The organism is Occallatibacter sp. (genome assembly GCF_036502485.1).
GTDB lineage: Bacteria > Acidobacteriota > Terriglobia > Terriglobales > Acidobacteriaceae > Telmatobacter.
Map to the genome: position 1 here is coordinate 1 of NZ_DASXYM010000009.1, position 40,512 is coordinate 40,512.

Sequence of the window (40,512 nt, forward strand, 5' to 3'; positions counted from 1 at the left end):
TGGGCATCGAAGTGGCGGAATGGGCCCTCAACGGGATTGCACGGGGCAGCGCAACAGGAGCGACCAGGCCGGACGAGCCGCGCCTCCACATGCCGGCCCCCGAACTGGTAGTTCGGATGTCTACCGGACCCGCGGCCGCGACGATGTCCTTTGGTGATCCGGTTCATGAGTGATCTGGCCCGTTGTCGGCACTGAGTGTCGATGAACCCGGTTACACCTGTGCCCCACATATCACAGGCCAGGGACCCACCATGATCGCGGATGACACCCCGGGAGGGTTCAGGCATAATGGACCTTTCGAACAGCCGTGAAGCTAGTCTCGCCGGTCTCAGGTTCACTGGGCAGATGGGTGAGGAGGTCGCATGGGCGCACCGCAAAGGTTCGGAACGCTTCACAATCGGGCCTTGGCCAGCTATGGGTGGGGAACCTATCACATCGCGCTTTCGCAAGCCTCCGTATTGACCGATCGCCACTATCTCATGGAAGTGCTGGCCGGCTTCACCAAAAGCACCGGCGTTTGGGAGAATGAAGCTCAGTTCCGGTCGTTGGTGGCGCTTCTTCACGAGTCCGTTCACTACCAGCAGGACATCTGTACCGGGGTTGGTCACTGGGACCATCTGGCTCGCGCACGCTACCGAAAAGATGCCCTCACCGCCTTTCGCGAGTTCAGCTTCTTCGGCGAAAGCGGGATGAAAAGCGAGCAACAGGCAAGACAGCGGCTTGTCTCCGACTCGATCTTTAACTCTTACCCACTTCGCGACCTGCAGGCTCGCGCCACTCTGGATGCTGCTCTCGGCAACCTGCCCGCCTACGAAAAAGAATTCAACCAGGTATTCACGATCCCCCGGCTCTTTGAACTCGAAGCCGTCATTGCAACCTGGTCATCCTTGGCACAGCTCAAAACCTCTGAAACCGGAGCGCAGATCGCGGACGCATTTTCCTATCTTTACAGTCCATCCCAAATGCCTCCCGACTACCTCGAGACCTACCAATACTTCAACCACGCCTTCCTCCTGATCTTCGGCCTGACGGAAGAGTCCAGCCGTGACGAGATTGGGAGGGTGTTGGATGCCTTCTACCTGAACATGCCCCTTTTGCTGGATATCGCATTCGCCTATCCTCCGCCTACCTATTTTGAGCAGCATCCCGACACGCGAGCCGACTTCGAGCCCGGCGTCAGACTGGTCCGCATCTGCCGCGAACTTCAGATTGCGCCTCTCACCTCAAAGGCGGAAGAAGTCTCTGTGCTCGACTGGCTGGACGAAAGCACAAGGCATACTCCCCAGTACGACTATCCGGCCGTAGCCGAAACCTATCAGGCCTGGGCCGACTATTTCGCGCCGATGGTCGATGCCGACCCGATCGCCGCATGGCGGCGTGAGGTGTGCAACGATCGGATTGCAGACCCCACCGGGTACGCTTTCAAGCGTCTCCAAAACTTTATCCTTCATGATCTGCCGCTGTTCATCGATCTGCCCGGGCAGAAGGATGTGATGTACTTGACCGATCGACTTCTGCGGGAAGGCGGCAGCGATCTCTTTTGGGAGATGGTCGCTCTCGAAAAGGACTTCGGCCTCATCGACCTCTTTCTGAGCGGAGGGGCTACGCCTTTCTCCTGTCCCCTGGCAGAAGCAGGGTGCGAGGTTAGACGAGAAACCCCTTCGACGCCATCCGCGCCATCGCCGGTGCGCCTGTTTGTTGCGCAAGCCCGCAGGCGCTGCGGGTTACCATAGGCCCAGCCCGCCTCTCGGAGAAACTCTTTGACTTTGCGTTCTGCGATTCTTCTGTGTGCTGCACTCTCGTCCGCCGCCGCCATTGCTCAGCAGCCTGCCCCTTCACCGTCCCAGCCGCAATCCTGGACGGTGCGTCCTGAATGGGTCCGCGCCCACGAGGAGTTTCTGGCTTCGGACGCTCTCGCCGGCCGGGGTTCAGGCACACGCGACGAGGAGATTGCCGCCACCTATGTGGCCACGCAGTTTGAGAGCTACGGCCTGGTACACACGCCGGGCATGTCCTCTTACATTCAGGCGGCTGGCCTGGAGTCAATTCAGCTCGACGGCAAAGCGACCTTGAGCTCGGGCCCGGTTATTCTGACCGAAGGACCGGACTTTGACCTTCTGCTCTCGTCAGGCGGCTCAGCTTCGGGGCTGCTCATGCGCGTCGCGGTCGCCGATGTCAAGACAGCGAAAGTCCCTGCGGGCTCGGCTGTCCTGCTTACCGGGGCCAACGACCCCGGCTCCGCCTTCCAGGCTTATCGGCAACTGAACCAGTCCAAGCCTGCGCTCATTCTGATGGCCGCTACGCCGGGCCTGAGCTCCCTGCTTGCGATGCTGGGTGGCAAAACGCGCACGCCTATTCATCTCACCGGCGACGCGGATTCTGCGCGCAGCGGCAACTTGGCGCTAGTTCGTTTTGCGGACAAGCTCCCCGCGGACGGAGCGACCATCTCGCTGACGGTTCATGCCCTTCCGCAGGCATCGCGCCAGACCTATAACGCTATCGGCTACTTGCCCGGTACAGATCCCAAGGCGGGTACCATCCTTCTCTCGGCGCATCTGGATCACCTTGGTGTAGGCCGGCCGGTAAACGGGGATGACATCTACAACGGGGCCGATGATGATGCGGCTGGAACCACGGCCGTTCTCGAACTGGCGCATGCGCTCGCTGCCGGTCCTCGTACCCACCGCTCGGTACTCTTCGTTTGCTATGGATCTGAAGAGCTGGGGCTGCTCGGCTCACGCTACTTTGGCGAGCATCCGCCCATTCCCATCTCCGACATCATCGCCAACCTTGAATTCGAGATGATCGGCACGCAGGATCCGAAGATGCCCAAAGGGGTGCTTCTCCTCACAGGTTGGGATCGCTCCAATTTCGGCCCCACGCTTAAGGAGCGCGGCGCGCTTATCGGTCCCGACCCCTACCCGGAGCAGCACTTCTTCGAGCGTTCCGACAACTACTCCCTGGCTCTGGACGGGGTGGTGGCACACACTGCGGCGGGCTGGGGTACCCCTCCCACCTACCATCAGCCCAATGATGATCTGGATCACCTCGACCTCAACTTCATGACTGCCGCGATCCAATCCCTGGTGGAGCCAGTTCGCTGGCTGGCTGCGAGCGACTTCCGCCCGGCTTGGAATCCCGGAGGCGCACCGCAACGCGGCAAGTAGGTCGCGAGATGTTCTCACCGCGGAAAACTGAAGGTCGCCAAGGCTCGACCATCCCGCGCCAAGGGTAAAGCAGTGTCCTTATTCCCCACCTGCATCCAAACAGCGGGAAGGGAACGGGTATCTAGTCCATGCCAAAATCACGCCTTACGCGCCGCGACATGCTCAGAATGGGAGCTGCGGCCGGAGCTGGCTCGCTCGCCGGGGCATTCCTCTCCGGGTGCGGCGCCGCCAGCAAGATCGCCAATGCCGTCTCCGGCTGCGCCAAAATCACCGACATCGATCACGTAGTCATCTTGATCCAGGAGAATCGCTCTTTTGACCACTATTTCGGCTCGTACGAGGGCGTGAGAGGCTTCAATGAGCAAAGCGCTGCTTTCCAGCAGCCTTACCCCGGCAACACTTCCAACGCACCGGCGGGTGTCCTGCTCCCGTTTCACCTGGACATCACTAAGACCAACGCGGCCTGCACCCATGACATCAGCCACGATTGGGTTCCCCAGCACCAGAGCTGGAACAACGGAGCTCAAGACGGCTTCGTCACCTCGCGCATCCCTATCAATGCCACCGACGCGGTGATGACGATGGGCTACTACACGCGTGCCGACCTGCCCTACTATTACGCCGCGGCCGATGCCTTTACGCTGTGCGATAATTTCTTCTGCCCAGTGATGGGTCCCAGCGATCCCAACCGCCTTTACTCGATGGCTGCTTCACTTGATCCGGACGGCACCCACGGAGGTCCGCTCCTTGAAACCCTGCCGTTCAATGCACGCCAGCCCTTCTACGGCAAGCTCACTCTTACCACCATGCCCGAGCAGCTCAAGGCTCGAGGCATATCGTGGAAGGTCTACTCGACTCCCGACCAGTCCGTAGCAAACGGAGCTTTTTCCGACGACATTCTTGGGTACTTCAAGAGCTTCCAGGACAGCTCGTCGGATCTTTACCACAACGCGTTTACGCCGCAATTTCCAACCGACTTTGTCTCCGACGCAACTACGGGGAACTTGCCGCAGGTTTCGTGGATTCTGGCCTCCATCCTCGACTCCGATCATCCGCCGGCTCCCGCCACGTTCGGCGAGAACACGTTATCCCTGATCGTGCAGTCGCTCATGGCGAACCCCGCCGTCTGGGCCAAGACCGTGCTGTTTGTCACCTACGATGAAAACGGCGGATTCTTTGATCACGTTCCGCCGCCCACCGCGCCTCCGGGAACGCCCGGCGAGTGGGTTACCGCGCCCAGTGTGCCCCACGCGAGTGCCGAAGGCGGGATTGCCGGCCCGATCGGCTTGGGATTCCGGGTGCCAACCATGATCATTTCGCCCTTCAGCCGCGGCGGATTTGTCTCCTCGGGCTTGTTTGACCATACGTCGATCCTGCGTTTTCTGGAGACACGCTTTGGTGCCGAGGTTCCGAACCTCTCGGCATGGCGCCGCCAGACTGTGGGCGACATGACCAGCGCATTCAATTTCGCGAAGCCCGACTACTCCATTCCCAGCCTGCCTTCGACGACAGCCGCGCTGCAGAACGAATTGACGGAGTGCCTGAGCAACCTGGCGGGTTTCGAGCCCTATACGCTTCCATCGCCGCAGCAGATGCCTACGCAGGAGGCGGGATCGCCGCAACGGCCGAGCGGGGCAGCCTGCTAAACAAAAACAACGACCAGGCACCGGTCTTCGGCGCCTGGTCGTTGCGGAAGTTACAAATACAAATCGTCTCCCGTCGCGGCTACTCGATGTCCTGCTTAAGCGGAAGGTTCCGGGACGACGAGCCCACGCTGACCGTGCGTTTGGCCGTAACCGTCACCCACTTGCCGTCCTTGGTTGACCAGTACTGCAGTTGGCGCTCAGGCACATGCAGGGTCACGGTCTTGGTTTCGCCGGGCGCGATTTGCACGCGATCGAATGCGGCCAGCGCGCGTACAGGGAAGTGCACGCCGTCGGGAATCTCGCCGGGTGCGCCGAGATAGACCTGGGGCACTTCGTCCGAGCTCATCGAGCCCGAATTCTTGATCTGCACAGTAACATCGAGACCGTGATCCGCGGCCTTCGCAATCTTCAATCCGGAGTAGTCGAAGGTGGTGTAGCTCAGGCCGTGACCGAAGGCGAACAATGGTTCAATGTTCTCCTTATCGAACCAGCGATAGCCCACGTTCACGCCTTCGCTGTAGATGGTTTTCTTTTCAGGTGCGCGCTTGCTGCGTTCAGGGTGCTTTGGATCGGTCGCGGCGTAGTCGTCGAGGCTCTTGCCCCAGGTGACCGGCAGACGGCCCGCGGGACTGGTTTTGCCGAGGAGAATGCTCGCGGTTGCCCAGCCGCCCTCATCGCCCGGCCACCACATCTCCACGATGCCCTTCACCTTGTCGGCCCAAGGCAGCGCGACGGGCTGGCTGGTGTTGAGCACGACGACGGTATTGGGATTCACGGCGGCAATCTCTTCAATCAGCTTGTTCTGATCGCCGGGCAGCCCAAACACCGGCTGCAGGCGCGTCCACGCAAAGACGACGGCAGTCCTGGCGTTTCTGGCAGCCGCAATCGCCGCATCATGATCGCTTTGGCGCTGCTCTGGCGTATACCAGTTGAGCCGAACCTGGACAGGAGCTTTCGACGTATCGGAGGATGTGGTGATCTCGATAGCGTGGGGGCCGCTCTTGAGGTCAATTGACCGGCGCACGTTGTCCAGAAGGTCCGTGGTCGGAACCACGTTGTCCTGATTGGCCTGCAGGATGTCGCCATGGACGCCGCCCTGGAAGGCTCCGGTGCGCGCGAATTTCTTGCCGTCAATCGTCATGGCGGCGTTGGTTCCCATTGCCTGCAGGTAGATCCAGTAGTTGCCGTCTTTGGGGACGTTGAGCGTGCCCTTCCACGTGACAGTGGAGTTAGGCGGAAGGGCATTGCCAGCCTTGGTGGTGAAGTTGAGCTGCGCGTCCACCTTCTCGCCGCCGTCACCGGTGCGTGCCAGGCCGGGCTTGCCGTCGTGGCTCAGCAGATCTGCCGGAATCGTACTGCCCGACATATCGTCAGCCACGGCAAACTGAATGTCCGTGTTGCCGGAGATCTTGCGCATGGCAGCGAGGGGGCCCACCTGGCGCTGCGGCAATCCCACCGAGCGCTCGCCGTTGATGCCGATCGAGTCGACCTGGGCCGCCGTCGGCCCGATGAGAACCACAGACTCAAGCTCGCTCGATTTGAGCGGAAGCAGGTTGCCTTCGTTCTTCAGCAGAACGGCCGCATCTTCGCCAGTCTTTTCAATGATTTTGGCATTGCCTTCGATGGCCTGCTGCGTCACGTTGTGCTTGTGCAGCCCGTCCATGTAGCCGAAGTGCACAATTTCATAGAGCACGCGTCCAGCGGCCCGCGTAACATCGGCCTCCGTGACGGTACCATCCTTCAAGGCTTCAGGCATTTTCTTCGGATCAAGTTTTACGCCGAAGTTGCCACCGTTGAATGCCGGAGGCACGGGTTCTTCCGGAATGTGGCCCCCAAACATGTCGGCAATATCCCCGAACGCACCGGGGGCCGGGGGCGGCGGCACAGGCCGCGAATCGAAGAAGGATGGAATGGAGAATCCGTGGTTACTGGGATCGGGCTCGCCGGGCATCTCCATGTCCAGTCCGGCCTTGATAAAGTCGACAGAATGCACCGCTCCCCAGTCCGAAGTGACGAACCCCTTGAAGCCGATCTCATCGCGCAGAATCTTCGTCAGCGTGTCCTTGTTGCCGCACGCAAACACGCCATTGAGCTTGTTGTACGAGCACATGATGGACGACACGCCGGCCTTCACGGCCGCGTCAAATGGCGCAACATAGACTTCGTGGAGCGTCTGGTCGTCGATGAAGGTGTTTTCGTCATCGGAGTCGTAGCCGACGTAGTGCTTGATCTGTGCCATCACGTGCTGCGACTGGATGCCGTTGACCTCAGCCACACCCATCACGCTGGTGAGATAAGGATCCTCGCCAAAGGTGTTATAGCCACGCCCGAACTCCAGGTCGCGATCGATGTTCACGAACGGCTGCAGCGAAACATCAATACCCAGCGCGCGATCTTCGCGGCCAATGACGACGCCATTATCCGTAGCATCCTTGCGGCTGAAGGTGGCGGCGACGCCCATTGTTGCGGTCTCGCCCTGTGACGGCACGCGCGTCAGCACGCCGGGAGGCCCGTCGGCAAAGCGCAGGCTGGGAATACCGAGTCGCGGAACGCCGGCAAGATAGCCGGCCTGCCCCTGGTAGACCTTCGGATCTTCCTGCGTGCCGTGAATCAGTGTGAGCTTCTCTGCGAGCGTCATCTGGCTCAGCAACTTGTCCACACGAGCATCGCCCGTGACCACCGGAACACCCTGGGCACCGGCGCCAATTCCTGCCAATAGTGCGCCAACGACCAACATACCTGCCGTGTTCCGCATCTTTCCAAATGAGTACATTTTTCTGCCCCCTGACGGGGCTGCTCAAGCCAGACCCCACATCGTGCATGACTATCGTAGAAACTCGTCATAAAACGCTTGAGCAGCTTTTCCCTGGTCGGCAAGCAGTGTAGAACATCAAGGCAAAATTCCGCAGTGCCAGGATCATGCGAAATGCACGGGAGCGAAACGTACCTGAAACGCTTCCGAACCCCTTCTTGCAACACAGTTTGAGTCGATAAAAACATACATTGACCGCGCAGCCGCAGATGGCAGTTCGCGTCCGAATTTGTGCGGGCCAGCGTGAGGTGTCTCGCTTGCACGTGCCTCAGTTTGCACAAAAATTCGCCTGCGGATCGGGTCCTCTATCGGCTTTTGTCCTGGTCTCCACTATGCTGCTGTGCGCGGTGTGCTCGCCACCAGCCAGGGCGCAGGGCGATGCGCCTCAGCAGCCACACAGGGAGGTGCATTTCGAAACCGGCGCCTCCATCGGCAACCTGCATCTGTTCGCTTACGATGACAATCGCGCGCTTCACCCCGTCGGTGTCGAATACGACCGTCCCTGGGTCAGGAGCGTTCTCAAAGGCAATCTACAGTATGTGAGCGAAGTGCTCCCCATCATTATCCTCAGCGCAGCGCCTCGGGTCGCCGAGGGCAGTCCGGCGCCCGGGTCGGCCCGCAAACACCAATACGGCTTTGGTCTCGCGCCAGCGGGTTTCCGGCTCCTCTGGCGCGAAACCGGCTTGCTGCAGCCCTACTTCGGAATGAAAGGCGGAGCGGCTTACTTCATGAATCGTGTTGCGAACGGCCAGGGCACGCGCATGCAGTTGCTGGCTGAGTTCAGCGCAGGCGCCGAAAAGGCGCTCAGCAATCGCTGGGGTTTCCGCGCCGGTTTCAGCGACTTCCACATGGCTGGCATCGGCTCCGGGCGCCATCAGGCCAGCGATTTCCTCTATTTCAATGGCGGCGTGAGCTATCGGTTCTGATTATGGTTATTCCGGCAGCGGCAGATCGTGATCGAAGCTGCGCGCCGCAAGGTTCCGGCGCAACTCATTGATGTTAGTGAACAGAAGACCCTCGATGCCCAATTCGCGGGCAGCGTCGATATTCACCTGTTTGTCGTCGAGAAAGAGCGTCTCCTCGGGGCGGGTGCCCAGCTTTTCCAGCGCGTGACGGTAGATCTCGGGGTCGGGCTTGGCTATGCCAAGTTGATAGGACCACACGAGCGCATCGAAGCCGTGAATCCATGCGAACTCGCGTTCGATGTTCTCAAGCACTGAGTCGCCCATATTGGAGAGAATAGCGGTGCGGATGCCGGCCGTCTTGAGCTGATCGTGCCAGGCCAGCATGGCGGGATCGGACGTCGTCCACATCTGCGCGTCAAGCCGGTAAAGCTCAGCGAGTTGCTCGTCAGTGAGCGGAAGACCGCTCCGGTCCTTGAACTTCTGCCAAAAGGTTACGCCGCTGAGCTTGCCTTCGTCGTAGGCATGGCGGTCAGCCCAGTAGAACTCTTCGAACCGCGCGGCGGACAATCCGGCGATGCGCACCATGCCCTCATGGGCTGCGTGGACAGGGGGCCCAGTGAGAACCATACCGTAGTCGAAGATGACTGCACGAATTGCCACGAACCCTCCGATTGACCGCTATGCGGATGCATGCTGAATCCGCAAGCTTCTCTATCCATTCTGCACGAGCCGTTCAAGCGAAGCGATATTCTTACTGCGGCCCACCACATGCAGTTCTCCGAGCGCACCAACTGGAACACCCAAGAGACCGACCTTGCCCGCGCGCATCGCGAACGCGTCAGGGACGGTCTACAACTGGCTGACCTCACCGTCTCCAACCCCACGCGGTGCGGCTTTGCCTACCTCGCGGATCTGCTCGATGCACTCTGCAACCCCGGTGGCCTCGACTACGATCCCAATCCGCGCGGCATGCTGTCCGCACGTGAGGGGGTCTGCGCGTATTATGCCGATCACGGCGCCGGGGTGTCCCCGGAGCAGGTCGTCCTGACCACGAGCACCAGCGAGGCTTACAGCTACCTGTTCCGCCTATTGTGCGATCCGGGAAGCGAGATCCTGGTGCCGCAGCCCGGGTATCCTCTGTTCGACTTTCTGGCGGGGCTGGATGATGTGCGGCTCAGGACGGCGCCGCTCGTCTACGATCACGGCTGGCAAATCGATCCTGAAGGGTTCCGACGTGCGATCACGCCTGCCACGCGGGCCATCGTTCTCGTTCATCCGAACAATCCAACGGGTCACTTCACGCGCAAGTGGGAGGCCAGGGAACTGGCGGCACTCTGCCGGGAGTACAACTTGTCGCTAATCGTCGACGAGGTCTTTCTGGATTACGCCTTCGATCCCGGCGAGCAACCGCAAACCTTTGCACAAGGGTTGGAAGATGTGCCCGTCTTTGTGGTTTCCGGGCTGAGCAAGATCTGCGGGCTCCCGCAGATGAAGGCGGCATGGATCATCGCCACGGGCCCGGAGCGCGGAGCGGCGCTCGATCGGCTCGAGGTAATCGCCGACACGTTTCTCTCGATGAACGCGCCGGTGCAGGCCGCTTTGCCAGCTTGGCTGGCTGGGCGAGGGGGCATTCAGGGGCAGATTCTGAACCGAGTGCAGTCCAATCTTGCCGAACTTGATCGACAGCTGGCGGCGGATCCGCTGGTGCGTCGCCTGGAGGTGGAAGGCGGGTGGTATGCGGTGTTGCGGATCGCGGCGCTGCAGCCGGACGAGACGACCGTTCGCGAGTTGCTGGAGCGGGGCGTCTGGGTGCATCCGGGATACTTCTTCGGTATGCCCGCGGCGGGATGGCTGGTAATCAGCCTGCTCACGCCTGAAGCCGATTTTGCAACGGGAGTGACCACGTTACTTAACTACTTAGGAACGAATCAGGTCTGCAACATTTGAGGGGTGCGCATCAAGCAGGGCTTGAGATGTTTGCTTGTAAAACGCTGAAAATATTGGAGGCTCGTTTGGATCAGAGGCGGATCTCCGTCTTAGCAGATGAACCAGGACGTGCACTTGGGCGCGCAACGGCTCACAACGAAAATCCGCCCTGCAGAAATGGATTGCTCTTCCTCTCGTTGCCGATCGTGGTCGCCGGCCCGTGGCCGGGGATGACGCGGGTCTGGTCGCGGAGGCACAGCAGCCGGGATTCGATCGACTGGATGATCTGTCGGCCGTCGCCTCCGGGCAGGTCGGTGCGGCCGATGCTGCCGGCAAAGAGGGTGTCCCCGGCGATGACCAAGTTCAACGGCGCGAAGTGCAGGCACACCGACCCCTGGGTGTGACCGGGGGTGTGGATAACCTCAGCGGGATACGCCGCGAGCCCGACTTTCATCCCGTCCGCCAGGCTCTCGTCGGGAGGAGCCACCTCCGGGGTCGCGACGCCCAGCCAGGCGGCCTGCACATCCATCATCTTGAGCAGAGGCAGATCGTTTTCGTTTAGCAGGATGGGTGCGCCGGTGAGGCGCTTGAGCTTGAGAGCGCCGCCCACGTGATCGATGTGGCCATGGGTAATAAGGATCTGCTTGAGGGTCAGTTTGAGCTCGGTGAGACGCTTGTGAATGCGGGAGATGTCGTCGCCGGGATCGATGACGATGGCTTCGCCGGCGGCCTCGTCGCCGAGGAGGGTGCAGTTGCATTGCAGCGGGCCGACAGCGAAGGTCTCGAGGATCATGGGTCCATTGTAGAAGTGCAGGGGAACGAGGGGACAAGGGCGCGGTGATCGAGATCAGGTTGTCAGGCGGCCGTCGCAGCTCCGGGTGAGAGTGAGGAGCGAGGTCAGTGGAGCAGATTCCCTCAGGGCATGGTTAAAGCGCGAAAGGAACGTCCGCAAAAGAAGCCGTCGCAAAGCACGAAAAGGCGGCAGACCCTATGGCCTGCCGCCTTGGAGATTTCGCGCTTACTTCGCGGGTTTGGCTGGAGCGGAAGCGGGAGCCGATGCCGGCGCCGAGGTCGTCCCGGAAAGGACCGACCTGGTGTGTTGGCCGCGCATGTAGAGCACCGTCAGGCTGAGCGACGTGATCATGAAGATGATCGCCGAAACGGTGGTGAGCCGCGTAAGAACATTGGCGGCCGCGCGGGGTCCGAAAGCGGTCTGCGATCCCTGTCCGCCGAATGCGCCCGCCAAGTCAGCCGAGCGGCCCTGCTGCACGAGAACCACACCGATGAGGAACAGGCACACGATCACGTGCACAGTGATGACGAAGTAGAAGAGGATGTTCATTTTAGCTGCTTTCCGGCGGAAATCTTGGTGCGGAGGAGGGGACTTGAACCCCTATGCCTTGCGGCGCAAGCACCTCAAGCTTGTGCGTCTGCCAATTTCGCCACCTCCGCGAATTGACTTTCTGAGTATACCAGAACGTCTGTTTGCCTGTAGGCAATGAGGACTGTGGAACTTACCGGCTGCCCGAGGTCCCGGCAGCCATCTTCTGGCGCATGCGTTTCTCCGCGTCGTCGCCCCAGTATTTGCAGTTGAGGCGCAGAAAGACCGAGGTATAGGGCACAGCCATGCGGGTTTTCAGAACCAGCACGCGGTATACCTTGCTGGCCTGGTCGAGCTCGGCGAGCAGCTTCTCGTGCGGAATCGATTCGACAGGCCGCCCGGCGAGCACCTTGCCTATTTCCGCCCTGAACGACGTCACGCCCGGCGCGTCGGCTTCCGGAACGTATTTGAGTTCGGCGTCCATGAGGACGTCGGGGCGTACGTGGATGGATTGGTCCAGGGCGCCGAGGACGTACTTCGTCACTTCGAGCTCGTCGGCATTGGTCTCGACCACGTCGACTCCCGGCGAGGAGTAGAGCGGGAAGGCCGAGTCCACGATGAGCACCCAGTTGCGGTGACCCATGAGCGGCAGTTTCTGGTTGACGGCGGAGTGCCAGTCTGTCTGGGCGCAGAGAGGCAATGTGAGTGCGTATAGGAGAGCGGTCAGGACGGAGAGGCGGCGCATGCAGGGTTTCCTCCGATAAGGAGGTTAGCAGAGCACCTTTAGCGGGGCGGGCGCGCGTAAGGGGTAGGCGGGAAGGCTGACATCCTGTCCCGCCCAGGCAGAGCCTGGACGGGGCGCCCCAGCCTGGACGGGGAACCCGGTTTGGACGGGCACCCGGCTTCGTCGCCAAACTCAGTTACTGTGTGGTTAACAGGGGTGGTTGTGTGCTGGAAGCGGGGCAGGGCAATGCAGGGTGGAAATTGTGAGATAGGTCACCACTGTGAAATGGGTTAACTAATTTATTTTGTTGGATTGGCCCGTCGCTTGCGCGACAAAGCAAAAACAAATAGTTGGTAATTTTCTGGTAAACATTGCGGGGGATACGTTGGGGCGCCGCCGATGAGAGAGCGGAATTGACCGTGAACTCGCGCAGGAACTCGGGGGGGGGCCTGTGCCCTGTGCCGCTGCGAGCCACGCCCGGGGAGACCGGGGGTACCCAGGAGACTCGGGAGCGGGATGGGCTGTTTTTGGGCACAAACTCTCTTTGGCACTGGTGAAGCGCCGGAGGATAGTATGTGCGGTTTGGTGCGGGATGACTGTGCGCGCCGTCACAGGAGGCGGGTTTGGTGGGTTGAAGCCAAGCCCGCTGAAACTTCCGCATCGGCCGTAATACTCTGGACCGTCAAATGTGCAGGCCCATCATGCGCACAATCGCCAGCCCTTTCGTCTGGTTCGCGATTCCCGGCCGGAGGCAGTAATCAAAATCGAGCGGGTCTTCCTCACTCCTGCTTTGCATGCAGACGTTGGTGACGCGCAAACCTTCGGGTGGTGCGATTTCGGTTAGTGCGAACTCGGCAAAGCGGGGGGGCCGGTGCTCAATTTGAGGAACGCGGGTCAGGCTGCTCTAGGCGCGGGCTGGTTCCACCTCGGTGCGATTTGGCGTGGTTGCAGCGGGCTGCTGGAGGAGCCAGTACTGGAAGCCATCAACGATGGCGAGGAGAGCGGCCTGGTTCATGTCGCTGGAGATGCCGGCTGTAATCCACGGGGCGATTTCACGGCCTTCGGGGCCTTCGGCCTGGAAGCTGACGGCGACGCGAACGTGCGCGGCGGAGTCGTGGGCGGAGACGTCAAGGGCGGTGACCGAGAAGCGGCCGAGGTGCATACGTTTGAGGGCCGGGTACCACTTTTCGAGTTCGCGGCGCATGGCGCGGGTCATGGCGTCGACGGGGCCGGTGCCTTCGGCACGGGCAGTGACGATGGTTCCGTCGGCGTGGCTGAGGGACATGAAGGCCTGCACGAAGTGGGTACCGGCTTCGTCGTACTCATCGTGGATGCGCCAGGTGCGCACCGTGAAGAACTCCGGCAGGGAGCCGAGGACGCGCATGCAGGCCAGGCGGAAGGAGAGTTCGCTGGCCGTGAACCCGCCGCCTTCCATCATGGCCTGGTTAGAGTCGATGAGTTTCTGGGCTTGTGCGCTGGTGAGCGGAACGCCCAACTGCTCAGAGAGCATGACAACGTTGGCGCGGCCCGAATGCGCATTGACGCCGATGACGGGGGTGGCGCCGACGAGGGCGGGATCGCACCAGAGGTAGGCGCCGGGGTTCTTTTTCTCGCTGGAGCCGTGCATGCCGGCCCACGTGCCAAACGCGCCCGCGCCCACGACAGGCGCCCCATGCGGAATGTCGAGACCGAAGGCGCCGAAGGCGGAGTGCGCCAGGCTGGTAAGGCTGGTGAGCGATGCGGGAGGAACGAATTCAGCCTCGCCGCGCAACTGCATGCCGCCGATGACGGTGGTGAGGTTCACGTTTCCGCAGCGTTCGCCGGTGCCGATAAGGGTGCCCTGAATCTGCACCGCGCCGGCGAGGACGGCGGCGCGGGCGTTAGCGACGCCGAGGCCGCGGTCGGTGTGACCGTGGAAGCCGAAGTTGGCCGCCGGGAACTGGCGGGTGAGCTGGGTGAAGGCCGACGTGACTTCCTCCGGGCTGGCGCCGCCGGTTGTATCGCAGAGCACGATGCGGCTCACGCGCTGTGTCACACACTGCTCCACCATGCGGTGGAAGTAATCGAGCGTGCGGCTGCCGTATTCATGGTCGGAGGCTATGCCCATCTCGCGGCGGGAGCAGAAGGCGTCCATGGCGTGCTCCAGGTCGACAAGCACTTCGAGACCGTGGTCCTGGAGGTAAGCGATGGTGTCGCAGGCCATGCGCAGGTTTTCTTCGGGAGTGGTCTCGAGCGAGCGTTCCACGTCGAGCAGGCGCGACTTGACCACGATGACGGCGGCGGGAATGCGCTGGCGGTGGGCGAGGATGAACTCCGCATCGGCCCAGTCCTCTACGCGCATGTTGCGGCCTCGTGTGCGCCCGAACAGGGCCAGGCGCATGTCGCCCGCAGCGACCCGATGGGGATTGTGTTCGAGCGCGTGGCACAGCTCGGTAACGAAGTGATTGGCTCCGGCAAACCCGATCTCGGCATAGCGCACCCCGAAGGCGCTCATGCGCTCCAGCAGGCTCATCGCGGCGGGCACGGAAATCTCGAGGTTGGGCTGCTGCATGCCGTCGCGGAGGCTGGTGTCAAAAAGCTCGACTCGCCGGGGTGTGTTCATGGGTTACCGCTTTCATGGGTTGCGGGTGTGTTGAAGATGAGGCGGTCCATCCAGCGGGCCAGCTCGCGCTCGTCATCCGATCCGGCGGCCTGGGCATTGCGGACGTTGTGGCGTTCGGGTTCGGCGCGGTTCTGGCTCAGCTTGAATTTACCTTCGATGCGGGTGATGGGGATGCGGAAGCCCATGATGCCGGCGAGCATGGTGCGCCGGTAGGCGTCGGGCTGGCTGCGCCACCGGGCGAGATGGGCGGGCTCATGCGTGGCGATGAGCTCTTCAACGAGGCGCTGTTTGCCGGTTTCGTCTTCGATGAGCTCGAGTGTGCCGCAGGCGTGGATGGCGATGTAGTTCCAGGTGGGGACGGAGAGTGATTCAACATAGCGCGAGGGCGAGACGTAGCTATGCGGGCCGGGGAAGACGACCAGGGTTTCGCGGCCGGCGAGGGCGTGCCAGTGGGGATTGGCTTTGGCGAAGTGGCCTTCGAGGAGGCCGTGCTCGCCTTCATCGTGCACGAGGAGGGGAAGGTGCGTGGCGGTTGGGGCGCCGTCGGCGGATGAGTTGAAGAGGATGGCGAAGGAGTAGGCGCGCATGGCTTCGAGGAGTGTCGTGCGATCGGTGATCTGGTTGAATTTCGGTGTGTACATGCGTGTGGTCTCGAAACCATCCCTCAGGAGCTAAAGCCCCACATATCCTTTGCGGCAATTGGCACGACTGAGGTCGTGCCCCTTCAAAACATCCGTGTTCAGAAACGTCGAAGGCCACCAGCCGCTTGTGCGGGTGGTGGCCTGGAATCCACTTACTGCATTGAAGCTTGAGTCAGGCTCTCTTTCCCGCGCGCCGATTGTGGCCGCTAATTCGAATGGCGGGAATGGACGCGATGCCGCGCGTGGTTGCGGGGCGGATCGAGTTGGATATCGAGAGGTGCATGACTTGTTGGAAGTAGACCAGAGGATTGGGGGACGCGTCAACTAGAACAGTTCCGACAGTTTTACAAACGCATTTAGCTCGATCAAGTGCTGGCGATCGAGGGGCCGCGCCAATTCCGCGTGTTCGAGGATCCAGGTATCGGGGTGGAAGAGGTGGACGGCATGGAGCCCGGCGGCGAGGGCGGGGTTGATGTCGCTCCTGGGGCTGTTGCCGATCATCCATGTCGAATGCGGCGTGAGCTCGTGGCGGGCGACGACCGCGGCGTAGGTGGGCGGGTCTTTCTCCGCCACGATTTCCACGGCTGAGAAGAACGGGGCGAGGCGGGAGCGGGCCAGCTTGTCGGCCTGTTCGGCGTGGTTGCCCTTGGTCATAAGGATGAGCCGGTGGCGCATGGAGAGGTCGGTGAGGGTCTCGGAGACATGGGGTAGAAGTTCGATTTCCTGGTCGCGGATGGAGCCCGCGAAGGAGCGGATGCGGTCGCGCTTCTCTTCGGTGACCGGTTCGGTGCTGAGGCGCTCAAAGCAGGTGATGAGCGAGTGCGTGAAGCTGTGCAGCCCGTAGCCATGCATCAGGATGCTTTCGCGCTCGACGCCATTCAGGGTTTCGCGCACCTGCTCGCGCGTGTATTTCTGATGGTTCAGATAGCCGGTGAAGGCGGCAATGGCGCGCTCGAAATAGATGTTGTTTTCCCAAAGGGTGTCGTCGGCGTCAATGAGGAGCGTCTGGCCGGCAGGGAACTGGGGCATGGATCCATGGTATCGAATGCGCATAATGCGGTACGTGTTTCACCATACGAGAAACGCGTGTGGCCGTGTGTCTCGCGTCACAGCCGGTAATTCGCTCAAAGAAGAGACTCACTAAGGCGGAAATTGTATCGACCCAGGGCCGGGATGCGCCCTGCAGGACTCCCATACAAAGCGCGTACGCGCTGTGAGGAATGGAATGAGCGAAAAGAAAATGGTCATCATGGACGGGAACGAGGCGGCGGCCTCGGTTGCCTATCGGCTTTCCGAAGTAGTCGCCATCTACCCCATCACCCCCTCGTCGCCGATGGCGGAGTGGGCGGACCAGTGGCGCTCGGAGGGCAAGAGGAACATTTGGGGCGCTTTGCCGGTTGTGGAAGAGCTGCAGAGCGAAGGCGGCGCGGCGGGTGCGTTGCACGGGGCGCTGCAGGCGGGGGCATTCGCGACGACGTTTACGGCTTCGCAGGGTTTGCTGCTGATGATCCCCAACATGTTCAAGATTGCGGGCGAGCTGACGCCGGCGACGATGCATGTGACGGCGCGGACGCTGGCGACGCATGCGCTGTCGATCTTTGGCGATCACTCGGATGTGATGGCGTGCCGGTCGACGGGCTGGGCGATGCTGGCGTCGAATTCGGTGCAGGAATGCGCGGACCTGGCGCTGATTGCGCAGGCGGCTACGCTGGAGGCGCGGCTGCCGTTCATGCATTTTTTCGATGGCTTCCGCACATCGCATGAGGTGGGCAAGATCTATCCCATCGGCGACGAGACGATTCGCGCGATGGTGGACGACAAGTACATTATTCAGTTCCGGCAGAATGCTTTGAGTCCGGACAGGCCGATCATTCGCGGGACGGCGCAGAATCCCGATGTGTTCTTCCAGGCGCGCGAGGCGTGCAGCCCGTTCTACAAGGCTGTGCCGGGTATCGTGCAGCAGGTCATGGACCGGTTTGCGGCGCAGACGGGGCGCGCCTATCGGCTGTTTGACTACTACGGCGCGGCGGACGCGGAGCGCGTGATCATCATGATGGGCTCGGGCGCCGAAGCGGCGGAAGAGGCTGTGGATGCCCTGAACCGCAAGGGCGAGAAGGTGGGCGTGGTGAAGGTGCGGCTGTACCGGCCGTTCGATGCGTCGGCTTTCCTGGGCGCGCTGCCGAAGACGGTGAAGTCGATTGCGGTGCTGGACCGCTGCAAGGAGCCGGGCGCCATGGGCGAGCCGGTCTATCAAGACATCATTACGGTGCTGGCGGAGAATGCGGCGACACTGCCGTTTGCGTCACCGAAGGTGATTGGCGGGCGTTATGGGTTGTCGTCGAAGGAATTCACGCCGGCGATGGTGAAGGGCATCTTTGACGAACTGACCAAGGCTGCGCCGAAGAACCATTTCACCATCGGCATCGACGACGATGTGAGCTTTACGAGCCTTGCGTACGATCCGGAGTTTTCGACGGAGGAGCCGCGGACGGTGCGCGCGCTGTTCTATGGGCTGGGTTCGGACGGGACCGTTGGCGCGAACAAGAACTCCATCAAGATCATCGGCACGGAGACGGACAATTTTGCGCAGGGCTATTTCGTATATGACTCGAAGAAGTCAGGTTCAATGACGACGAGCCACCTGAGGTTTGGGCCTACGCCGATCCGGTCGACGTATCTGATCTCGAAGGCGAGTTTCATCGCATGCCACAACTTCAGCTTCCTCGAGAAGATCGACGTGCTGGAGCCGGCGATACCGGGCGCGGTGTTCCTGTTGAATTCGCCGTTTGGCAGGCACGAGGTATGGGACAAGCTGCCGAAGACGGTACAGCAAGAGATTATCCGCAAGAAGATCGATTTTTACGTGATTGACGGCTACACGGTGGCTCGCAATGCGGGCATGGGCACGCGCATTAACACGATCATGCAGACATGCTTCTTTGCGATTTCGGGCGTACTGCCGCGTGAAGAAGCGATCGCGCAGATCAAGAAGGCCATCAAGAAGACATACGGCAAGCGCGGCGAGGCCGTGGTGGAGAAGAATTTCGCGGCGGTGGACGCGGCGTTGGCGCATCTGGAGAAGGTGGATGTGCCGGCGGCGGTCTCGTCGGAATTCGACATAGTGGGCTCGCTCTCGCCCAAGGCGCCGGGGTTTGTGAAGGATGTGCTGGGGCAGATTGCGAGCGGCAAGGGCGACATGCTTCCCGTCAGCGCGATTCCGGCGGGGGGCGCGTTTCCGACTGGCACGGCGCAGTGGGAGAAGCGCAACATCGCGCAGTTTGTTCCGGTGTGGGATAAGGACCTGTGCATCCAGTGCGGCAAGTGCGTGATGGTGTGCCCGCATGCGGTGATCCGCTCCAAGGTCTACAGCGGCGATATGGCGGGGGATGCGCCGGCGACGTTGCAGTGGGCGAAGCCGAAGTGGAAAGGCATGGAAAGCGATCGCTACACGCTGCAGGTGGCTCCGGAAGACTGCACCGGCTGCGCTGTGTGCGTGGAAGTTTGCCCGGTGAAGAGCAAGAGCGATGCCAGCCACAAGGCCATCAATATGGCTCCGCAGCAGCCGTTGCGCGAGGCCGAGCGCAAGAACTGGGAATTTTTCCTGGGGCTTCCCGAGGTGGATCGCACCAAGCTGTCGCACGGGCAGGTGAAGGACCTGCAATTGTTGCAGCCGCTGTTCGAGTTCTCCGGCGCGTGTTCGGGATGTGGCGAAACGCCCTACATCAAGCTGCTGACGCAGTTGTTAGGCGACCGGCTGTACATCGCCAATGCGACGGGGTGCTCGTCGATTTATGGGGGCAACCTGCCGACCACGCCTTACACGCACAACGTGCAGGGACGCGGGCCGACGTGGGCAAACTCGCTTTTTGAGGACAATGCGGAGTTCGGGTTTGGCATGCGGGTGGCGCTGGATCAGCAGAAGGCCTTTGCAGAGACGCTGCTGACGCGGGTGGCGCATCTGGTTGGCGATGAGCTGACCAGCATGCTGCTGACGGCTTCACAAAAGACCGAACCGGAGATCAATGGGCAGCGCGAGCGGGTGAAGATCCTGAGGGAAAAGCTGGCTGGAATCGACTCGAGCGATGCGCGCAACCTGTCGGCGATTGCCGATGCGCTGGTACGCAAGAGCGTGTGGATCCTGGGTGGCGACGGATGGGCATTCGACATCGGTTTTGGCGGACTGGACCACGTGCTCGGTTCGGGCAAGAACGTGAACGTGCTGGTGCTCGATACCGAGGTGTACTCGAACACGGGCGGGCAAGCTTCGAAGGCGACGCCGCGCGGCGCGGTGGCCAAGTTTGCGGCGGCGGGTAAGCCGAACAGCCGCAAGGACCTGGCGATGGAGGCGGTGAGTTATGGCTCCGTTTACGTGGCGCAGGTGGCGATGGGCGCGAACGATACGCATGTGATCAAGGCGTTCCAGGAAGCCGAGGCGCACGAGGGGCCGTCGATCATCATCGCTTATTCGAGCTGCATTGCTCACGGCTACGATCTGGTGCACGGACTGGAGCAGCAGAAGCTGGCTGTGCAGTCGGGCTACTGGCCGCTGATGCGTTATAACCCCGCACTGCGCGAGACGGGCAAGAATCCGTTCCAGCTGGACTCGAAGGCTCCTTCGATCCGGCTGAAGGAGTACGCCTATCGTGAAGCGCGCTACACCATGCTTGCTCGTGGAAACCCGGAACTGGCCGCGGAGCTGTTGAAGGAGGCGCAGGACGATGTGGAGCGCCAATGGCGTGTCTATTCGGCGCGCGCCGGCATGCCGGGCCGCGGCGAGACCCCGCACATTGCTCCGCCGGAGACGGCGAGCGCGAAGCAGGAAGCTGAGCCGGTGCTGGCCGGAGGGACGGAATGATTGACCTGAAGACAAGGTACCTGGGGCTGCCCTTGAAGAGCCCGATCGTGGTGAGCTCGACGCCGCTTTCGGAGTCGCTGGACAATGTGCGCCGGATGGAAGATGCCGGCGCCGCGGCGATTGTGCTGACGTCGCTCTTCGAGGAGCAACTCATCCTGGAGTCGCAGGCGCTGGACGCGGATCTTTCCCGCGGCACCGATTCGTTTGCCGAGTCGCTGCACTTTTTGCCGGAGCAGGACGACTACCGCATGACGCACGAGGTGTATCTGGAGTACCTGCGGCGGGCCAAGGAGGTTGCGGGAATTCCCATTCTCGCCAGCCTGAATGGCGCGACAAGCGGCGGTTGGGTGCGCTATGCGAAGGAGATGGAAGAGGCCGGCGCTGACGCCATCGAGCTGAACACGTACGCGCTGGCGACGGACCGCGCGCAGACGAGCCGCGAGGTGGAGCTGCAATTGCTGGACCTGGTGGAGAGCGTGTGCCGGGCGGTGAAGGTGCCGGTGGCAGTGAAGCTGTCGCAGTCGCTCACCAGCATTCCGCACCTTATCGCATGCCTGGAGGATGCGGGTGCGCGAGGCGTGGTGCTGTTCAACCGTTTCTATCAACCCGATTTCGATATTGAGACGCTGGAGGTGCGGCCGTCACTGCATTTCTCCACGCCCTCAGAGCTATTGCCGCGCCTTCACTGGGCGGCGATTCTTTACGGGCACACCAACATGGATATCGGCATCACCGGCGGGGTGCACTCGGCCGAGGATGTATTGAAGGCGACCATGGCCGGCGGTTCTGTGGCATTGATGGCGTCGGCGTTGCATATCCACGGTATCGAGCACATTGGGCGCGTTCTCTCAGACATGCACTACTGGCTGGAGAAGCGCGAGTACACATCGCTGGCCGAGACGCGCGGCTGCCTCAGCCGCCGCTCTGTGCCCGATACATCACCTTTCGACCGCGGCAACTATATCAAAACCCTGAGTTCATATAGCCTGCGGCAGACTGTGGCAGCGTTCTGATTCGAAGTCCAAGCTGATGTGCTTGCGGCTGCGCTCGTTGAGTGCGGCCGCTTTTTTAAGGACGGATGCGCGCGGGGGGGTAGGATGGTCCATGCATGCCGGACCAGCTGCTGAGCACGCTCCTTTCCCAGGCGTTGACCGCTTTGGTTATCGAATGTGATAACGAGGCGGAGCAAAGGGTTGAGCACAGAACCACTATGGGAACAGGACAGAAACAGGGAAGGGACGCGGATCCTGGCGGTTGCCCGGGCACACGCAGGGGAAGTAAGCTGCATTGGATAATCTATTGAGACAACCGGGCGGACCATCTAACGGCTTTTGTGGGTTCAGGCAGGACCTGCCGGCGGCGGTTTGAGACCAGGATCGGATGGAGATCAGGTGTGGATCGAGCCGATGACGGGGCACAGCCATGAATCTTTTTGAGTGGAAGCGTAGAATCCGGGAACGTTTTTCCGACCCTGTCGAGATATATCGGCGGAGAGGTGTGAGGATCGGAAAAGATTTCGGGCTGATGGGCCAGGTGATTATTGATTATTCCCACGGTCATCACATCGAGATCGGGGACAACGTCATTTTGGCACCGCGTGTACACATACTCGCGCATGACACAAGCACCAAGCTCTACCTGGGTTATACGAGGATTGGGAAGGTCAAGATCGGGAACCGGGTCTTCGTGGGTGCAGGAACCATCATCCTTCCGGGTGTATCCATTGGAGACGATGTCATCATCGGAGCTGGGAGCGTGGTTTCCCGCGATATACCGGCGCGCACAGTGGCTGGTGGAAATCCGGCGCGCGTGATTTGTTCTCTGGACGAGTTTCTGGATAAACGACGGAAAGAGTTCGCGGCGTCGCCTTGTTTTGGTGAGGAATACACCCGGCCCGAGTATTTGACCATGCCGATCATGGCATCGATGAACCAGGCGATGAAGGACCGCATTGGATTTATCGTTTAACTCTCAAGGTGACCTTCAATCACGTACGAGAGATCAGACCCTGAGCTGTAGTGGTCGGGCGAAATCCATCGCCGCAAGCGCTTCAACTTGCGCCTGCTACCAGGTGGAGAGATGGCGCGGGAATCGTTGTGCTATCCACATTCAAACTGCGCAGTGTCCGACGAGTGAAGAAGTCCCGCCTGCCGCATTCGACAGGACCCCCGGTACTGCGGTTATGATCCGGGGCAAGCTCGGAGGAGATGGAATGATGCGGAAGATCGCTGGGGGAATTTTATTTGTCCTTTTGCTGGTTCTAAATGGCAACACAACGGCGCAGGAGACGGGGAAGTATGAGGCGACTGTCGAATCGCTGGACAAGCATCCACTCCCTGCGTGGTATGCCGGCGCGAAGCTGGGCATCTTTATTCACTGGGGACTGTACTCGGTGCCTGGTTGGGCGCCGCTGAACCACCCGGATCATGACTTTTCGTCGAATGACTACATCAAATACGACCCGTACGCGGAGTGGTATCTGAACACCGTGCGGGTGCCGGGCTCGCCGACGGCGCAGTATCACCGCGAGCACTATGGCGATAAGGGGTATTACGAGTTTGCGCCGGAGTTCAATCGCGAGTCGAAAAAGTGGAATCCCGATGCCATGGCCGAGGCGTTCAAGATGGCGGGGGCACGGTATGTGGTGCTGACCAGCAAGCATCATGAGGGTTTCACGCTTTGGCCGAGCACCACGCCGAATCCGAACCCGAGTCTCAAGCCTGCCCAGTTGCACGCCGAGCGCGACATTGTGGGCGAGCTGACGAGGGCGGTGGGTAAGCAGGGATTGAAGATGGGCCTGTACTACTCGGGCGGGTACGACTGGACGTTCAATGCGGGGCCGATCCGGGTGGAGAAGGACTACGAAACGGTTAAGCCGCAGAGCCAGGCTTATGGCGATTATGCCTTCGCGCAGATTCACGAACTGATCGAGAAGTATCACCCCATGCTGCTGTGGAACGATATCGACTGGCCGAAGACGGGGCGTGCGCTGGATGTAGAGGCGGATTACTACAACGCGATCCCCGACGGCGTGATCGACGATCGGTTTGGCGTGAAGCATGCGGACTTCACTTCGCCGGAATACGCCAAGCTCGACAAGATCAGCGAGAAGAAGTGGGAGGAGTGCCGCGGGTTGGGGCGGTCATTCGGGTACAACCGCGCGGAGGGCGAGAAGGAGACGATCGCGCCGGGTGAGTTGATTGCGCTGCTGGTGGATATCGTGAGCAAGAACGGGAACCTGCTGCTCGATGTGGGTCCGGAGGCAGACGGAACGATTCCGCCGGTGCAGATGGAGCGGCTGAAGGACCTAGGTGCGTGGCTCAAGCAGAATGGCGAGGCCATTTACGATACGACGCCGTGGACGCGGGCGGAAGGGAAGTCGGCGGAGGGGGATGATCTGCGGTTTACGCGCAAGGGCGATGATCTGTATGTGACGGTGCTGGGGAAGCTGAAGGGGCAGACGATCACGATTGCGGATGTTCCGGCGAAGCAGGGAATTGCGATCAGTGAGCTCGGCGGAGAAAGCGAGCTTGGTGCGAAGGTTCAGGATGGGGGCATGCGCATCATTCTGCGATCGCAACCGAGGGGCGACTATGCGTACTCGTTCAAGCTGGCGGGCTATATGAAGTAGAGGAGGCGCTGTTCAACCCAACAGCGGCTGCATTGTGAGCTGCAGCAGTTCCTGTGCATCGGGGAGGGCGGCGCGAACGCTGGGGCTTAGTCCTTCGCCGAGTTCGATGGAGCCGGCGCCGATGGTGAGGAGCAGGGCGCGGCGGGGCTGCCGGCCGTAGAGATTCTGTGCGGTGTGGAGCAGTTCAGGGGCGCCGAGGTGATGCGTCACAAGGCCCGGCTTGATGGGCGCGGGGGAGAGCTCGCGCAGGAGGATCTGACCGGGGGGCTGGTCGACCGCGCAGTCGATGAAGATGACGGTATCCGCAGCGGCTACGTCTTCCGCCATGTCCGGAGCCCACTGATGGCTCGTAATGACGCGAACATTCGAGTCGGCGGCGAATCGGTCGGCCGCCCATTCGCCGAGAAACGGGCCTACGCCGTCATCTCCGCGGAGCGTGTTGCCGCAGGCGAGGATCAGGCATCGGATCGGCGTTGACTTCATATCTGGAAGTTTAATGGGCGGGGGAGTGGCTCCCAGGTCTCAGGATCGAGGCCTGGGGCACCCAGTTGAGAGAGATGCTAGCGGACGACTCTGTCGATGACGTCGCCGTCGGCTGAAACGAGAGACATGGCGAGCGGCATCTGGCCGAAGGCATGGGTGGAGCAGCTCAGGCAGGGGTCAAAGCAGCGGATCACGGCTTCGACGCGGTTGAGCGCGCCTTCAGAGAACTTGCCGTTCTTCACGTAAGCCTTTGCTGCCTGCAGCACGCCTTTGTTCATGGCGTTGTTGTTGTGGCCCGTAGCGACGACGAGGCTGGCCCAGGTCATTTTGCCGTCATCATCGACCTTGTAGCGGTGGTGCAGCGTACCGCGCGGGGCTTCAATCTGGCCTGCGCCTTCATTGCGGTTGACGCCGGCGGTGGCGCGCACGTGTTTGTCGAGAATTTTGGGATCGGCCAGGATCTGTTCGATTTTCTCGATGCCGTGCAACGCCTCGACGAGGCGCGCGTGGTGATAGTGGAACGAGCTTTCCACTGGCCCCGCGGCGATCTGCTTGAATTCGGAAAGTTCCTTGTCGGCCAGTGGCGTGCCCATCTTTTTGACGATATTGAGCCGCGCCAGCGGGCCAACGCGATAGCTGCCTTGGGGATAGCCGAGGGGCTTGTAATAGACGAATTTGGTGTAGGAGTAGGGCTCGACGGCCTCGCCGATGACCTCAGGGAACCGGGTCGCGGTGATGCCGTCTTCGACGGTGTTGCCCTGTGCGTCGATGAGGCGGAGAGCGCCGTCGGTGAACTCGATGGACTCGTCCTCATTCACCAGGCCGAGATAGAGCGAGGGGAAGTTGGCGAAGACGTCGATTTCGGGTTTGAAGCCGGCGGCAATCTGCTTGTAGGCGTCGAGAGCCAGTTTCAGGTCGGTGTAGGCCGCAGGCATCATGGCGAGCATTTCGTCGCGGTTGGCTGCGGAGAGCGGCTCCGTGACGCCGCCGGGCACGACCCATCCAGTATGGATTCGCTTGGTGCCGAGTAGCTCAATGACGCGCTGGCCAAAGCGGCGCAGGGCGATGCCGGCGCGGCCAAGTTCCGGACGCTGAGCGGCGACGCCGAAGATGTGGCGGGTGGCCGGGTCGGACTCCATGCCCAGCAACAGGTCAGGCGAGGAGAGATGGAAGAAGCTCAGGGAGTGCGATTGCACCATCTGGGCCAGGTTGAGGATGCGGCGAAGCTGCGCGGCGGTGTGCGGAATGCGGACCGACATGATGGCTTCGCAGGCCTTGGCGGAGGCCAGCAGGTGGGAGACCGGGCAGATGCCGCAGATGCGGGCGGTGAGGCTGGGCATCTCATAGAACGGACGACCCTCGCAGAATTTCTCGAATCCGCGGACTTGCGTGACGTGAAAGTGCGCGTCGGCGATTTCGCCTTGGTCGTTCATCTGGATGGTGATCTTGCCGTGGCCCTCAAGGCGGGTGACGGGATCGATGGTAATGGTCTGGCTCATGAATCGCTCCGAATTCGTTGGGAGCAGGCAGGAGCCGGTCCGGAGACCGGCGCCACGTCAGGCTCCGAAGCGGGTGAGGGCCGGAATGTCCAGCGGTTTTCCGGCGAGGATCGCGGTAAGCGCCGCATGAAACGTGTCGGCCGAGGGCGGACAGCCGGGAAGGAAGACGTCCACTTCCACAAACTCGTGGACGGGGCGGACCACCTTCAACAGCCTGGGCACCACCAGGCAGGGAATCTGCGGCTGCAGATCGGCGGTCTCGAAGTAGGCGCGGTTGAGGATAGCCTCGGGGCCGAAGGGGTTGCGCATGGCCGGAACATTGCCGGTAATGGCGCAGTCGCCCATGGCGATGAGGGTCGTGGTATGGGCGCGAATCTTCCTGATCTTGGTTTCGTCGTCGACAGAGGCAACGGCGCCTTCGACGAGAGTAATGTCCACATGATCGGGGAACTCCTTGGTGTCCACGATCGGACTGTAAACAACGTCAACCAACTCGGCCAGCTGGAGCAGCCGTTCGTCCATGTCGAGGAAAGACATGTGGCATCCGGAACATCCATCCAGCCATGCGGTTGCAACCTTGAGCTTGTTCATTGGGCCTCCCTCATCAGGTTCAGGTAGGGCAGAAAATCAGGGTACTTGGGGTGATCGGAGCCGATCTTGTTTTTGTCGAACAGGGCGCCGGTGGGGCAGACCTGGACGCATTTGCCGCAGCGCGTGCAGGTGGATTCACCCCACTTGTCGTGCAGATCGGTGATGACGGTCGAATTGGTGCCGCGGCCCATCACGTCCCACACGTGCGCGCCTTCTACCTCCGCGCAGACACGCACGCAGCGGGTGCAGAGGATGCAGCGGTTGTGGTCCGCGGTGAAGCGCTCATGCGAGGCGTCAACGGTGAGCGCTGGATTGCGATAGGGCAGGCGCACATGGGTGACGCCCTGGCTTTGGGCCAGGGACTGCAACTCGCAGTGGCCGTTCGCAACGCACACGGAGCAGACGTGGTTGCGCTCCGCGAAGAGCAGCTCGAGCAGCATGCGGCGATGCTTGCGGAGCCGCTCGGAGTCGGTGATGACCTTCATGCCTTCGTAGATCGAAGTGACGCAGGCCGGAAAGAGCTTCGTGCTGCCTTCGATCTCGACCACGCAGATGCGGCATGCGCCTACGTCGGTCAGGCCTTCGAGGTGGCAGAGAGTGGGAATGTTAATCCCATTCTCTCTGGCTACTTCGAGGATGGTCTGGCCGGCGCGCGCGCTGACATTTCTATCGTCGATAAAGAGTGTTTTGACATCGACAACCGGACTCATGCGGGCACCTCCTCGGTCGTGGGAACAGCCGCGGGTGCGTGGATGGCGCATACCCCCGCCGGGCATCGTTTATTCACAATGTGCTCGATATACTCATGGCGGAAAAAGCGCAGGGTGCTGAGCACGGGATTGGGAGCGCTCATGCCGAGACCGCAGAGGCTGGTCTCCTTCACGGTGGCGCAGAGATCGACCAGCAACTCGAGGTCGGCCATAGTTCCCGCGCCTTTGCAGATGCGGTCAAGGAGGGTGAACATCTGGGCAGTGCCGGCGCGGCAGGGTATGCATTTGCCGCACGACTCCGTCATGCAGAACTCGATGAAGAAGCGCGCGACGTTGACCATGCAGGAGGTGTCGTCCATCACGATCATGCCGCCTGAGCCCATCATCGAGCCGGCGCCGATCAGGGCGTCATAGCTGATGCCCAGATCGAGAAGCTCGTCAGGGATGCAGCCCCCTGAAGGCCCTCCGGTTTGCACGGCCTTGAACTTCCGTCCGTCGGGAACGCCGCCGCCAATGCCCTCGATGATCTGGCGCAGCGACATGCCCATGGGAACTTCCACCAAGCCGGTGTTTTTGATCTTGCCGGTCAGGGCGAAGACCTTGGTGCCCTTGCTGCGCGCGGAGCCCAGCGAGGAGAACCAGGCCGCGCCCTTGCGCATGATGGGTGCGATGTTGGCGAAGGTTTCAACGTTATTGATGAGGGTGGGCTTGCCCCACAGGCCGCTGACCGCCGGGTAAGGCGGACGTGGTTTGGGCGTGCCACGACGGCCTTCGATGGAGGCGATGAGCGCGGTTTCTTCCCCGCACACGAAGGCCCCGGCGCCAAGGCGAATCTCCACGTCGAAGTTGAACTGGGTGTTGCAGATATTGCTTCCCAGCAGGCCGCGACGGCGGGCATCGCGCAGGCAGGCCTGGAAACGCTGCACGGCGAGCGGATACTCAGCCCTGACGTAGATGTAACCTTTGCTTGCGCCCACGGCGTAGGCTGCAATGGCCATGCCTTCGAGCACGCGTTGGGGATCGCTCTCGAGAACGCTGCGGTCCATGAACGCGCCGGGATCGCCTTCGTCGCCGTTACAGATCACGTACTTGATGTCGCCGACGGCCTTGGCCACGGTGCCCCACTTGAGGCCGGTTGGATAACCGCCGCCGCCGCGCCCTCGCAGCCCGCTGTCTGTGATCAGCTTGATCACGCCGCCCGGTTCCATCTCGGTGAGGACGGTAACCAGCGCCTTGTAGCCATCGCGGGCGATGTACTCGTCAATCTTTTCAGGATCGATCTGACCGGAGTTCTCGAGCACAACGCGAACCTGGTCGTCGAAGTGGTCGGCCAGTTCGCATTGGAGCTCCGCAAGGGGTTCGCCGCCGAGTGAAGCGACTACTTTTTCCGCGTGCTCAGCGCCGACGTGCTGATACATGGTCTGATCGGGTTCCACGAGGACCAGGGGGCCGGCGGCGCAGAGGCCCATGCACCCGGTGCGGCGAACGTGGACTTTTTTGCCGCTCTTCTCCGCGGCTTCCGCGAGGGCGTCCTTGAGCTGGTCAGAATGCTGGCTGAGGCACCCGGTGCCCATGCACACATTAACCTGCTGATCGAATTTGGCCTGTTCGAAGCGGACGGATTCGGCTATCTGTTCCAGTTCTTCTAAATTCATTCCACCGCCCACCTTTCCAGTTGCTCAATCATCTTTTCGCCTTCCATCTGGCCCTTGAGTTCGCCGTCGACGAGCACCACGGGCGCGCGGCCGCAGGCGCCCACGCAACGGGCTGCCATAAGGCTGATTTTGCCGTCTGGAGTGGTGTTGCCCTGGGTGACGCCCAGACGGCCTTCTGCCGACGCCAGAAGCTTGTCTGTGCCCTTGATGTAGCAGGCGGTACCGGTGCAGATGGTCATGGTGTGCTTGCCGGGCGGCTTGAGGCTGAAGTAGTGATAGAACGTGACCACGCCGTAAGCCTGGCTGAGCGGAACGCGCAGGGAGCGCGCCACAAACCGAATGGCCTCATCGTCCAGGAAGCCGAAGGACGATTGGACTGTATGGAGAGTTTCAATGAGCGCGTGACGGGCAAAGCCGTTTTTGCGCATGGTGCCGTTGACGATCTTCCAGCGCTTATCGTCACTGGGCAGCGGGGGCGGTGTAAAAGCTGGCACATTTCCTCCCGATTGCGACGACAATCACCGAAAACTTTCGTGAGGCGATTTCTACTGCACGTCGCGTGGCTCCTTTATAGGCGCAAACCAGGAGCACTGGCCGTGACACGTGTCACTGTTGCGCGTAAGGAAATTCACGCGGAGAGGAAGCGGTCCCGAAATGGCAAAACCGCGGCGACACAACTACCGGTTGCGAAAAGCGGGAGGGGAGGAGAGTCTTTTCACGGCGCGATCAGCCCAATTGGGGCAGGCGGTCGGAGATGCCGAAGAGGAAGATCAGGCCGATGATGCAGCTGTAGGCGGCTCCGGCCCAGGCAATGGCGTGGTAGAAGCGGGGGTGCAGCGTGCCGGACTTGAAGGCTCCGCCGAGGGAGGCGGTCATCAGGCCGTTCATGGCGACGAGGCCGAGACAGAAAGCGCCGAGCCCCATGAGGCCGTTGCCGGTGCCGCCCAGGCTTTTGGCGAGGAAGAACAAAGCCAGCTGGCTGGGGGTCTCCGCGCCGATGCCGTGCAGCATGCCGATGACGAACACCGACTTGCCGTTATACATCCAGCGGAACCGCTGCGGCTGCGGAAGCTCCCGATTCCACACGCGGCGAATGCGCCAGGCGCTCCAGATCAGGCCGTTCAAGGCGATTGCCAGGCGGCTCTCGATGCGGCTGTGATGGTGCCCATGTTCGCGCTTGCGCAGGATGCCGGCGACCACGCCGATGCCCAGTACGATGAGCGTGAGTCCGATCAGGCGCTCGGTCCAGTGGTCGAGCCCCTCAGGCAGGCCCATGTGCAACTGCAGTACGGAGATGCCGAGGACAGCCACCATGAAGGCGTGTCCTAAGGCATAGGTGATGCCCAGGCGCAATCCGCTCGCCCAGTTGCGCTGCACGGCGGTGATGTCGGAGATAGCGGCGAGATGGTCGTAGTCGAACCCGTGACGCAGGCCAAGCACAAGGCAGGAACCCAATGCGGCATCGAGTTTCCAGTCGCCGGTGAGGAGAATCACCTCAGAAGTATAGAGCAGAAGGATGTTGACAGGTCAGCGGCATCCGTCACTTAACGCACGCTCTTGGCTCCGGCCGGTCCCGCGATTTGCGGCGAGGCCGGGCCGTTGCGGAGAGTGATCCGGTAGCCGCTGTAGTCGATGTCCACGGTGGTCTGGCCCAGCAGCCAACTGCCTGCCACCGCGGAGGCGTGGGTTGCCATGGGCAATCCCTGAATGTTGGCGTACTGACGCGAGACCTGCGTGGCTCCGGCCAGTACGGATGCCGCTTTGGACGCCATGCCCTCCAATTTCACGATTGATCCATCCTGGGCGTCGACCCAGATTGTCCCGCGAAACAGGTAGGGCGAGCTCTTTTTAGGAACGATGGCGACGACGTTGCAGGTGCGGCCGTCGACGACTTCGTCGCTCTTGACGGTCATGTAGTAGTTGGCCGTGGTGAGCAGTGCCTGCGGGCGGTTGGCTGGTTGCGTCATCAGGCGCTCGCTGTCAAGAACCCGCCCCAGGACTTCCTTGAGGATAAGTTCCGATCCGCTCTGCGAGAGGATCACGTAGCTTTTGCCTGTGTCCTTCTGATACGTCGTCTTAACCGTCATCTGAGCTGCAGGGTGGGTATGATCAGCGCCGCGGTAGACGCGGTAAAGCTCGGTGACGGTGTAAGCGAGCAAGTTCTGGTCTCGCCCGGCCACGGAAGCATCGATTTTCTGAATCGCGGCTTCATTTGTCGACTTTTGTGCGTGGATCGGCGGCATGAACAGGAGCGCGCCGGCTGCGATTGCAGGAACGCGCTTTGAAAACCGTTTGCGAAGGACAGATAAAGAAGGGATCGCCATCGTTCAAGTATTGATTCGACGTGCAAGGCAGCGCGAGGAAAGCTAGACTTCCAGCCGTGTGGCCGGAAACAAAAAACCCCAGCACTGCCTGGTAGGGCGCAGCTGGGGTCTCTTGGTCACGGCGACTCGCCCGAGGGCGGGCCGCCAGGAACCGATGAGCTTAGCGGGACGCGGACGCCTCAGCCTTGGCGCCGCGGACTGCCGAAAGGAACGCATGAGCCGACGGGGGCGGAGGAACCTTGCCGGTAAGCACATCGCGCTCGTTCGTACCGGGGCCATAAATTGCCGTCATGGAGTCCTTGTCTTCGTGCACCGCTGCGCCGTTGAGGGTCAAGCCGGCGAAGGCGCCCTTGGCGCGCGAGTAGGTAAGGATCTCTGCGTCCATCTTCCAATCGGTCTGAGCCGAGGCATGACGGCCCACGGGACCGGCTGCCGCCGAAGCGTCGGCGCCCACCTTGAACTTGCTCTCGAGCAGGTGATCCATTCCTTTCTGGTTCTGGAACACCATCACGAGATCGATACCTTCCACGCCGATCTGAAGGCCCCAGCTGCCGCCCTCAACGGAGAAGAACGCAGGAGCGCTCCAGCCGTTCGCGGTGCGGCAAGTAGCCACGCCGCGGCCGCCTTCTGCGCCGAACACGAAGCCGCCCTTAATCATGTGAGGAACAACGGCCACGCATTTCGCATGGTCCATCACTTCCTGCGGAATGCCCTTGTCGGGCGTTGCCATTACCTCATGCAGCACCGTGGCCGCATTGTCCAGACGGTCCGTGGCCGCTTCCTTGGGAGCCTTGTCAGACGCCCAGCCGAGGCTCGCAACGCCCAGCACCACGCTCAATGCCAAAATCTGTTTCTTCATAGTGCCCACTCTCCTGAACTTGTTGCACAGCGGAACTGCTTTTACGCGAGCTCAAGCTCGCTTGGTCGCCGCAGTCCAGCCAGACTGCTATTGAGTTAAATGGCGTTCCCATCCTTTTGGTTGCTCCACCGGCGGTTTGGTGCAGTCCATTCACGGGGGTGAAAACGCATAACAAACAAGATGTGCGGAGTTGCACCCCTGGGTTATGCTGAGCTAACGAAAGCAGCCAACTCATACCCAGAGAGCAGCGTGGACTCCTCATCTGCATCACGGCGAATTCGAAAAGCAGTGTGCGTGCGCGGGGTGGTGCAGGGAGTAGGATTTCGCCCATTTGTTTATCGGCTCGCCTTGCAGAGTCAACTCGGCGGCCACGTCGGAAACGACACTAATGGCGTGACGATCGAAGTGGAAGGTACAGCGGATGCGGTAGAGGAGTTTCTGCGGCGACTTAGCTCGGAAGCTCCGCTCATTTCGCGTATTGATTCTGTGGAGGTTGAGGAAACCGCGCCTACGGGCGAGACAACGTTTGCGATCGTGCACAGCCAGGTACTTGGCCAGGCGAGCACGGGCATTCCGGCGGACGCAGCCACCTGCGACGATTGCCTGCGCGAACTGCTGGATCGGCGCGATCGTCGCTATCGCTATCCATTTTTGAATTGCACCAACTGCGGCCCGCGCTTCACAATCACGCGACGCATCCCGTATGACAGGCCGCAGACTTCGATGGCCGATTTTCCCATGTGCCGAGCGTGCCAGGCAGAGTACGACGACCCAATGAATCGCCGCTTCCACGCACAGCCCAATGCATGCTGGGACTGCGGACCCCGCGTGTGGCTCGAGTCGCCGCAGGCAGAAGAGATGGTCTGCGATGATCCTGTTCTGCGGTGCATTGAAGAGCTGCTGGACGGCCGCATTCTTAGCATCAAGGGAATCGGCGGATTTCATCTTGCCGTAGATGCTTCGAATGAAACGGCCGTGATGCGCCTTCGCGAACGCAAGCATCGCTATGGAAAACCCTTGGCGGTGATGGTGCGCGATATGGAGGCAGCGCAGGCGCTTTGCGTGCTCGGCGAGGAGGAGGCGAAGCTGCTGCAGACGCCGGCCCGGCCGATCGTGCTGGCTCGCGCGCGCTCTGCCAGTGGCATAGCGCCGTCAGTCGCGCCGGGCATTCCGTGGTTAGGCATTTACCTTCCGTATGCTCCACTGCAGCACTTGCTCTTTGCGGATGATCGCGTTCGCGCGCTGGTGATGACCAGCGCCAACCTTAGCGAGGAGCCCATTGCAATTGACAATGACGAAGCGCGCACGCGGCTGGGCAACATTGCCGATGGATTCCTCATGCACAATCGCGAGATCCTGCAGCGCTGCGATGACTCTGTGACCGCAATCGTCGACAGCGCGCCGCAATTTATCCGCCGGGCGCGCGGATATGTCCCCCTGAGAATCGATTTGCCTTTCGACTCGCCGCCGCTGCTCGCTGTGGGTGGTCACCTGAAAAGCGTGTTTACGCTGGTGCGCGGACGGTTCGCGTATCAGAGCCAGCATCTCGGCGATCTGGAAAGTGTGGCAGGGCTCGACTTTTTCACGGAATCGCTTGCGCACCTGATGCGTACGTTCGAGATTGAGCCGCAGGCAGTGGTGCATGACCTTCATCCTGGGTACCTCTCCACCTTGTGGGCAAAACAGTGGGCTGCGGAGCACAATCTGCCGGCGATTGCGGTGCAGCATCATCATGCGCATATCGCCGCGTGCATGGCCGAGCATGCGACGGAGGGTTCGGTGATTGGGCTGTCGCTGGACGGCACAGGCTACGGGACGGATGGCCATATATGGGGCGGGGAAGTGCTGATCGTGAATCGCGACGGGTTCGAGCGCTTTGCGCATCTCGAGTATGTCGCGCTGCCCGGCGGCGATGCAGCCGTGCGCGAGCCGTGGCGCGTGGCGTTTGCCCATCTGCTGGCTGTGGGGCTTGCCGAGGTGGAGGCCAGAGAACTTTCGGGTGCAACGGAGCCGGAAGCGCGGCTGCTCTCGCGCATGATCGAACGCGGCATCAACGCGCCGCTGACATCAAGCCTGGGGCGGCTTTTTGATGCGGTTGCCGCGGTCGTGCTGGCGCGGCGCAAAGTGGATTACGAAGCACAGGCCGCGATTGAACTTGAAGGTCTTGCGATAGATGAGCCGGATGAAGTGTCAGGATACGATTTCGATTTGATCGAGGGTGACTGGGCAACGCGCGAGCCGATGCGCATCAACGCCGCGCCGCTCTGGCGCGAGATCGTACGGGATCTGCGCACCGGGGTGAGTCAGGCGCACATCGCCGCTCGTTTCCATGCCGGCGTGGCCAATGCCTTCGCGCGAATAGCTTCAGCGGCGCGTGATGCAACCGGCATTTCCATCGTCGCAATGAGCGGGGGAGTGGTGCACAACCGCCGATTGACGCGCATGTTGAGAAGGCGGTTAGAGGCGGAAGGCTTCAAGGTGATGGCGCCACGGCGGGTAAGCCCCGGCGATGGCGGCCTGAGCTACGGTCAGGCGGTCATCGCCGGGGGAAAACTCAGAACTACGCAACTCCGCTAACCTGACAATCGCACCAGTTCCTGCGCCTCTTTACGGGGTCCCAGGATCGAGATGCGTGGCAGGCGGCCGCGCACCATCGCGACTTCGTCGCAGCGATGCAGGCGGGGGCAATTCTGGCAGTCCTTGAAGATCTTGTCGGGCAGGTCGGCCTTGTCTTCGACGGTGCGGAAGCCGTACTTGAAGAAGAAGTCAGGAATGCGTGTGAACAGGCAGACTGACTGGATGCCGTGCTCTTCTGCCTCCTCGATCAGCGCACTGAGGATGCGGCCGCCGGCTCTCTGACCTTTGGCTTCGGGCTTCACGACGATGGAGCGAACTTCGCACAGATGCGGCCCGTAAAGATGGAGGGCGCCGCAGCCGAGGAATATGCCAGCGTCCGACTCAGCCACCGTGAAATCGCGAATGTTTTCGCATATTTCGGCGAAGCTGCGCTTCAAGAGCGTGCCGTCGCCGGAAAGCGAATTCACCAGGTCGTAGACGTTGGAGGCATCCTGCAGCCGCGCTTTACGCACCAGCATGAACGGCCTCCTCTGTAATTGGTTCCATCAGCGCGGCCACCCGCGTCTGCGCAATCTTGAGCGCCTCACGGACGCGATCCCGCGCGGTTCCACCGATCACGTTGTGGCAATCGAGCGTAGCGTTTAACTCTATGGAGTTGAAGAAATCGGCGTCAAACTCCTCACCGAACTGGCGCAGTTCGTCGAGCGAAAGTTCGCCGAGTTCCACACCCTTTTCCAGTGCATATCGAACCGCGTTCCCGATCTTTTCGTGCGCCGTGCGGAAGGGCACGCCTTTGTGAACAAGGTAGGTGGCCGCCGCCATCGCGTTCAGATAGCCGGTGTGCGCGGCTAAGCGCATGCGCTCAAAGTTGAATTCCAGCGCGGCTGTGAAGCGCGCGACGAGCCTCAGCATCTGCGGAACGAATTCCACTGCGAACGCCGGCTCCTGGGTCTCCTGCATATCTTTATTGTAGGCGAGAGGCAATCCTTTGATCTGCAGCGTCACGGCCTCGGCGGCGCCATGAATGCGTCCGACTTTGGCGCGCAGCAACTCCGTCAGATCAGGATTCTTTTTCTGCGGCATGGCGCTCGAGCCGGTTGAAAACGCCTCCGGCAGATTCACAAAGCCGAACTCCGCGGTTGCAAACAGCGTGATCTCTTCCGCGAAGCGGCTTGCATGGAGGCCGACCAGCGTGAGGGCCTGCAGATACTCCAGCACGAAGTCGCGATCGCTGGTCGCATCCATGGAGTTGGATGTGGGAGCCGTGAAGTTCAACTCGCGCGCAGCGATCGTGCGATCCAGTGCCAGGGTTGCTCCCGCGACTGCGCCCGACCCGAGCGGGCAAAAATTCAGCCGCTCCGCGCAATCGCGCAGCCGCGAGACGTCGCGCAGCAGCATCTCCGCGTAAGCCAGCAGCCAATGCGCAATCAGCACAGGTTCTGCGCGCTGCAGATGGGTGTAGCTTGGCATCACCGCATCGCCGGCTTGTTGCGCCAGTTGAACCAAAGCCGCCGCCCATGCGGCCAGCCCGTCGACCACCATCGCAATCTGCTTGCGCACGTACAGACGCAGGTCTGTGGCGATCTGCTCATTGCGGCTGCGGCCCGTGTGCAGCTTGCGGCCCAGCAAGCCAACCCGCTCCACCAGCGATAACTCAACGTAATGATGAATATCTTCAGCAACGGGGTGATCGCGCACCTTTGCCTTGTCTGAGTCGATTGCGAAATCAGCGGCAATGGCATCTAGCGCGGCGCGAATCTCCGCGGTCTCATCGGGGGTCAATACGCCGGCGGCAAACAGTGCGGAGGCATGCGCCTTGCTGGCCGCTACTTCTTGCTCAAGCAGACGCCAGTCGAAGACGATGGACCGCTGCCACTGCTCGAACTCCGCATCCAGCGGCTCGCGAAAGCGGCCCGCCCACATCTTTCCGGATTGTTGTTGGTTCGAACTCAACTTCTAATCCACTCCTCGGGCAGTATCTTGCCCGGTCTAAGCCACTAGATGATCGGCGCTCTCGATGGTGGGGCTGCCGAGTCTGCATGGGCCAATGAAATCCTCACCGGGCAGAGGGGCTTATCCGTTGAACGCTTCCACGTTCGCCAAGCCGCCCAGCAACAGCAGCAACAGTGCCTTCTGCGCGTGCATGCGATTCTCTGCCTGATCGAACACAATCGACTGCGGCCCGTCGAGCACAGCGTCCGTGACTTCCGCGTTGCGCCGCGCGGGCAGGCAGTGCATGAACACCGCGCTCGAAGCGGCTCTCGCCATCAGCGTCTCGTTCACCTGGAAGGGCCGGAAGATGGGAGCGCGCTTGGTCGACTCGTGCTCCATACCCATGGAAACGCACACGTCCGTGTAGATGGCGTCTGCACCTTCAGCCGCGGCGTTCGGATCCTGCAGGAGTCTGACTTCGCAGCCGTTCGAGGTCGCGATATCGCGCGCCATGGTCACAATCTCGATATCGGGCGAATAGCCACGGGGCGTTGCCACGGTGACGTTCGCGCCCAGTTGTGCGCCGGTCAGCATGAGCGAGTGGCACACGTTGTTGCCGTCGCCCATATAAGTGAAGTTGAGACCGCTGACTGAGCCGAAGTGCTCTTCGAGCGTCATGAAGTCGGCCAGCGCCTGGCAGGGATGCTCAAAATCGGACAAGGCGTTGATCACCGGCACGCGCGAGTTCGCCGCCATTTCCGTGATGGTGTCGTGCGCGTATGTGCGCAACACGATCACGTCCACCCAACGCTCCACGTTGCGCGCGACGTCGGCAATGGATTCGCGCTCGCCCAGAGGGGAATTGGTCTGGTCGACGAAAATGGCGTTGCCGCCCATGGTGTTGATGCCCGTCTCGAAGCTGAGGCGCGTGCGCAGGCTGGCTTTCTCAAACATCAGCACCATCTGCCTGGCGTCGAGGGCGTGGCGGTACTCGCGCGGATTGCGCTTGACGGCGTGGCCGAGTTTGAGAAGCGCGCGCACCTCGGCGCTCGACAGGTCGCCGATGGAACATAGGTCCTCGCCTGCGAGACGTGCCGCGGCGTTCAAAATGTCGGGGTCGTTGTGCACCGGCACCTCCGGTTCCCTGCGTACAAGCATTGCTTTGCTAGCCACGGTGTGGTCCTCCTGCGGCGTGTGAATTGTGCGCGCCGGCAAACGCGGCTGCGTGTTCGGTAAATATCTCGTCGAGAGCGGCGATGGCGGTGTTAACTTGCGCGCGCTCCAGAATGTAAGGCGGCAGAAAGCGCAGCGTGGTGTCGCTCGTGACATTGATGACAATGCGCCGCTTGAGCATTTCCGCGACGGCCAGCTTCGCCAGGTCCGCAGAATCCAGCTCCGCGCCGATCATCAGGCCCATGCCGCGTACATCGACGATGGTGTCGTGCTTCCTGGCGAGCTTGCGCAGTTCCTCCATGAAGTAGTCGCCGACTTCTGAGGCATGCGCGAGCAAGCCGTCCTTCTCAATCGTGTCAATGACTGCAATGGCAACGGCACATGCAAGCGGCCCTCCGCCGAATGTGGTCCCGTGCATGCCGGCGTGGATGGCGCGCGCAGCTTCTTCTGTGCAGCAGATCGCACCCAGCGGGATGCCGCCGGCGAGCGGCTTCGCAAGTGTGGTCACATCCGGCCGGATCCACCCCACTGACGAAGACCTGTCCGCGGGGGCCTGGGGAATCCCGTAGTGCTGATACGCGCACCATTTGCCCGTGCGGCCCATGCCTGCCTGGATTTCATCGACAATCAGCAGCGCCCCGGTGGAGTCTGCCAGCTTGCGCGCCTCCGCAAAGAATTCCTGCGAGATGGGGCGGACACCGCCCTCACCCTGAATGGCTTCGACCAGGATCGCGCAGACTTCGTTCGAGAACTTGCTGCGCAGATCTTCAACGTCGTTGAACCGGACGAACTCCACGCCCGGAACAACGGGGCCAAACGGCTCACGATACTTGGCCTTGTGGGTTGTCGAAACGGAGCCGAACGTACGCCCGTGAAAGCTCTGCTCCATAGCCAGGAATTTCGTTCCAATCTGCTTTCCTTCGCGGCGCAGCAGGCCGGCGTGGGCGCGCGCCAGTTTCATCGCGCCTTCCCAGGCTTCGGTACCGGTGTTCGCGAAAAAGACGCGATCCATGCCGGTGCGCTCGGTGAGGCGCTGTGCCAATTCCGCCTGCCCCTCGTGATAGAAGAGGTTTGAAACGTGAATGAGTTTTCGGCTCTGCTCCGCGATCGCACGCTCGATTGCGGGGTGTGCATACCCAAGGGCATTTACGCCAATGCCGCTCAGCAGGTCGAGGTACTTCGTACCGTTCTCGTCGATCAGATGGACACCCTCGCCGGCAACAAAGAGGATCGGGTTGCGATCGTAGGTGTGCAGCAGCAGTTTGGCCTCGGCGGCGCGAATCTGTTCCAGTTTCGTCAATTCAGTCTCCTCAAGCCACCATCACTTCTGTGCCATGCGCCACGCGGGCCGTGCACAGATCCGGAAGAAAGCCGGCAGCTTCGGCGGGTAGAATGCGTACGCGCTTCACGCCGTTCAGCAGGGCTTCACGGCACGCGCCCAGCTTGGGCAGCATGCCGCCCGAAATGATTGCGCTCTTCGCCATCTCTGCAATCTGATCGATGCTGAGCCAGCGCATCACTTCGCCATCGCTGCCACGCACACCGGGAACGTCGGTGAGAAACACCAGCGCATCGGCGCGGCACGCAATTGCACAGGCCGCGGCCATTTCGTCGGCGTTCACGTTGTAGTACTCGCCGTCGAAGCCCAGAGCCATGGAGGAAATTACGGGCACGCCTCCGAGCTTCCAGATTGCTTCGATCCAGCGCGGATCGCTGGCGGCAATCTCGCCCACGTAGCCCAGGTCAGGCGAGGTGCGCTTCTTGCGCGCCCTGAAGATCAACCCATCGCCGCCCGACATGCCCACGGCGGGTTGACCTAACCCTCCGAGGGCGGCCACAAGGCTCTTGTTCACTTTGCCGGCCAGCACCATGAGGGCGGTGTCGCGGGTCTCCGCATCGGTCACCCGGAGGCCGTTGATGAACTCGCTCTGCTTGCCCAGAGCCTTCAGCGTTCTCGTCAACTGCACGCCGCCGCCATGCACCACGGCCACCTGGTTGCCGTCGCGCACCAATTCGGCGATCGCGCGCATCGATCCCTCGAGGAGTACCGGAGTCTCCAGCCCCGCTCCGCCGAGCTTGACTACAAATTTCATTCAAGCCCCTCCGCCTCATTCCAGCCGCACATCACGTTCATGTTTTGCACTGCCTGTGACGATGCTCCTTTCAGCAGGTTGTCGAGACAACTCACGATTACGGCGCGCTTTCCGTCGGGCGCAAGCTGAAATCCAATGTCGCAGTAACTGGTTCGCGCCACATGTTGAATCTGCGGCAATCCATGCTCGTGAATGCGCACCATCGGGCTCCCATCGAAGAATGTGCGGTACGTATGGAGAACCTGCGCGTGCGTCTGCGGTTGCTTGAACCTCACATATACGGTGGACAGGATTCCGCGGGGAATCGGCAGCAGGTGCGGCGTGAAAACGATCTGTTCCGCGGCGAGCCCGACCTGCTCCAAAAGCTCTCCTGTGTGCCTGTGCGT

33 protein-coding genes and 1 tRNA gene are annotated in these 40,512 nt (G+C 61.4%); 10 read left to right on the top strand and 24 right to left on the bottom strand.

The genetic code is table 11. The features are described from left to right. Positions 1-479 precede the first annotated feature (479 nt). The 3 genes from VGL22_RS01735 to VGL22_RS01745 all read left to right on the top strand — a co-directional run bounded on the left by VGL22_RS01735 (position 480) and on the right by VGL22_RS01745 (position 4,813). Positions 480-1,733, top strand: a complete 1,254-nt coding sequence (locus VGL22_RS01735; protein ID WP_465265148.1) for a hypothetical protein — start codon at positions 480-482, stop codon at positions 1,731-1,733. 27 nt (positions 1,734-1,760) lie between these two features. Then, positions 1,761-3,167, top strand: coding sequence for a M28 family peptidase (locus VGL22_RS01740; protein ID WP_465265149.1), 1,407 nt, complete (start codon positions 1,761-1,763; stop codon positions 3,165-3,167). A gap of 128 nt (positions 3,168-3,295) precedes the next feature. After that, entirely contained in the window at positions 3,296-4,813 is a 1,518-nt protein-coding gene (locus tag VGL22_RS01745) for an alkaline phosphatase family protein (RefSeq protein ID WP_465265150.1), read from the top strand. Between the two features lie 79 nt (positions 4,814-4,892). Here VGL22_RS01745 and VGL22_RS01750 read toward each other — a convergent pair whose 3' ends face one another. Beyond that, entirely contained in the window at positions 4,893-7,550 is a 2,658-nt protein-coding gene (locus tag VGL22_RS01750; RefSeq protein WP_465265151.1) for a beta-glucosidase, read from the bottom strand. A gap of 338 nt (positions 7,551-7,888) precedes the next feature. Between VGL22_RS01750 and VGL22_RS01755 the strand changes: the two genes are divergently transcribed. Then, on the top strand, positions 7,889-8,551 hold the full coding sequence (locus VGL22_RS01755; protein ID WP_465265152.1) for a hypothetical protein: 663 nt from the start codon (positions 7,889-7,891) through the stop codon (positions 8,549-8,551). 6 nt (positions 8,552-8,557) lie between these two features. Here the strand turns inward: VGL22_RS01755 and VGL22_RS01760 are convergent, their stop codons facing one another. After that, positions 8,558-9,190: an HAD family hydrolase gene (locus VGL22_RS01760; protein ID WP_465265153.1), complete on the bottom strand. Its 633-nt coding sequence runs from the start codon at positions 9,188-9,190 to the stop codon at positions 8,558-8,560. Between the two features lie 30 nt (positions 9,191-9,220). Between VGL22_RS01760 and VGL22_RS01765 the strand changes: the two genes are divergently transcribed. Beyond that, positions 9,221-10,477 (top strand): pyridoxal phosphate-dependent aminotransferase, encoded by a 1,257-nt coding sequence (locus VGL22_RS01765; protein WP_465265154.1) that lies wholly within the window; start codon positions 9,221-9,223, stop codon positions 10,475-10,477. A 130-nt stretch (positions 10,478-10,607) separates the two neighbouring features. On the opposite strand, the gene VGL22_RS01770 is transcribed toward VGL22_RS01765, so the two are convergent. The 7 genes from VGL22_RS01770 to VGL22_RS01800 form a co-directional block, all read right to left on the bottom strand. Then, positions 10,608-11,249 (bottom strand): MBL fold metallo-hydrolase, encoded by a 642-nt coding sequence (locus tag VGL22_RS01770; protein WP_465265155.1) that lies wholly within the window; start codon positions 11,247-11,249, stop codon positions 10,608-10,610. 225 nt (positions 11,250-11,474) lie between these two features. Then, positions 11,475-11,798: a preprotein translocase subunit SecG gene (gene secG / locus VGL22_RS01775; RefSeq protein WP_465265156.1), complete on the bottom strand. Its 324-nt coding sequence runs from the start codon at positions 11,796-11,798 to the stop codon at positions 11,475-11,477. 25 nt (positions 11,799-11,823) lie between these two features. Next, positions 11,824-11,908 (bottom strand) — tRNA-Leu (locus tag VGL22_RS01780). A 62-nt stretch (positions 11,909-11,970) separates the two neighbouring features. Further along, the gene (locus VGL22_RS01785) at positions 11,971-12,522 is read right to left on the bottom strand and encodes an RbsD/FucU domain-containing protein (protein WP_465265157.1); all 552 of its coding nucleotides are present in this window, start codon (positions 12,520-12,522) and stop codon (positions 11,971-11,973) included. An 883-nt stretch (positions 12,523-13,405) separates the two neighbouring features. Continuing rightward, positions 13,406-15,103, bottom strand: a complete 1,698-nt coding sequence (locus tag VGL22_RS01790) for an alpha-isopropylmalate synthase regulatory domain-containing protein (RefSeq protein ID WP_465265158.1) — start codon at positions 15,101-15,103, stop codon at positions 13,406-13,408. Further along, positions 15,100-15,744: an FMN-binding negative transcriptional regulator gene (locus VGL22_RS01795; protein ID WP_465265159.1), complete on the bottom strand. Its 645-nt coding sequence runs from the start codon at positions 15,742-15,744 to the stop codon at positions 15,100-15,102. Before VGL22_RS01795 ends, VGL22_RS01790 begins: the two co-directional genes overlap by 4 nt. Before the next feature lie 324 nt (positions 15,745-16,068). Continuing rightward, the gene (locus VGL22_RS01800) at positions 16,069-16,773 is read right to left on the bottom strand and encodes an HAD family hydrolase (protein WP_465265160.1); all 705 of its coding nucleotides are present in this window, start codon (positions 16,771-16,773) and stop codon (positions 16,069-16,071) included. A gap of 196 nt (positions 16,774-16,969) precedes the next feature. Here VGL22_RS01800 and nifJ point away from each other — a divergent pair, with 196 nt between their 5' ends. From nifJ to VGL22_RS01820, 4 genes are all read left to right on the top strand, one after another. Then, positions 16,970-20,599 (top strand): pyruvate:ferredoxin (flavodoxin) oxidoreductase, encoded by a 3,630-nt coding sequence (gene nifJ / locus VGL22_RS01805; RefSeq protein ID WP_465265161.1) that lies wholly within the window; start codon positions 16,970-16,972, stop codon positions 20,597-20,599. Then, the gene (locus VGL22_RS01810) at positions 20,596-21,612 is read left to right on the top strand and encodes a dihydroorotate dehydrogenase-like protein (protein ID WP_465265162.1); all 1,017 of its coding nucleotides are present in this window, start codon (positions 20,596-20,598) and stop codon (positions 21,610-21,612) included. The genes nifJ and VGL22_RS01810 overlap by 4 nt, the downstream gene beginning before the upstream one ends. Positions 21,613-22,096: 484 nt before the next feature. Continuing rightward, positions 22,097-22,567: a DapH/DapD/GlmU-related protein gene (locus VGL22_RS01815; RefSeq protein ID WP_465265163.1), complete on the top strand. Its 471-nt coding sequence runs from the start codon at positions 22,097-22,099 to the stop codon at positions 22,565-22,567. Positions 22,568-22,811: 244 nt separating this feature from the next. Further along, positions 22,812-24,230: an alpha-L-fucosidase gene (locus VGL22_RS01820; protein ID WP_465265164.1), complete on the top strand. Its 1,419-nt coding sequence runs from the start codon at positions 22,812-22,814 to the stop codon at positions 24,228-24,230. Between the two features lie 12 nt (positions 24,231-24,242). Here VGL22_RS01820 and VGL22_RS01825 read toward each other — a convergent pair whose 3' ends face one another. The 9 genes from VGL22_RS01825 to VGL22_RS01865 form a co-directional block, all read right to left on the bottom strand. After that, a complete protein-coding gene (locus tag VGL22_RS01825) occupies positions 24,243-24,713 on the bottom strand; it encodes a hydrogenase maturation protease (protein WP_465265165.1) in 471 nt (156 codons plus the stop codon). Positions 24,714-24,790: 77 nt separating this feature from the next. Further along, positions 24,791-26,212, bottom strand: a complete 1,422-nt coding sequence (locus VGL22_RS01830) for a Ni/Fe hydrogenase subunit alpha (RefSeq protein ID WP_465265166.1) — start codon at positions 26,210-26,212, stop codon at positions 24,791-24,793. Between the two features lie 57 nt (positions 26,213-26,269). Continuing rightward, positions 26,270-26,803 carry an NADH-quinone oxidoreductase subunit B family protein gene (locus VGL22_RS01835; protein ID WP_465265167.1) on the bottom strand — a complete coding sequence of 178 codons (534 nt, stop codon included), beginning with the start codon at positions 26,801-26,803 and terminating at the stop codon, positions 26,270-26,272. Continuing rightward, positions 26,800-27,513: a bidirectional hydrogenase complex protein HoxU gene (gene hoxU, locus VGL22_RS01840; protein ID WP_465265168.1), complete on the bottom strand. Its 714-nt coding sequence runs from the start codon at positions 27,511-27,513 to the stop codon at positions 26,800-26,802. The genes VGL22_RS01835 and hoxU overlap by 4 nt, the downstream gene beginning before the upstream one ends. Continuing rightward, positions 27,510-29,168, bottom strand: coding sequence for an NADH-ubiquinone oxidoreductase-F iron-sulfur binding region domain-containing protein (locus tag VGL22_RS01845; protein WP_465265169.1), 1,659 nt, complete (start codon positions 29,166-29,168; stop codon positions 27,510-27,512). Before VGL22_RS01845 ends, hoxU begins: the two co-directional genes overlap by 4 nt. Further along, positions 29,165-29,662, bottom strand: a complete 498-nt coding sequence (locus VGL22_RS01850; protein WP_465265170.1) for an NAD(P)H-dependent oxidoreductase subunit E — start codon at positions 29,660-29,662, stop codon at positions 29,165-29,167. The genes VGL22_RS01845 and VGL22_RS01850 overlap by 4 nt, the downstream gene beginning before the upstream one ends. A gap of 232 nt (positions 29,663-29,894) precedes the next feature. Then, positions 29,895-30,623, bottom strand: coding sequence for a hypothetical protein (locus tag VGL22_RS01855; RefSeq protein ID WP_465265171.1), 729 nt, complete (start codon positions 30,621-30,623; stop codon positions 29,895-29,897). 89 nt (positions 30,624-30,712) lie between these two features. Continuing rightward, a complete protein-coding gene (locus tag VGL22_RS01860; protein ID WP_465265172.1) occupies positions 30,713-31,492 on the bottom strand; it encodes a hypothetical protein in 780 nt (259 codons plus the stop codon). 160 nt (positions 31,493-31,652) lie between these two features. Then, complete coding sequence (locus VGL22_RS01865) at positions 31,653-32,351, bottom strand: lipid-binding SYLF domain-containing protein (protein WP_465265173.1); 699 nt, start codon at positions 32,349-32,351, stop codon at positions 31,653-31,655. A gap of 180 nt (positions 32,352-32,531) precedes the next feature. Between VGL22_RS01865 and hypF the strand changes: the two genes are divergently transcribed. After that, on the top strand, positions 32,532-34,928 hold the full coding sequence (hypF, locus tag VGL22_RS01870) for a carbamoyltransferase HypF (RefSeq protein ID WP_465265174.1): 2,397 nt from the start codon (positions 32,532-32,534) through the stop codon (positions 34,926-34,928). On the opposite strand, the gene VGL22_RS01875 is transcribed toward hypF, so the two are convergent. The 6 genes from VGL22_RS01875 to VGL22_RS01900 form a co-directional block, all read right to left on the bottom strand. After that, positions 34,925-35,446, bottom strand: a complete 522-nt coding sequence (locus VGL22_RS01875; protein WP_465265175.1) for a GNAT family N-acetyltransferase — start codon at positions 35,444-35,446, stop codon at positions 34,925-34,927. The two genes, hypF and VGL22_RS01875, sit on opposite strands and share 4 nt — an antisense overlap. Further along, entirely contained in the window at positions 35,433-36,851 is a 1,419-nt protein-coding gene (gene argH, locus VGL22_RS01880) for an argininosuccinate lyase (RefSeq protein WP_465265179.1), read from the bottom strand. Before argH ends, VGL22_RS01875 begins: the two co-directional genes overlap by 14 nt. A gap of 150 nt (positions 36,852-37,001) precedes the next feature. Further along, the gene (gene argF, locus VGL22_RS01885; protein WP_465265180.1) at positions 37,002-38,018 is read right to left on the bottom strand and encodes an ornithine carbamoyltransferase; all 1,017 of its coding nucleotides are present in this window, start codon (positions 38,016-38,018) and stop codon (positions 37,002-37,004) included. 7 nt (positions 38,019-38,025) lie between these two features. Further along, positions 38,026-39,333, bottom strand: coding sequence for an acetylornithine/succinylornithine family transaminase (locus tag VGL22_RS01890; RefSeq protein ID WP_465265176.1), 1,308 nt, complete (start codon positions 39,331-39,333; stop codon positions 38,026-38,028). Between the two features lie 10 nt (positions 39,334-39,343). Then, positions 39,344-40,126, bottom strand: coding sequence for an acetylglutamate kinase (gene argB / locus VGL22_RS01895; protein ID WP_465265177.1), 783 nt, complete (start codon positions 40,124-40,126; stop codon positions 39,344-39,346). Next, the coding region (locus VGL22_RS01900) for an Asd/ArgC dimerization domain-containing protein (protein ID WP_465265178.1) at positions 40,123-40,512 on the bottom strand (390 nt) is incomplete at its 5' end. The genes VGL22_RS01900 and argB, both read right to left, overlap by 4 nt.

Bases quoted from the DNA above. Each gene is read 5' to 3' on its own strand.
- VGL22_RS01865 (WP_465265173.1), bottom strand. From the start codon at position 32,351: ATGAAGAAACAGATTTTGGCATTGAGCGTGGTGCTGGGCGTTGCGAGC.
- VGL22_RS01830 (WP_465265166.1), bottom strand. From the start codon at position 26,212: ATGAGCCAGACCATTACCATCGATCCCGTCACCCGCCTTGAGGGCCAC.
- nifJ (WP_465265161.1), top strand. From the start codon at position 16,970: ATGAGCGAAAAGAAAATGGTCATCATGGACGGGAACGAGGCGGCGGCC.
- VGL22_RS01745 (WP_465265150.1), top strand. From the start codon at position 3,296: ATGCCAAAATCACGCCTTACGCGCCGCGACATGCTCAGAATGGGAGCT.
- argF (WP_465265180.1), bottom strand. From the start codon at position 38,018: ATGCTTGTACGCAGGGAACCGGAGGTGCCGGTGCACAACGACCCCGAC.
- VGL22_RS01860 (WP_465265172.1), bottom strand. From the start codon at position 31,492: ATGGCGATCCCTTCTTTATCTGTCCTTCGCAAACGGTTTTCAAAGCGC.
- VGL22_RS01770 (WP_465265155.1), bottom strand. From the start codon at position 11,249: ATGATCCTCGAGACCTTCGCTGTCGGCCCGCTGCAATGCAACTGCACC.
- VGL22_RS01820 (WP_465265164.1), top strand. From the start codon at position 22,812: ATGATGCGGAAGATCGCTGGGGGAATTTTATTTGTCCTTTTGCTGGTT.
- secG (WP_465265156.1), bottom strand. From the start codon at position 11,798: ATGAACATCCTCTTCTACTTCGTCATCACTGTGCACGTGATCGTGTGC.
- argH (WP_465265179.1), bottom strand. From the start codon at position 36,851: ATGTGGGCGGGCCGCTTTCGCGAGCCGCTGGATGCGGAGTTCGAGCAG.
- VGL22_RS01795 (WP_465265159.1), bottom strand. From the start codon at position 15,744: ATGTACACACCGAAATTCAACCAGATCACCGATCGCACGACACTCCTC.
- VGL22_RS01810 (WP_465265162.1), top strand. From the start codon at position 20,596: ATGATTGACCTGAAGACAAGGTACCTGGGGCTGCCCTTGAAGAGCCCG.
- VGL22_RS01825 (WP_465265165.1), bottom strand. From the start codon at position 24,713: ATGAAGTCAACGCCGATCCGATGCCTGATCCTCGCCTGCGGCAACACG.
- argB (WP_465265177.1), bottom strand. From the start codon at position 40,126: ATGAAATTTGTAGTCAAGCTCGGCGGAGCGGGGCTGGAGACTCCGGTA.
- hypF (WP_465265174.1), top strand. From the start codon at position 32,532: ATGTGCGGAGTTGCACCCCTGGGTTATGCTGAGCTAACGAAAGCAGCC.
- VGL22_RS01835 (WP_465265167.1), bottom strand. From the start codon at position 26,803: ATGAACAAGCTCAAGGTTGCAACCGCATGGCTGGATGGATGTTCCGGA.
- VGL22_RS01800 (WP_465265160.1), bottom strand. From the start codon at position 16,773: ATGCCCCAGTTCCCTGCCGGCCAGACGCTCCTCATTGACGCCGACGAC.
- VGL22_RS01875 (WP_465265175.1), bottom strand. From the start codon at position 35,446: ATGCTGGTGCGTAAAGCGCGGCTGCAGGATGCCTCCAACGTCTACGAC.
- VGL22_RS01735 (WP_465265148.1), top strand. From the start codon at position 480: ATGGAAGTGCTGGCCGGCTTCACCAAAAGCACCGGCGTTTGGGAGAAT.
- VGL22_RS01790 (WP_465265158.1), bottom strand. From the start codon at position 15,103: ATGAACACACCCCGGCGAGTCGAGCTTTTTGACACCAGCCTCCGCGAC.
- VGL22_RS01785 (WP_465265157.1), bottom strand. From the start codon at position 12,522: ATGCGCCGCCTCTCCGTCCTGACCGCTCTCCTATACGCACTCACATTG.
- VGL22_RS01765 (WP_465265154.1), top strand. From the start codon at position 9,221: ATGCTGAATCCGCAAGCTTCTCTATCCATTCTGCACGAGCCGTTCAAG.
- hoxU (WP_465265168.1), bottom strand. From the start codon at position 27,513: ATGAGTCCGGTTGTCGATGTCAAAACACTCTTTATCGACGATAGAAAT.
- VGL22_RS01750 (WP_465265151.1), bottom strand. From the start codon at position 7,550: ATGTTGGTCGTTGGCGCACTATTGGCAGGAATTGGCGCCGGTGCCCAG.
- VGL22_RS01845 (WP_465265169.1), bottom strand. From the start codon at position 29,168: ATGAATTTAGAAGAACTGGAACAGATAGCCGAATCCGTCCGCTTCGAA.